This is a genomic window from Streptomyces sp. NPDC024632 (assembly GCF_055559175.1).
On record NZ_JBVHLD010000001.1, the window covers coordinates 523,462 to 579,143 of the forward strand.

Annotated in this window: 53 protein-coding genes, 1 tRNA gene and 2 pseudogenes (2 of these 56 only partly in view); 21 read left to right on the top strand and 35 right to left on the bottom strand. The window is 71.4% G+C overall.

The window, feature by feature from the left end:
* Nucleotides 1–840: the 5' portion of a glycosyltransferase gene (locus tag ACZ37P_RS02240; RefSeq protein WP_467344371.1), read on the bottom strand. The gene continues 477 nt to the left of window position 1, outside the view; only the first 840 of its 1,317 coding nucleotides appear in the window; the start codon lies at nt 838–840; its stop codon lies off the left edge, out of view.
* A gap of 218 nt (nt 841–1,058) precedes the next feature.
* Here ACZ37P_RS02240 and ACZ37P_RS02245 point away from each other — a divergent pair, with 218 nt between their 5' ends.
* Nucleotides 1,059–1,517 carry an FAD synthase family protein gene (locus ACZ37P_RS02245; protein WP_355334575.1) on the top strand — a complete coding sequence of 153 codons (459 nt, stop codon included), beginning with the start codon at nt 1,059–1,061 and terminating at the stop codon, nt 1,515–1,517.
* On the opposite strand, the gene ACZ37P_RS02250 is transcribed toward ACZ37P_RS02245, so the two are convergent.
* Entirely contained in the window at nt 1,495–2,187 is a 693-nt protein-coding gene (locus ACZ37P_RS02250; protein WP_401305014.1) for a CDP-alcohol phosphatidyltransferase family protein, read from the bottom strand. The genes ACZ37P_RS02245 and ACZ37P_RS02250 overlap by 23 nt on opposite strands.
* A gap of 445 nt (nt 2,188–2,632) precedes the next feature.
* On the opposite strand from ACZ37P_RS02250, the gene ACZ37P_RS02255 reads away from it, so the two are divergent.
* Both ACZ37P_RS02255 and ACZ37P_RS02260 read left to right on the top strand, forming a co-directional pair.
* Entirely contained in the window at nt 2,633–3,445 is an 813-nt protein-coding gene (locus ACZ37P_RS02255; protein WP_355334578.1) for a polysaccharide deacetylase family protein, read from the top strand.
* Nucleotides 3,445–4,722: a YncE family protein gene (locus ACZ37P_RS02260; RefSeq protein WP_355334581.1), complete on the top strand. Its 1,278-nt coding sequence runs from the start codon at nt 3,445–3,447 to the stop codon at nt 4,720–4,722. The genes ACZ37P_RS02255 and ACZ37P_RS02260 overlap by 1 nt, the downstream gene beginning before the upstream one ends.
* Nucleotides 4,723–4,860: 138 nt before the next feature.
* Here the strand turns inward: ACZ37P_RS02260 and ACZ37P_RS02265 are convergent, their stop codons facing one another.
* The 3 genes from ACZ37P_RS02265 to ACZ37P_RS02275 all read right to left on the bottom strand — a co-directional run bounded on the left by ACZ37P_RS02265 (nt 4,861) and on the right by ACZ37P_RS02275 (nt 7,572).
* Nucleotides 4,861–5,961, bottom strand: coding sequence for a serine hydrolase domain-containing protein (locus tag ACZ37P_RS02265; protein ID WP_401304094.1), 1,101 nt, complete (start codon nt 5,959–5,961; stop codon nt 4,861–4,863).
* Nucleotides 5,927–6,196: a hypothetical protein gene (locus ACZ37P_RS02270; RefSeq protein WP_355334759.1), complete on the bottom strand. Its 270-nt coding sequence runs from the start codon at nt 6,194–6,196 to the stop codon at nt 5,927–5,929. Before ACZ37P_RS02270 ends, ACZ37P_RS02265 begins: the two co-directional genes overlap by 35 nt.
* Nucleotides 6,197–6,267: 71 nt before the next feature.
* Nucleotides 6,268–7,572 (bottom strand): multidrug effflux MFS transporter, encoded by a 1,305-nt coding sequence (locus ACZ37P_RS02275; RefSeq protein WP_401714899.1) that lies wholly within the window; start codon nt 7,570–7,572, stop codon nt 6,268–6,270.
* Nucleotides 7,573–7,675: 103 nt separating this feature from the next.
* Here ACZ37P_RS02275 and ACZ37P_RS02280 point away from each other — a divergent pair, with 103 nt between their 5' ends.
* Nucleotides 7,676–8,692, top strand: coding sequence for a Gfo/Idh/MocA family protein (locus tag ACZ37P_RS02280; protein WP_467344374.1), 1,017 nt, complete (start codon nt 7,676–7,678; stop codon nt 8,690–8,692).
* Nucleotides 8,693–8,848: 156 nt separating this feature from the next.
* Here the strand turns inward: ACZ37P_RS02280 and ACZ37P_RS02285 are convergent, their stop codons facing one another.
* On the bottom strand, nt 8,849–9,169 hold the full coding sequence (locus ACZ37P_RS02285; RefSeq protein WP_467344376.1) for a 4a-hydroxytetrahydrobiopterin dehydratase: 321 nt from the start codon (nt 9,167–9,169) through the stop codon (nt 8,849–8,851).
* Between the two features lie 78 nt (nt 9,170–9,247).
* On the opposite strand from ACZ37P_RS02285, the gene ACZ37P_RS02290 reads away from it, so the two are divergent.
* Both ACZ37P_RS02290 and ACZ37P_RS02295 read left to right on the top strand, forming a co-directional pair.
* Nucleotides 9,248–10,003: an SDR family oxidoreductase gene (locus ACZ37P_RS02290; RefSeq protein ID WP_401304099.1), complete on the top strand. Its 756-nt coding sequence runs from the start codon at nt 9,248–9,250 to the stop codon at nt 10,001–10,003.
* A 67-nt stretch (nt 10,004–10,070) separates the two neighbouring features.
* Entirely contained in the window at nt 10,071–10,931 is an 861-nt protein-coding gene (locus ACZ37P_RS02295) for a PhzF family phenazine biosynthesis protein (protein ID WP_467344377.1), read from the top strand.
* A gap of 18 nt (nt 10,932–10,949) precedes the next feature.
* Here ACZ37P_RS02295 and ACZ37P_RS02300 read toward each other — a convergent pair whose 3' ends face one another.
* Entirely contained in the window at nt 10,950–11,822 is an 873-nt protein-coding gene (locus ACZ37P_RS02300) for a class I SAM-dependent methyltransferase (protein WP_467344379.1), read from the bottom strand.
* A 209-nt stretch (nt 11,823–12,031) separates the two neighbouring features.
* On the opposite strand from ACZ37P_RS02300, the gene ACZ37P_RS02305 reads away from it, so the two are divergent.
* Together ACZ37P_RS02305 and ACZ37P_RS02310 are read left to right on the top strand one after the other, a co-directional pair.
* The gene (locus ACZ37P_RS02305) at nt 12,032–12,871 is read left to right on the top strand and encodes a polysaccharide deacetylase family protein (protein WP_467344380.1); all 840 of its coding nucleotides are present in this window, start codon (nt 12,032–12,034) and stop codon (nt 12,869–12,871) included.
* Nucleotides 12,872–12,924: 53 nt separating this feature from the next.
* Nucleotides 12,925–13,941, top strand: a complete 1,017-nt coding sequence (locus tag ACZ37P_RS02310; protein ID WP_355334600.1) for an acetylxylan esterase — start codon at nt 12,925–12,927, stop codon at nt 13,939–13,941.
* 164 nt (nt 13,942–14,105) lie between these two features.
* Here ACZ37P_RS02310 and ACZ37P_RS02315 read toward each other — a convergent pair whose 3' ends face one another.
* The 9 genes and pseudogenes from ACZ37P_RS02315 to ACZ37P_RS02355 form a co-directional block, all read right to left on the bottom strand.
* The gene (locus ACZ37P_RS02315) at nt 14,106–18,248 is read right to left on the bottom strand and encodes a beta-galactosidase (protein ID WP_467344381.1); all 4,143 of its coding nucleotides are present in this window, start codon (nt 18,246–18,248) and stop codon (nt 14,106–14,108) included.
* 345 nt (nt 18,249–18,593) lie between these two features.
* Nucleotides 18,594–19,610, bottom strand: coding sequence for an ABC transporter permease (locus ACZ37P_RS02320; protein ID WP_467344382.1), 1,017 nt, complete (start codon nt 19,608–19,610; stop codon nt 18,594–18,596).
* Between the two features lie 61 nt (nt 19,611–19,671).
* On the bottom strand, nt 19,672–20,958 hold the full coding sequence (locus ACZ37P_RS02325) for a sugar ABC transporter ATP-binding protein (protein ID WP_467344383.1): 1,287 nt from the start codon (nt 20,956–20,958) through the stop codon (nt 19,672–19,674).
* A 61-nt stretch (nt 20,959–21,019) separates the two neighbouring features.
* Nucleotides 21,020–21,394 (bottom strand): annotated as a pseudogene (locus ACZ37P_RS02330) (ATP-binding cassette domain-containing protein); the annotation flags it as partial.
* Nucleotides 21,394–22,491, bottom strand: coding sequence for a substrate-binding domain-containing protein (locus ACZ37P_RS02335; RefSeq protein ID WP_467344384.1), 1,098 nt, complete (start codon nt 22,489–22,491; stop codon nt 21,394–21,396). The gene ACZ37P_RS02335 and the pseudogene ACZ37P_RS02330, both read right to left, overlap by 1 nt.
* Before the next feature lie 453 nt (nt 22,492–22,944).
* On the bottom strand, nt 22,945–24,450 hold the full coding sequence (araA, locus tag ACZ37P_RS02340; RefSeq protein ID WP_402712209.1) for an L-arabinose isomerase: 1,506 nt from the start codon (nt 24,448–24,450) through the stop codon (nt 22,945–22,947).
* Entirely contained in the window at nt 24,447–25,322 is an 876-nt protein-coding gene (locus tag ACZ37P_RS02345) for an L-ribulose-5-phosphate 4-epimerase (protein WP_467344385.1), read from the bottom strand. Before ACZ37P_RS02345 ends, araA begins: the two co-directional genes overlap by 4 nt.
* 75 nt (nt 25,323–25,397) lie before the next feature.
* The gene (gene araB / locus ACZ37P_RS02350; RefSeq protein WP_467344386.1) at nt 25,398–27,074 is read right to left on the bottom strand and encodes a ribulokinase; all 1,677 of its coding nucleotides are present in this window, start codon (nt 27,072–27,074) and stop codon (nt 25,398–25,400) included.
* A gap of 238 nt (nt 27,075–27,312) precedes the next feature.
* Nucleotides 27,313–28,371 carry a LacI family DNA-binding transcriptional regulator gene (locus ACZ37P_RS02355; RefSeq protein WP_355334624.1) on the bottom strand — a complete coding sequence of 353 codons (1,059 nt, stop codon included), beginning with the start codon at nt 28,369–28,371 and terminating at the stop codon, nt 27,313–27,315.
* A 209-nt stretch (nt 28,372–28,580) separates the two neighbouring features.
* Between ACZ37P_RS02355 and ACZ37P_RS02360 the strand changes: the two are divergent.
* A pseudogene (locus ACZ37P_RS02360) lies at nt 28,581–29,383 on the top strand (IS5 family transposase).
* Here ACZ37P_RS02360 and ACZ37P_RS02365 read toward each other — a convergent pair.
* Nucleotides 29,375–29,803, bottom strand: coding sequence for a DUF5959 family protein (locus ACZ37P_RS02365; protein WP_467344387.1), 429 nt, complete (start codon nt 29,801–29,803; stop codon nt 29,375–29,377). The pseudogene ACZ37P_RS02360 and the gene ACZ37P_RS02365 overlap by 9 nt on opposite strands.
* Before the next feature lie 416 nt (nt 29,804–30,219).
* On the opposite strand from ACZ37P_RS02365, the gene ACZ37P_RS02370 reads away from it, so the two are divergent.
* Nucleotides 30,220–31,140 carry a phosphotransferase gene (locus tag ACZ37P_RS02370; RefSeq protein WP_467344388.1) on the top strand — a complete coding sequence of 307 codons (921 nt, stop codon included), beginning with the start codon at nt 30,220–30,222 and terminating at the stop codon, nt 31,138–31,140.
* Between the two features lie 51 nt (nt 31,141–31,191).
* On the opposite strand, the gene ACZ37P_RS02375 is transcribed toward ACZ37P_RS02370, so the two are convergent.
* The 7 genes from ACZ37P_RS02375 to ACZ37P_RS02405 all read right to left on the bottom strand — a co-directional run bounded on the left by ACZ37P_RS02375 (nt 31,192) and on the right by ACZ37P_RS02405 (nt 36,194).
* Nucleotides 31,192–31,353, bottom strand: a complete 162-nt coding sequence (locus ACZ37P_RS02375; protein ID WP_467344389.1) for an MmyB family transcriptional regulator — start codon at nt 31,351–31,353, stop codon at nt 31,192–31,194.
* Entirely contained in the window at nt 31,317–32,255 is a 939-nt protein-coding gene (locus ACZ37P_RS02380) for a tol-pal system YbgF family protein (protein ID WP_467344390.1), read from the bottom strand. The genes ACZ37P_RS02375 and ACZ37P_RS02380 overlap by 37 nt, the downstream gene beginning before the upstream one ends.
* A 92-nt stretch (nt 32,256–32,347) precedes the next feature.
* Entirely contained in the window at nt 32,348–32,764 is a 417-nt protein-coding gene (locus ACZ37P_RS02385; RefSeq protein ID WP_467344391.1) for a hypothetical protein, read from the bottom strand.
* A 165-nt stretch (nt 32,765–32,929) separates the two neighbouring features.
* Nucleotides 32,930–34,144 carry a GDSL-type esterase/lipase family protein gene (locus ACZ37P_RS02390; RefSeq protein ID WP_467344392.1) on the bottom strand — a complete coding sequence of 405 codons (1,215 nt, stop codon included), beginning with the start codon at nt 34,142–34,144 and terminating at the stop codon, nt 32,930–32,932.
* Nucleotides 34,145–34,150: 6 nt separating this feature from the next.
* Nucleotides 34,151–34,729, bottom strand: coding sequence for a TetR/AcrR family transcriptional regulator (locus ACZ37P_RS02395; RefSeq protein ID WP_355334633.1), 579 nt, complete (start codon nt 34,727–34,729; stop codon nt 34,151–34,153).
* Nucleotides 34,730–34,940: 211 nt separating this feature from the next.
* Nucleotides 34,941–35,132: a hypothetical protein gene (locus ACZ37P_RS02400; RefSeq protein WP_467344394.1), complete on the bottom strand. Its 192-nt coding sequence runs from the start codon at nt 35,130–35,132 to the stop codon at nt 34,941–34,943.
* Between the two features lie 510 nt (nt 35,133–35,642).
* The gene (locus tag ACZ37P_RS02405) at nt 35,643–36,194 is read right to left on the bottom strand and encodes a winged helix-turn-helix domain-containing protein (protein ID WP_391047226.1); all 552 of its coding nucleotides are present in this window, start codon (nt 36,192–36,194) and stop codon (nt 35,643–35,645) included.
* A gap of 76 nt (nt 36,195–36,270) precedes the next feature.
* Between ACZ37P_RS02405 and def the strand changes: the two genes are divergently transcribed.
* A complete protein-coding gene (def, locus tag ACZ37P_RS02410) occupies nt 36,271–36,864 on the top strand; it encodes a peptide deformylase (RefSeq protein WP_467344396.1) in 594 nt (197 codons plus the stop codon).
* 40 nt (nt 36,865–36,904) lie between these two features.
* Here the strand turns inward: def and ACZ37P_RS02415 are convergent, their stop codons facing one another.
* Complete coding sequence (locus ACZ37P_RS02415; protein WP_391047229.1) at nt 36,905–37,504, bottom strand: molybdopterin-dependent oxidoreductase; 600 nt, start codon at nt 37,502–37,504, stop codon at nt 36,905–36,907.
* Nucleotides 37,505–37,783: 279 nt separating this feature from the next.
* On the bottom strand, nt 37,784–39,076 hold the full coding sequence (gene eno / locus ACZ37P_RS02420) for a phosphopyruvate hydratase (protein ID WP_467344398.1): 1,293 nt from the start codon (nt 39,074–39,076) through the stop codon (nt 37,784–37,786).
* Here eno and ACZ37P_RS02425 point away from each other — a divergent pair.
* Both ACZ37P_RS02425 and ACZ37P_RS02430 read left to right on the top strand, forming a co-directional pair.
* Complete coding sequence (locus tag ACZ37P_RS02425) at nt 39,057–39,194, top strand: hypothetical protein (RefSeq protein WP_467344399.1); 138 nt, start codon at nt 39,057–39,059, stop codon at nt 39,192–39,194. The two genes, eno and ACZ37P_RS02425, sit on opposite strands and share 20 nt — an antisense overlap.
* 50 nt (nt 39,195–39,244) lie before the next feature.
* A complete protein-coding gene (locus ACZ37P_RS02430) occupies nt 39,245–40,135 on the top strand; it encodes a winged helix-turn-helix transcriptional regulator (RefSeq protein WP_467344401.1) in 891 nt (296 codons plus the stop codon).
* Between the two features lie 15 nt (nt 40,136–40,150).
* On the opposite strand, the gene ACZ37P_RS02435 is transcribed toward ACZ37P_RS02430, so the two are convergent.
* The gene (locus ACZ37P_RS02435) at nt 40,151–40,906 is read right to left on the bottom strand and encodes an AraC family transcriptional regulator (protein WP_355334659.1); all 756 of its coding nucleotides are present in this window, start codon (nt 40,904–40,906) and stop codon (nt 40,151–40,153) included.
* 55 nt (nt 40,907–40,961) lie between these two features.
* On the opposite strand from ACZ37P_RS02435, the gene ACZ37P_RS02440 reads away from it, so the two are divergent.
* Nucleotides 40,962–42,158 (top strand): MFS transporter, encoded by a 1,197-nt coding sequence (locus ACZ37P_RS02440; RefSeq protein WP_467344403.1) that lies wholly within the window; start codon nt 40,962–40,964, stop codon nt 42,156–42,158.
* Nucleotides 42,159–42,447: 289 nt separating this feature from the next.
* On the opposite strand, the gene ACZ37P_RS02445 is transcribed toward ACZ37P_RS02440, so the two are convergent.
* Both ACZ37P_RS02445 and ACZ37P_RS02450 read right to left on the bottom strand, forming a co-directional pair.
* The gene (locus ACZ37P_RS02445) at nt 42,448–42,915 is read right to left on the bottom strand and encodes a RidA family protein (RefSeq protein WP_355336109.1); all 468 of its coding nucleotides are present in this window, start codon (nt 42,913–42,915) and stop codon (nt 42,448–42,450) included.
* Nucleotides 42,912–43,073, bottom strand: a complete 162-nt coding sequence (locus ACZ37P_RS02450) for a DUF4177 domain-containing protein (RefSeq protein WP_188284144.1) — start codon at nt 43,071–43,073, stop codon at nt 42,912–42,914. The genes ACZ37P_RS02445 and ACZ37P_RS02450 overlap by 4 nt, the downstream gene beginning before the upstream one ends.
* Before the next feature lie 208 nt (nt 43,074–43,281).
* Between ACZ37P_RS02450 and bagA the strand changes: the two genes are divergently transcribed.
* Both bagA and bagB read left to right on the top strand, forming a co-directional pair.
* Nucleotides 43,282–44,400 (top strand): ATPase BagA, encoded by a 1,119-nt coding sequence (gene bagA / locus ACZ37P_RS02455; protein WP_391159350.1) that lies wholly within the window; start codon nt 43,282–43,284, stop codon nt 44,398–44,400.
* A gap of 3 nt (nt 44,401–44,403) precedes the next feature.
* Nucleotides 44,404–45,738 carry an ATPase BagB gene (gene bagB / locus ACZ37P_RS02460; protein ID WP_355336104.1) on the top strand — a complete coding sequence of 445 codons (1,335 nt, stop codon included), beginning with the start codon at nt 44,404–44,406 and terminating at the stop codon, nt 45,736–45,738.
* A 71-nt stretch (nt 45,739–45,809) separates the two neighbouring features.
* Here bagB and ACZ37P_RS02465 read toward each other — a convergent pair whose 3' ends face one another.
* Complete coding sequence (locus ACZ37P_RS02465) at nt 45,810–46,142, bottom strand: WhiB family transcriptional regulator (RefSeq protein ID WP_093716024.1); 333 nt, start codon at nt 46,140–46,142, stop codon at nt 45,810–45,812.
* Between the two features lie 397 nt (nt 46,143–46,539).
* Between ACZ37P_RS02465 and ACZ37P_RS02470 the strand changes: the two genes are divergently transcribed.
* Nucleotides 46,540–48,897 (top strand): transglycosylase domain-containing protein, encoded by a 2,358-nt coding sequence (locus ACZ37P_RS02470; RefSeq protein ID WP_467344408.1) that lies wholly within the window; start codon nt 46,540–46,542, stop codon nt 48,895–48,897.
* A 167-nt stretch (nt 48,898–49,064) separates the two neighbouring features.
* Here the strand turns inward: ACZ37P_RS02470 and ACZ37P_RS02475 are convergent, their stop codons facing one another.
* Nucleotides 49,065–49,523, bottom strand: coding sequence for a GatB/YqeY domain-containing protein (locus tag ACZ37P_RS02475; protein WP_391042635.1), 459 nt, complete (start codon nt 49,521–49,523; stop codon nt 49,065–49,067).
* A 211-nt stretch (nt 49,524–49,734) separates the two neighbouring features.
* Between ACZ37P_RS02475 and ACZ37P_RS02480 the strand changes: the two genes are divergently transcribed.
* From ACZ37P_RS02480 to ACZ37P_RS02495, 4 genes are all read left to right on the top strand, one after another.
* A complete protein-coding gene (locus ACZ37P_RS02480; protein ID WP_355336098.1) occupies nt 49,735–50,664 on the top strand; it encodes a metallophosphoesterase in 930 nt (309 codons plus the stop codon).
* Nucleotides 50,665–50,699: 35 nt separating this feature from the next.
* Entirely contained in the window at nt 50,700–51,368 is a 669-nt protein-coding gene (locus ACZ37P_RS02485) for a Pr6Pr family membrane protein (protein WP_467344410.1), read from the top strand.
* Nucleotides 51,369–51,380: 12 nt separating this feature from the next.
* Nucleotides 51,381–51,454 (top strand) — tRNA-Pro (locus ACZ37P_RS02490).
* A gap of 152 nt (nt 51,455–51,606) precedes the next feature.
* Nucleotides 51,607–52,416 carry a hypothetical protein gene (locus tag ACZ37P_RS02495; RefSeq protein WP_467344412.1) on the top strand — a complete coding sequence of 270 codons (810 nt, stop codon included), beginning with the start codon at nt 51,607–51,609 and terminating at the stop codon, nt 52,414–52,416.
* Between the two features lie 22 nt (nt 52,417–52,438).
* On the opposite strand, the gene ACZ37P_RS02500 is transcribed toward ACZ37P_RS02495, so the two are convergent.
* The 4 genes in view from ACZ37P_RS02500 to ACZ37P_RS02515 are tightly spaced (each overlapping or abutting the next) and all read right to left on the bottom strand, a layout consistent with a single transcriptional unit that may run on beyond the window.
* The gene (locus tag ACZ37P_RS02500; protein ID WP_467344413.1) at nt 52,439–53,599 is read right to left on the bottom strand and encodes a tyrosine-type recombinase/integrase; all 1,161 of its coding nucleotides are present in this window, start codon (nt 53,597–53,599) and stop codon (nt 52,439–52,441) included.
* Nucleotides 53,596–53,817 carry a helix-turn-helix domain-containing protein gene (locus tag ACZ37P_RS02505; RefSeq protein ID WP_467344415.1) on the bottom strand — a complete coding sequence of 74 codons (222 nt, stop codon included), beginning with the start codon at nt 53,815–53,817 and terminating at the stop codon, nt 53,596–53,598. Before ACZ37P_RS02505 ends, ACZ37P_RS02500 begins: the two co-directional genes overlap by 4 nt.
* Nucleotides 53,814–54,968, bottom strand: a complete 1,155-nt coding sequence (locus ACZ37P_RS02510) for an AAA family ATPase (protein WP_467344416.1) — start codon at nt 54,966–54,968, stop codon at nt 53,814–53,816. Before ACZ37P_RS02510 ends, ACZ37P_RS02505 begins: the two co-directional genes overlap by 4 nt.
* A protein-coding gene (locus tag ACZ37P_RS02515; protein WP_467344418.1) for a bifunctional DNA primase/polymerase crosses the window boundary here: on the bottom strand, nt 54,965–55,682 show its 3' portion. 170 nt of this gene lie beyond the right edge of the window; only the last 718 of its 888 coding nucleotides appear in the window; its start codon lies off the right edge, out of view; the stop codon is at nt 54,965–54,967. Before ACZ37P_RS02515 ends, ACZ37P_RS02510 begins: the two co-directional genes overlap by 4 nt.

Consider the following 55,682-nt stretch of genomic DNA (forward strand, 5'->3'; position numbering starts at 1 on the left):
GGGCAGGCCGCCGGCCAGCGAGCGCAGGTGCTCGCGCTGGTTGCCGTCGCCCATCAGCACCACGCGCAGCGCCGGGTCGAGGCGCGCGGCCTCGACGAGCACTTCGAGGCCCTGTTTGAGGCCCATGTTCCCGGAGTGCAGCAGCACCGTCTGGCCCGGACGCCAGCCCAGCCTGGCGCGCATCTCCTCGCGCGGCCTGCTCGGGCGCTTGACGTGCGACCAGTTGGGCACCAGCCGTATTCGCTCCTCGGGCACGCCCATCGCGGCGACCTTGGCGACGAAGCTCTCGTGGATGACGCCGACCAGCGTGGCGCGCTTGAGCGCGTACGCCTCGACCGCGCCCGCCGCGGAGGCCGCCCTGCCGCCGCCGCGTATGCCGCTCTGCGCCGCCGCCGCGCCCATCAGGTCCTGCACGACGGGGATGTACGGGACGCCGTGCCGCCGGGCGATCCGGGCGCCGACCAGGCCGCCGCCGAGGCTGGGCATCTGGGCGATCACCGCGTCGGGGCGGTTCATCGCGGGCGGCGCGAGCAGGCCGTGGCCGAGCACGGTGGCCTCGAACAGGGCGCGGGTGACGGCGCTCTGGCGCGGCGGCACGAGGTGCTTGCGGCGGTGCACGCTGACCCCGGCGCGCCGCTCCTCGGTGCGCCACAGCCGGGCGTACTCCGGGTCGAGCCGCCAGGCCGGGTAGTGCGGCATGCCGGCCAGGACGTGCACCTCGTCGCCGTTCGCCGCCCAGTGCTCGGCGATCTGGGTCGCGTACGGACCGATCCCGGCGTGCTCAGGCGCGTAATTCGTGGAGACCAGCAGCAGACGGCGGCGCGCGCCGGACTCAGCCACGGAGTGTTCCCTTCCCCCGGCGTCCCCAGACCCCCCAGAGACCGCCAATGACGAACAAGTGCCCACCCTAGCTGTTCACCAGGAGAGCACACGCCCGCTTACCATCGGTTGTACTTTCGCTAATCGCCGCTTGACCGCAACACGGCACGGCTATCGTCTGAGACTCCGCGACGCTGGGGAGCGTCGCACAGCTCACCGTACGACCGGGGGGTCGTTTTATGTCACATCGGGTCGGTTACGCGCCTGGGGTCTACGACCTCTTCCACGTGGGGCATCTCAACATCCTGCGGCACGCCCGCAGCCAGTGCGACTACCTGGTCGCGGGCGTCGTCTCGGACGAGATGGCGCAGCTCGCCAAGGGCCGCAGTCCTGTGGTGCCGCTGGTGGAGCGGCTGGAGATCGTCCGCAGTGTGCGCTTCGTGGACGCGGCCTTCGTCGAGACGGTGCCGGACAAGCTGGAGACCTGGCAGCAGGTCCGCTTCGACGTGCTGTTCAAGGGCGACGACTGGCGCGGTACGGACAAGGGGCGCCGTCTGGAGCGGGACTTCGCGACGGTGGGCGTGGAGATCGTCTACTTCCCGTACACCGTGCACACGTCGAGCACCCAGCTCCGCAAGGCGCTCGACGTGCTGACCGAGCCGGCGCAGCCCTCGGTCAGACCCTCCGAAGCTCTCTGAACCACTTGGTGAGGAAGGCCGCGAGGAAGAGCGCGTGCACGGCGAAGAGGACCAGGTATCCGGTCCTGAAGGCGCTCTGGCTGCCGAGCAGCAGGAAGACCAGGCAGAAGACGCCGTAGTCGACGGGCAGCAGGGCGACCGCGCGCAGCCGTGAGGGCGGGGGTGACGGCGCGGGGGCCGCCCCCTGGCTCTTCGGCTCCTTCGGCTTGAGCTTGTCGGTGAGCAGGCCGCCGAAGAAGATCAGGACGGCGGCGAGCTGGAAGCCCAGCGGCAGCAGCAGCCAGCCGTCGCCCGGCAGGTCGAAGTGCCGGTAGAAGGTGATCAGCACGGCCGCGTGCACGGCGGTGATCTTCGCGCAGTCGACGACGTGGTCGAGCCACTCCCCCGCCGGGCTGCCCGCGCCGAGCAGCCGGGCGAGCTGTCCGTCGGCGGAGTCGAAGGCGAAGCCGACCACCAGGCCCGCCCACACGGCGAGGGCCAGCGGCCACGAGGGGCGGCCGAGCGCGAGCGCGGCGACGGCCGCGCCGCTGAACACGGCGCTGACCAGGGTCACCTGATTGGGCGTCAGTCCGATCCGGTACGCCCCCGCGGCGAGCACCCGGCCGACCGGCCGGTTCACGTAACGGGAGTAGAGCGACACGCCCTTGGCGGTCTTCTGCGCGGCGCGCAGCCGCCGGACGGCGGTCAGGAATCCGGCGTCGCGGACAGGCGCGGTACGCGTGCCGCGCGCCACCACCGGGCCCGCGCCGCTGTCCGTCCCGGCGGCCGGACCTTCGCCCGCACCGCCGTATGTCCCCGGCGCGGTCCCGGCACTCGCGGCGCTGCCCGCGTCCATGCCGACGCCGCTACCGGCGCCCGTGTCGGCGCCGTCGCCCGCACGGGCATCCGTGCCGTCGTCCGTCCCGGCACCCGTCCCCGCCGTTGCCCCGGCCACGCAGCCCCCCACGCACCTCTTCGCGGTCACCCGCGGTCCACCCCCCGGTCACCGCGGCGCGGTGCCTTCGTCGGCCCATGATGGCAGGCGGCCCAGCGGACTGACTCATCCGTGCGACTCCGCGCGACGCGGGCCCGGCGACATGGGCCGAAAGTGGCGTTACGTCATAAGGTGATGCCCGATGTCCATCTCCCGCCGAAATCTGCTGCAAGTGACCGCGTCCGGGGCGCTGCTGGCCGGGTGCTCCGACGGCCGTCCGTCCGGCGCCGCACCCGCCCCCGCGCCCGGCACGTCGTCCTCGCCCACGTCCCCCGCCCCCACCGGCGCGCCCTCGTCCCCGCCGCACGCGCCCGCGGGGGAGCCCGCCACGTCCGCGCCGCCGCTGCCGCCCGGCCTGCCCGACCAGATCGAGCACGGCCCGCGCGACCGCGAGCGGCTCGCCCTCACCTTCCACGGCCAGGGCGAACCGGCGCTGGCCACGGCGCTGCTGGCCGAGGCGGAGAAGGCCGGGGCGCGGGTGACCGTGCTGGCGGTCGGCGCGTGGCTCGACACGTATCCGCGGCTCGCCCGCCGGATTCTGGACGGCGGTCACGAACTGGGCAACCACACCCAGACGCACGGCGACATCGGCGCGATGGACGCCGCCGCGGCCACCGCGGAGATCGAGGGCTGCGCCCGGCGGCTGACCGAGCTCACGGGCTCGCGGGGCCGCTGGTTCCGCCCGTCCCAGGCGCGGATGGCGACCCCGCTGGTGGTGAGACTCGCCCGCGAGGCGGGCTACCCGCACGTGCTGTCGTACGACGTCGACCCGCTCGACTACACCGACCCGGGGGCCGACCGGGTGCGCGCCGCGGTGGCCGCCCAGGCCCGCGCGGGCTCGGTGGTCTCCCTGCACTTCGGGCACTCCGGCACGGTCGCCGCGCTGCCCGGGATCCTCGACGACCTGCACCGCCGGGGCCTCCGCGCGGTCACGACCTCGGAGCTGCTGACCTGATGCGCCGCATCCCGTTCCGTTCCCCGCACCCGGCCCCCGGCCACTCCCGGCCGCCCGCGGTCTCCGCCCGCACGCTCCTCGTGGCGGGCGCCGCCACCGTCGCCGTACTCGCGGGCGGTGTGCTCACCGCGGGCTGCGGTACGACGGCCACCGGCGGGCACCCGCACGCGACCGCCTCCGCCAAGGCCGCCAAAGCCGCCGCCGGGGCGACACCGCAGTCCGCGCCGCGCGTCCCGGCCGCCGGGCAGGGCCTGCCGGGCATGCCGCCGCCGCTCGACCCGAAGGACGTCTACGCCGCCGACCGGCCGAACGCGCTGTCCCCCGTGGTGCGGAACTTCCCTTCGCGGGTCTACGTGCCGAACACCGACTCCAACACGGTCTCGGTCATCGACCCGAAGACGTACAAGGTCATCGAGACGATCCCGGTCGGCGAGCAGCCGCAGCACGTGGTGCCGTCGTGGGACCTGAAGACGCTGTGGGTCAACAACGACGTCGGCAACACCCTCACCCCGCTCGACCCGGCCACCGGCAAGGCGGGTCCGACGGTCGACGTGCACGACCCGTACAACCTGTACTTCACGCCGGACGGCAAGTACGCGGTGGTGATGGCGTCGCTCGACCGCGAGCTGGTCTTCCGTGACGCGCACACGATGGCGGTCAAGAAGACGGTGCCGGTGAGCTGTTACGGCGTGAACCACGCGGACTTCTCGCCCGACGGCCGGTACTTCATCGTGTCCTGCGAGTTCTCCGGCGAGCTGCTGAAGGTCGACACGGCGGAGATGAAGGTCGTCGGCCAACAGCGGCTGCCGTTCGAGGGCGCGATGCCGCAGGACGTGAAGATCTCGCCGGACGGCAAGACCTGGTACATCGCCGACATGATGGCCGACGGCGTGTGGGTGATGAACGGCGACACCTTCTCCAAGCCGACGCTGCTGCGCACCGGCAAGGGCGCGCACGGCCTGTACGTCTCGCGCGACTCGAAGGTGATGTACATCTCCAACCGCGGCGAGGGCTCGATCTCGCTGCTCGACTTCGCCACCGGCAAGCTGGTCCGCAAGTGGCACATCGAGGGCGGCGGCAGCCCCGACATGGGCGGGGTGTCCGCGGACGGCAAGGTGCTGTGGCTGTCCGGGCGGTACGACGGCGAGGTGTACGCGATCGACACCGCCGACGGGCGCACCCTGGCGAAGATCCCGGTCGGCTCGGGACCGCACGGCCTGGCCGTCTACCCGCAGCCGGGCCGCTACTCGCTCGGCCACACCGGCATCTTCCGCTGAACGGCCGCACGGGCGTCGTCCGTTGAACGGCCGCACGGCGCACTGCGTTGGACGGCCGCACGCGCGAACTGCATTGAACGGCCGCACGGGCGTCTCATGTTCAACGGCCGCACGGGCGCCCCGCGTCGAACGGGCCCGCTACCCGGGCCCCGCGGTTCCGGCCTTGAGGATCGCCCTGGCCAGTCCGGTCGCGGCGGCGGCGCGTGGCGCGCTGCCGTCGCGCCAGGTCCTGGTCGGGTGGACGGAGTTGGCGAGCAGCACGAGAAAGCTGTCGCTCTCCGGGTCGACCACGAGGCTCGTACCGGTGAAACCGGTGTGCCCGTACGCGCCGCGCCCGGCCAACTCGCCCATGAACCACGCCTGGTCGGTCTCGAAGCCGCCCCAGGGCCCGCCCCGGTCGAGCAGCGCCCGGCAGAACAGCGCCAGGTCCCAGGCCGTCGAGAACAGCCCGGCGTGCCCGCTGACCCCGCCCATCGCGTACGCGTTCTCGTCGTGCACGCTCCCGCGCACCATGCCGCGGTCGAGCCTGCCCCACGGCCGCCGCTGGTCCTCGGTGGCCGCGATCCGCGACAGCGCGGCGGACGGCGGGTTGAAGCCGGTGTCGAGCATGCCGAGGGGGCCGGTGACCTCCTCGCTGATCAGTACCGCGAGCGGGCGGCCCGTGGCGGCCTCCAGCGCGTACTGGACCGCGATGAGATTCAGGTCGGAGTAGACCCGCAGGGTGCCCGGCGGGTGCACCGGCTCCTCGTCCCACAGCATCCGCGCCCGGCCCTGCGCCGTCGGCCGGTCGTAGAAGGGCAGTTCGGGGCGCAGGCCCGAGGTGTGGTCGAGGAGCTGCCGTACGGTGATCGCGCCCTTGCCCGCCGCGCCGAACTCCGGCACGTACGCGGCGACCTCCCGGTCCTGGTCGAGGTGGGTGGCCGCGACGGTGGCCGTGAAGAGCTTGGTGAGCGAGGCCAGGTCGAAGACGGTGTCCTCGCGCATCGGCACCCACTGCCCCGGCGGCAGCTCGACGCCGACGTCCGCGCTCTCGTCGTACGCGCCGTAGCGCACCGCCCAGCCGACCGCCTCGTGCAACGCGACGGTCCTGCCCCGGCCGGCCAGCACGACGGCGCCCGCGCACCAGGGGCGCGCGGGCGCCGGGCGCGTGTACGCGGCCAGCGCGGGGACGATACGGCTCAGCTCTGCGGCGTCGAGACCCGCCTCAGGGCAGGTACCTCTCGACAGCGGCGGCGCCATGTTCCTCCAGTGCTCTGCGGGCCTTCTCGATCCGTTCCGGCGTGGGCTCACGGCCGGAGAGCAGTACCAGGTCCTCCGGGCTCACCGAGCCGTCGGCCGCCCCCTCCGCGCCCGTGCGCAGGGAGCTGTCGGCGCTCTTGAACGCCCATGTGCGCTCGTCGTCGCCCGGCTCGGCGAGCCGGTCGGTACGCGCGCCCACGCTCTTTCCGGGGCTCTCGTCCGCGGTATCGGACATCGCATCCTCCTGATGGCCCGCGGGCCTCCTGATGGTCCGCGCCGCGAGCCGCCTGATGGCCCGCGTGCCGCCTAGGGTCCCTCCACGGTACGACGCCCGCGCACGCACAGCCCGACGAAACAGGCGACGGCCACGAGTGCGCAGGTCAACTGCACGAGGGCCATCGGCACCGCGGTGCCGTCACCGGCCACTCCGGCCAGCGGCGACGCGAGGGCGCCGATCAGGAAGGACGAGGTGCCCACCAGCGCGGACGCCGAGCCCACGTCCCGCTTGACGCGCAGCAGCGCCAGTGTGTTCGCGGTGGGCAGGGTCAGGCCCATCGACGCCATCAGCACGAAGAGCGCGGCGGAGACGGCGGGCAGTCCCGCCCGGCCGAAGACGCCGGTGGTCAGCAGCACCAGCGCCACCGAGGCGGCGGTGATCAGCGCGAGCCCGATCGTGAGGATCTTCTCCATCGCGACCCGGCCGACCAGCACCTTGCCGTTGAGCTGGCCCACGCCGACGATGCCGATGGAGTTCAGCCCGAACAGCAGGCTGAAGGTCTGCGGCGAGGCGCCGTAGATGTCCTGGATGACGAAGGCGGACGCGGACACGTAGGTGAACAGCGCCGCGAAGGCGAAGCTGCCCGAGAGCACGTACCCGGTGAAGATCCGGTCGCCGAGCAGCCGCTTGACCGCGCCGAAGGTGCCCAGCAGCCCGCCGGAGTGCCGGCGCTCGGGCGGCAGCGTCTCGTGCAGCCAGCGCCACACCACCAGGGTGAGCAGGACGCCGATCACGGTGAGGACGGCGAAGACGCCGCGCCAGTCGGTGATCCGCAGGATCTGGCCGCCGATCACCGGGGCGACGATCGGGGCGACGCCGGAGATCAGCATCAGAGTGGAGAAGAAGCGGGCCATCTCCACGCCGTCGTAGAGGTCGCGGACGACCGCGCGGGCGATGACGATGCCCGCCGCGCCCGCCAGGCCCTGGATCAGCCGGAAGGTGATCAGCAGGCCCGCCGAGGGCGCGAAGGCGCAGACGGCGGTGGCGAGGATGTAGATGACCATGCCGGTCAGCAGGGGACGGCGGCGTCCCCAGCGGTCGCTGAGCGGCCCGACCACGAGCTGGCCGAGCGCCATGCCCGCGAGGCAGGCGGTGAGGGTGAGCTGCGCCGTCGCCGCGGTGCTGTGCAGGGCGTCGGTGACCTGGGGCAGCGCGGGCAGATACATGTCCATCGACAACGGCGGCACCGCGGTGAGGCCGCCGAGAACGAGCGTGACGAGCAGGCCGGTACGGCGCTGCGTGCCGATGGTCGGGGTAGGGGTGGTGGTGTGGGTGGTGGTGACATCGGTGATGTCAGCGGTGTGCGCGGGTATGGGCGGCCCGGCGTCCTGCACGGCACTCTCCGTAGGTGGTAGTTGAACCGTTCTCTATCCTTCCAGTGATCGCGCACGACCGAGACCACGTTTTGACCCTGACCGACGAGTGGGAGACCGACCGATGAGCGACGACGGCGTACGGACCATCCGCTGGGGCATCCTGGCGACCGGCGGGATCGCCGCGACCTTCACCGAGGCGTTGCTGACGCTGCCGGACGCGGAGGTCGTCGCCGTGGGCTCGCGCACCCTCGAGGGCGCGAAGGCGTTCGCCGAGCGGTACGGGATCGCGCGCGCGTACGGCTCCTGGGCGGAGCTGGCCGCGGACGACGGGGTCGACGTGGTGTACGTCGCCACGCCGCACTCCGCGCACCGCGAGGCGACCGGGATCTGTCTGGAGGCCGGGCGGGCCGTGCTGTGCGAGAAGGCGTTCACCATCAACGCCCGTGAGGCGCACGAGCTGGTGGACCTCGCCCGCGACCGCGGCCTGTTCCTCATGGAGGCCATGTGGATGTACTGCAACCCGCTGATCCGGCACATGCTCGCGCTCATCGCCGAGGGTCTGATCGGTGAGGTGCGGGACGTCTCGGCCGCCTTCGGTTTCTCCGGGGACTTCCCCGCCACCCACCGGCTGCGCGACCCCGACCAGGGCGGCGGCGCCCTGCTCGACCTCGGCGTCTACCCGGTCTCCTTCGCCCAGCTCCTGCTCGGCGAGCCCGACGAGGTCCGGGCGTGGTCCCACCTCACGCCCGAGCGCGTGGACGACAACACCGGCATCGTCCTGGGCTGGAACGACGGCGCCGTCGCCACTTTGACCTGCTCCATCACCGCCGACACCGGCGCCCGCGCCGTCGTCACCGGCAGCGCCGGCCGCATCGAGCTTCCCGAGGGCTTCTTCAACCCCGAGCGCTTCGTCGTCCACCGCCAGGGCGAGGAGCCCCGCACCGTCCTCTTCTCCGACGTCGTCGCCGACGGCCTCACCCGCGGCACCATGGCCTACGAGGCCGCCGAAGTCATGCGCTGCCTCCGCGCCGACGAACTCGAGTCCCCCCTCGTCCCCCTCGCCGGCACCCTCTCCATCATGCGAACCCTCGACACCATCCGCGAACACACCGGCGTCACCTACCCCGGCATCGACTAGGACCTGTCCGGGACGTGCCCCGTCACGGGCGCCGGGGGCACCTACCGGCCGAAGGCCGGGGGAGGAACCGCGCGAGCAACCCGCCACCGGCGGGTGGTCCGGAGACCACCGGAGTGCCCCGCCGGGGCGGGTGGTGACCCGCGGGAGCGCCGCGGCTCAGGCGGCGGAGTGGGCCGGGGCGATGGCCTCGATGCGGGAGGCGAGGTCGAAGTCCTTGGCGGTGAGACGCCCACCGGCGGCGTGGGTGGTGAGGGCCACCGTCAAGGTGTCGTAGCCGAGGGTGAGTTCCGAGTGATGGTCGAGCTCGGCTTGGATACCCGCGATGTGCAGCGCGAAGATCGCGGCGGGAAGGTGCGCCAACCGGTAGACCCGCCGGAGCGAGGCGGCCCCGTCACCACCGGGCAGCACCTCCCAGCCGGGAAGCCCGGCGAGCCGCGCGGCCACCTGGTCGGACGAGAGCGGTTCGGCGTAGGGCATCCGGGGGCCTCCACGAAAAAGGGGCGGGCGGGCGGGCGAATTCATCCTCGCACCGCCCAGCGCATAACCTGCGGTGCCATGAGCGAGAACGAGCGAGTCGCGGTCGTCACGGGTGCGGGTTCGGGCATCGGCCGGTCCGTCGCGGTGGAACTGGCGGCGGCGGGCTGGACGGTACTGCTGGCGGGCCGCCGCGAAAAGGCGCTGGCCGAGACGGCGGAGCTGGCGGCGGCCGGCCCCGGACGGACACTGACCGTACCGACCGACGTCACCCGTCCGGAGGACGTGGAGCGGCTGTTCGCGCGGGACACCGCCCCCGGCCGCCTGGACCTGCTGTTCAACAACGCCGGAATGTTCGGCCCGCCGGTCCCGGTCGAGGACCTGTCGTACGACGAGTGGCGCGCCGTCGTGGACGTGAATCTGCACGGCGCGTTCCTGTGCGCGCAGGCGGCGTTCCGGCGGATGAAGGACCAGGACCCGTCCGGCGGCCGGATCATCAACAACGGCTCCGTCTCGGCCCACGTCCCGCGCCCGCACAGCATCGCGTACACCGCGACCAAGCACGCCATGACCGGCCTGACGAAGTCGCTGTCGCTGGACGGCCGCCCGTACCGCATCGCCTGCGGCCAGATCGACATCGGCAACGCGGCGACCGAGATGACGGCCCGGATGCGGACCGGGATTCTCCAGGCGAACGGCACCACGGCCGTCGAGCCGGTGATGGACGTCGCCGACGTGGCCCGTACGGTGCGGCACATGGCCGAGCTGCCGCTGGAGGCCAACGTGCAGTTCGCGACGGTGACGGCGACGACGATGCCGTTCATCGGACGCGGCTGAGGGCGCGCCGCGCCCGGCGGCGACAGCCACGGGAATACGCGCGGGACGGCGCCGGGTTGGAGCGGTCATGACGACACCCTCGGGGCCCGACATCCTGCGCTACACGGCCTTCTCCGACGACCCCGAAGGCGGCAACCCCGCCGGGGTCGTCCTCGACGCCTCGGCGCTCGACGCCCCCGGCATGCTGGCCGTCGCCGCCGACGTCGGCTACTCCGAGACCGCCTTCGTCACGGCGACGGACGGCCGCACGCTGACCGTGCGGTACTTCAGCCCGAAGGCGGAGGTCTCCTTCTGCGGCCACGCCACCCTCGCCACCGCCGTGGCGGTGGCGGACCGACTCGGCGCGGGCGACCTGCTGTTCCGCACCCGGGCGGGCGACGTCCCGGTCACCGTCTCGACCGGCCCGGACGGTACGCCGCTGGCGACGATGACCAGCGTCGAGCCGTACGTCGAGGACATCGCGTCCGACGCCCTCGCCGAGGCGCTGGCCGCCCTCGACTGGCCCGCCGCCGACCTCGACCCGGCCTTCCCGCCCCGGGTCGCGTACGCGGGCGCCCGCCATCTGGTGCTGGCCGCGGCCACCCGCGAGCGGCTGGCCGACCTCGCCTACGACTTCGACCGGCTCGCCGCGCTGATGACCGCCGTGGACCTGACCACCGTCCAACTCCTGTGGCGCGAGAGCCCGTCGGTCTTCCACGTCCGCGACCCGTTCCCGGTCGGCGGTGTGGTCGAGGACCCGGCGACCGGCGCCGCCGCGCTGGCCCTGGGCGCGTACCTGCGCGACCTCGGCCTGGTCGCCCCGCCGGCCACCCTCACCCTCCACCAGGGCCACGACCTCGGCCGCCCGGCCACCCTCACGGTCACCGTCCCGCCGTCCGCGACCCCGTACATCCAGGTCACGGGCACGGCCGTCCCGATCCCGGCGTAAGGCCACCGTCCCGGCGGGTCAGACCGCTTCCTTCTCCCATACCGAGACGTGCCGGGTGCTGTCCTGCGTGAACGGCTCGCGCGACCAGCCCGCCCACCGCTCCCGCAGCCGCATGCCCGCCAGTTGGGCCATCAGGTCCAGCTCGGCGGGCCAGACGTAGCGGAACGGCGTCGAGGTGACCTGTCCCCTGCCGTCCTCGGTGACCGTCACGTAGTGGCAGGTCGCGTCCTGCGTGACCGTGTCGTAGACGGTGTACGAGCAGCCGTCGGGGCCGGTGTGGAAGGGCACGACGTTCTGTCCGTGCGGGATCTTCCGCAGCTCGGGGACCATGACCTCCACGACGAACCGGCCACCGGGGCGCAGGTGCGCCGCCGCGTTGCGGAAGCAGGCGACCTGTGACTCCTGCGTGGCGAGGTTCATGACGGTGTTGAACACCAGGTAGGCCAGCGCGTATCCGCCGCCGTCACCGTTCCCGTTCCCGTCTGCGGTCCCGTCCGTGCTCGCGTTCCCGCCCGCGATCCCGTCCGTGCTCGCGTTCCCGTCCGCGGTCCCCGCCGCGTACCCTTCCGCCGTCGTCGTCGCGATGTCCCCGATCGTGACGGGGATGTCCCGTCCGCCGGGCTTGGCCCGCAGCCGGGCCACCATCGCGCGCGACATGTCGATGCCCGCCACCGGCACACCGCGCTCGGCGAGCGGCACCGCGATCCGGCCGGTCCCGATGGCCAGTTCCAGCGCCCGCCCGCCGCCGGCCTGGTCCGCGAGGAAGTCCACCGTCCGCCGCACCACGCCCGGATCGAACTCCTCACTCGTGTCCGCGTCGTACCGCCCGGCCACGTCTTCGCCGAAGTACCCGTCGTCATGTCCGTCGTCGTGTCCGTCGTCATTGCTCACGCGCCGGACGCTAACCCGATCCCCGGGACGGCCGCGCCCGATTATTCCCGGCCACCGCGGCCTGCTCCGGCCTGCTCCGGCCTGCTCCGCCGCCCCGGCTGCCCGCGCTGTCCGGGCCGGGGGGCCGTGAGGTGGGCGGATACGGCGTGGATAGAGTGCTGGACGGTCCGCGCGAGCGGGCGTCCGTCACGACGAGGGGGAACTCGCGCATGCGCAGCACGACCGGGGCACGCAGGGCCGGAATCGGGGCCGAGGCCGGGCGGCGGGTGCGGCTCGGGGCCGCGGTCGTGGTCACGGCGGCGCTGGGGCTCGGGCTGGCCGGGTGCAACGGGTACCAGAGCACGTCGCCGTCGGCCGCGCGCAAGCATGTGGCGGCGGACGGCAGGACGGCCGCCTTCGCGCAGGGTGCGGACGGGCCCGTGGACTGCCGGAAGGCGAAGTGCGTGGCGCTGACCTTCGACGCGGGGCCGAGCGTGCGGGCGCCGCAGATCCTGAGCATTCTGCGGAAGTACCACGTGCACGCGACCTTCTTCACGCTCGGCAAGAACCACGTGATGAAGCACCCGCAGATGGTGCGGGACATGGTGGCGCAGGGCGACGAGGTGGAGACGCTGACCTGGTCCCACCAGATCCTCACCAAGATCAGCTCGTCCGAGATCCGCAAGGAGATCACCGAGGGGCGGGACGCGGTGCAGAAGGTGACCGGCGTCCGGCCGACGCTGCTGCGCCCGCCGCAGGGTCGTACGAGCAGCAAGGTGACGGCCATCGCGCGGGACCTGGGCATGGCGGAGGTGGTGTGGAGCGCCAACGGCCAGGACTACCGGACCACCGACTCCGCGCTGATCGCCAAGCGCATCCTCCAGCAGACCAAGCCGGACGGCATCATCCTGCTGCACGATCTGGTCGACCCGACGAACAAGGGCTACAACGGCACGGTCGCCTCGATCGCGCCGATCGTCTCCACGCTCCAGGCCCGCGGCTACACCTTCGTCACCGTCTCCCAACTCCTCGCGCCGGGCACACCGCAGCCCGGCAAGGTCTACAAGTAGCCATGCCCCGAACGACGTTCACAGCGAAGCCCTGACTGACGAAGGCGGACCCGATGGCCCTGTTCGACCTGCCCCTCGACGAACTCCGCGCGTACCGCAGCCGGTCCGCGGAGCCCGCCGACTTCGACGCCTTCTGGTCGCAGACCCTGGAGGAGGCCCGCGCGCACCCGCTCGAGGCGCGGTTCGAGCCGGTACGGACCGGGCTCTCGACGGTCGACGTGTACGACGTCACCTTCGCGGGCTTCGGCGGCCAGCCGGTCAAGGGCTGGTTCGTGGCGCCCGCCCACGCGGCCGAACCCCTGCCGCTGCTGGTCGAGTTCGTCGGCTACGGCGGTGGGCGCGGCCTGCCGCACACCCATCTGCTGTGGGCCTCGGCCGGTTTCGCGCACCTGGTGATGGACACCCGTGGCCAGGGCAGCGGTTGGTCCGTCGGTGACACCCCCGACGAGGCGGGCAGCGGGCCCGCCGTCCCCGGTTTCATGACCCGTGGCATCGAGGACCCGCGATCCTTCTACTACCGCCGGGTGTTCACCGACGCGGTGCGCGCCGTCGAGGCGGGCCGCGCGCACCCGTTGACCGACGCCGCGCGTACGGTCGCGCTCGGCACCAGCCAGGGCGGCGGGATCACGCTGGCCGTCGCGGGCCTCGTACCGGACCTGGCGGCCGTCGCCCCCGACGTCCCCTTCCTGTGCGACTTCCCGCGCGCGATCCGGCTCACCGACCGCGACCCGTACCGCGAGGTGGGCCGCTACCTCAACACCCACCGCGCGAGCGTCGACCGGGTCACCCGGACGCTGTCCTACTTCGACGGCGTCCACTTCGCGGCCCGCGCCAACGCCCCCGCCCTCTTCTCCACCGCGCTCGAAGATCAGACGTGCCCGCCGTCCACCGTCTTCGCCGCCTTCAACGCCTACGCGCACGCCGACAAGCAGATCGAGATCTACGACTTCAACGGTCACGAGGGCGGTGGTCCTCACCAAGAGGCCACCCGCCTCGACTGGCTCCCCAACCACCTCACCCCCCGCCACCCGGCCTCGGAGGACGGGAACCCCGCCCCGTCGGGGCCGTGAACCCTCCCCTCAACTGCGCGCAGGAGGACGACCCGCGCGACACCCCGGACCTCGGCCCGCTGGAGGAGTAGCCGCTCCACGGAGAAGAGGCAGCGCGACGACGAGCCCGCGCCACCGCGGTCGCGGTGGCGCGGGCTCGTCGTCGTCGCCGCTGTCGGCCGCGGTCAGCCCGTGCAGGTCAGGGTCGGATTGACCCAGTCCCCGTGGTCGTTGCCGTTGCCGTCGCCTCCGTCGCCGACGCCCAGGTCGATGACCTGGCCGCCGGTGACCGGCACGTCGATCGCGACCGGGGCCGAACCGCCGTTCAGCACGGGCGTGGTGGTGAGCGCCTTGCCGTCGAGGGTCACGGAGAAGGTGACCGTGCCCGGATCGCCGTTGTCGACGCCGACCAGGGCGGTGAACCTGATGCAGCGCCCGTCGAGGTAGATCTGCACGTCGCTGGGCGAGTTGGTGCCCAGGCCCTTGGCGTAGGTGACGCCGCCCAGCTTCAGCGGGGTGCCGTCGCCGGACGCGGTGTCGCCGACGCTCTGGTCGCGTTCCACCGGTCCCCAGCCGTTGGTCGCGGACAGGAACTCCAGGTCGCTGACCTGGTTGTCCCCGGCCGGCGGCGGCGCGGGCACCGCCCCGACGATCCGTACGTCACGCGGGGCCGTGGTGGACCGGCCCTGCGTCAGACGGGCCTTCACCGTCAGGGAGTTGACCTTGGCGGGGCTCTGCGGCGCGGTGACCTTCCAGGTGAAGGCGGCCGAGGAGCCGCCGCGTATCCGGTCGACGGCGGCGGGCGCGGACCGCGGGCTCACGGTCCACCCCGACGGTACGTCGAGTGCCGCCGTGACCTTGGTGGCGGTCCGGCCGCCCTTGGGCACGGTGACCGTCGCGGTCGCGGTGAACGTCGCGCCGCCGCCCACCGATCCGGGGACCTGGAGGGAGACCGCGGAGGCCGGGTCGCCCGGCATGGCGTAACGGGCCTTGTCGTAGCGGGGGCTCTGGTTCCGGGCGACGGTCAGCGAGGAGGCGTAGCTGCCGTAGTCGGTCAGCGCGACCTTGCCGAGTCCGCCGGTCGTGCCGTCGAGATTCCACACGGCGAGGCTGACGGTGTTCCTGCCGTGCGGGTCGATGACGCCGTTGGGCAGCGGGAAACTGTGCTGCGGGCCCACGTAGTTGACGTAGTTGCCCATGTTCCAGCCGTTGACGTAGATCTCGACGCGGTACTTGCGGGACGGGTCGTCGGTGAAGGTCAGGCCGAGCGAGGTGTCCTGGCCCTTGGGGAGGTCGAGGTTGACGTCGGTGGTGTACCAGGAGACGCCGGGCGTGGTGTCGGTGGTCGGCAGGGTGACCGGCGTCCAGCCGTCGGTGGGGTGGCCGGGCAGCGGGTATCCGGCACGCTCGCCGTACAGGCCACCGGAGTTGAGCGGGCCGCGCACGGTGTCGACGGGGGTCTCGCCGCCGCGTACGCCCTGGAGCCGCCAGGTGATCGTGTCCAGCGGCGCGCCGGCCAGTGAGGCGCCGGTCAGGCCGCGGGCGGCCTTGTTGCCGTTGGGCGGGTTGTAGTCCTCCTCGTGGCCCATGTTGACGGTGAGCACCGAGACGACGTTGTCGCCGGTCGTCTTGAGCACTCCGGCCGGGAACGCGTACGTCTTCTGGCCGTCCGCGGTCGCGCTGCCGAGGAAGGTGCCGTTGAGCCAGACCGAGGAGGCCGCGGCGCCGCCGCCGCTCTGCGCGGACAGCGTGATGCCGGTCTCCTTGCCCGTGGCGGTGAACCGGCCGCGGTACCAGGTGCTTCCGGTGTGGAAGCCGTAGTCGTCGGCGAACAGCACCGGCAAGGTGGCGGGCGTGGTGCGGCTGTTCGAGGTGGTCTTGTCGGCCACCTGCCAGGTCGAGTCGTCGAAGCCGGCGGCCGACTCGGGCGACTCCTGGATGTGCTTCCAGCCGGTCAGCGCGGGCAGGCTGACGGCCGCCGCGGTCGGTACGGTGCCGGTCCTGCTGCCGGTGGCCGTGGTGGCGGTACGGACGTTCTTGCCGTTCCACGTCACGGAGTCGGCGGTGCTGAAGACCTCGATCGCGCCGTCGGTGGCGACGTCGCCGGTCAGGGCGAGCGCCGAGCCGTTCGAGACCGCGCCGCGCAGCAGGTGGGTGCCGCGCACCAGCACGGGCCCTGCGGCGGTGTCCTGCCGCCAGAAGGTCTTGGCGGTGTCGGTGTCGGCGAGCAGCAGGAGCAGCGGGTGCGCGCCGCCGCTGATCCGCACGCGGGTCAGGCCGGTGTGGGCGTAGTTGAGCCGCAGGTCGCCGGTGGCCGGGTCCCAGGCGGAGGTGACGGCGCCGCCGGTGGCGGTGACCGTCGGGCGGGTCGCGTAGTGCAGGACGGTCTCGCCGTCGGAGCCGTGGTCGCCGTAGAGCACCGCGACATCACGGCCGCCGATGGTGGCGTTCGTCATGATCTCCGAGGTGCTGTACTGGAGTTGGTTACCGCCGAGGCTGTAGTCCGCGACGATGATCTTGCTCTGGCGGCCGTTGAGGGTCAGCGCCGTGCCGGGCTGCTGCGGGACGGTGTAGACGGGGGCGGTGGAGCCCTGGCCGTTGTCGACGTCGATCGCGTCGATGGTGACGAACTGCCCTGACGCGGCGGTGTTCTTGGTGCCGGTGGCCACGATCTTCAGGGTGTGCGCCCCGGCGGCGAGCCCGGTCGCCCGGTAGGCCACGTACTGGTTCTGCTTGGTCGCGCCGTACAGGTCGACGGTCTTGACCTTGGCGCCGTCGAGGTAGACGTCCGCGATGCCGTGGTTGCCGTCGAGGTTGGTGACCCACTTCACGCCGGTGCCGGTGAAGCCGACCGAGACGCTGTCGCCCGCGGTGTCGGAGAACGACTCGGTGTGCTGGTAGTCGCCGCCGGTGTAGTTCTGTTCCGCGCCGACGTGCGACCAGGCGCCGGTGTACGCGAGCGCCGGGTCGACGTCGTCGTACGTGTAGCCGGGGTGCGCGCCGAGGTCGATCGTCACGTGCCCGCTGTCGGTGGTCGTCGCGGTGGAGTCGGAGTGCCGCAGCACGTGGAACTGCGTGCCGGTGTCGGGGTTGCGGCGCGCGGTGTCGACGATCTTCGCGTTGTCGGTCGGGGTGGCGGGCAGCGCGTCGGTCTTGGTGAGCGGCGCGAGCGCCTGTGTGAAGTAGCCGATCAGCTTGTCCTGGTCGTACTTCGGGTCGAGCTGCCGGTTCTCGCGGATCGCGGCGCCGTAGTCGTACGACGTGTAGTTCTGCGGCTCGCCCAGCCAGCCCCAGTTGGTGCCGCCGTAGAGCATGTAGAAGCTCTGCGAGGTGGCGCCGACGGCGATGTTCTGCTTGTAGAACACGTCCGCGAACTGGTCGTTGATGAGCTGCGCGCACTTGTCGTAGCCAGGGCCGCCCCACGGGTCGAAGGCGCCGCCCTGGAACTCGGCGGTGGCCAGCGGCTTGCCCGGGACGTGGTCGTAGCTGATGTCGGGCACGCCGTTCCACCGGGTGGGGTTGGAGCAGTTGAAGCCCTGCGGGTAGGAGTCGGCCGCGTCGACGGCCAGTTCGGCGTCACCGGAGTTGAAGGTGCCGTTGTTGTTGCCGACCAGCGGCACCTTGATGCCGTCCGCGGTGGCCTTGTCCTCCAGGTGCTTCATGTAGGCGCGGCCCGCCGCGCTGCCGTTGTAGTACTCGTTCTCGACCTGGTACTCGATCACCGAGCCCTTGCCGTCGGTGAGTTGGTGCCGGGCGATGATCCGGTCGATCTGCGTCTGCCACTCGTCGCTGTACTTCAGATACGCCGGGTCGCCGGTGCGGGTGTCCCCCGCCTTGGTGGAGAGCCAGCCGGGGAAACCGCCGCCGTCCACCTCGGCGTTGATGTACGGGCCGGGTCGGGCGACCACGTAGATGCCGAGGTCGTCGGCCATGTCGAGGAGCTTGTCCACGTCGCGGACGCCGGTGAAGTCGTAGACGCCCGGGGCGGGCGAGTGGTAGCCCCAGTCGAAGTAGAGGGAGACGGCGTTGAATCCGGCCGCCTTCATCTTCTGGAGCACGTCCAGCCACAGATCCTGGCTCGGCAGCCGGTAGTAGTGGAACTCGCCGCCCCACAGGTAGGTGCGCTTTCCGTCGATCATGAACGAATAGCCGTCGTAGGTGACCGAGTGGGTGGCGTGCGGGGCGCCCGCGTGCGCCGTGCCCGGCGCCCGCGCCGGCGGTTCGGCGGCGGCCCCCACGCCGACGCCGAGACCGACCATGAGCGCGGCGGTGACCCCCAGGGCCAGACAGCGCCGCAGCACCCGTCGGTACGTGCGATGAACAGCCATTCCTACCTCCACGTCACGTGCGGGAGTGGTCGCGAGCTTCAGCGGTCGCTCATGAACAGCCAGGAAAGAGCAGATTCCCTGTTGATATATGTGCGAACGAGTCGCATAGCGACGGGAAGTGTCGCAGTCTCCGATGGGTAACGCAACCATTCGGGCCGAAACGATTCAGCCGGATTCGAAGGAGGGCGGCGCCACGCGGCGCGGCCCCCGGACGGCCGTGCGTCCGGGGGCGGAACAGTCCCTGATCGGCGGCCGACCGGCGGGCGGGCGACGGTCGGTCAGCGGCGTGGCGGCGGGCGGCCAGTGGCCCGGCGGCGGTCGGGCGGCGGTCGGTTGGATGCCGGGTCAGCCGCGGCGGGCCACGCTTCTCGCCCGCAGCCGGTCGGCGGTGATGGCCAGCCCGAGCACACAACCCAGCACGATATTGGTGTAGTTGGAGTTGACCTGAAGCGTCGTCAGGCCGTTGTTGATCAGTTCGAGCAGGATCGTGCCCGCCACGATGCCGAGGATCCGGCCCTGTCCGCCGACCAGGCTCACCCCGCCGATGACGGCCGCGGCGATGGCCGACAGCTCCCACCCGACTCCGACGCCGCTGGCCGAGCCCACACCCATCCGGCCGAGCACGAAGATCCCGGCGAAGCCGGACAGCAGCGAACTGGTCACGTACATCGAGACGATGCGGCGGTCGCCGCGGATGCCCGCCAGCCGGGCCGCCTCGGGATTGCCGCCGACCGCGTACACCTGGCGGCCGGTGTAGGTGCGTTCCAGGAAGAACCACGCCGCCACGGCCACGACCGCGAAGACGATCAGCGGGAGGGGGATCTGCGCCACGTACGTCTGTCCCAGGTCGCCGAAAGTGCCGTCGATGCCGGTGATGGAGGTGCCGGAGGTGATGGCCAGCGTGACGCCCTGCGCGACGGTGTAGGTGACCAGGGTGACGACGAAGGGCGGCATTCTCAGCCGGGTGACGGCGAGGCCGTGGACGAGGCCGACCGTGCCGGTGACGGCCAGCGTGAGCAGGATCGCGAGCGGCGCGGGCAGTCCCGCGCGGACGTTGAACCAGGACATCAGGATGACGCTGGTGCCCAGCAGCGCGCCCACCGACAGGTCGATGCCGCCGGTCAGGATGACCAGGGACTCGCCGATCGCGATCAGCCCGTACTGGGACAGGTCGAAGCCCATGCCCTGGAGGTTGACGGCGCTGGCGAACGTCGACTTGTCCAGCGCGAGCGCGACGAAGACCACGACGCAGGCCGCGACCACGCCGACCTCGGGCGTCTCGGCCAGGCGGCGGACCGGCGACGTACGGCCGCCGCTCGCGGCGTCCTCCGTGGCCTCGATCGGTGCGGTGCTGGTGGTCATGGCCTCGCCTTCCCGTGAGTGCCGACGCCGACGGCGGTCATCGGCAGGGGCCTGTTGTCGTTCATGCGCGTGCCTTCCCCTGACGGTCGGCGACAGCGTCGGCGCCGGTCCGCAGCCCGAGCGCCCCGGCCTGTTCCCCGGTTCCGTCCCGCGCCCCGGCCCCGTCCCCGTCGCGCGTACCGGGCGCGCCGTTCCGCGTACCGGCCGCGGCGGTCATGATCGCTTCCTTGCCGAACCGGTCACGGGGAAGGTCGGCGACCACCCGGCCGTGCGCCATCACCACGATCCGGTGGCAGATCCACAGCAGTTCCTCCAGCTCCGAGGAGGCCACCAGCACCGCGAGGCCGTCCTGCGCCGCGGTGTCGATGAGGCTGTAGATCTCCGCCTTGGCCCCGACGTCCACGCCGCGGGTCGGCTCGTCCAGGAGCAGCAGCCGGGGCTCGGTCGCCAGCCAGCGCCCGAACACCACCTTCTGCTGATTGCCGCCCGACAGGTCCGAGATGAGCTGTTCCTGGCTGCGCAGCCGCACCCCGAGGTCCTGGACGATCCTGGCCGCGTGCGCCTTGTCCGCCCTCGGCCGCAGGACTCCACGTGCGCTGATCCGGCGCAGCGTGGCCAGCGTGACGTTCCAGCGCACCGAGTGCGCCGGGAGCAGCGACTGGACCTTGCGGTCCTCGGGCACCAGTCCGATCCCCGCCTCCACCGCGTCGGCGGGGCGGCGCGGGCGGAAGTCGGCGCCGTCGAAGACGACCGTGCCACCGGTACGCGGCTGCGCGCCCATCAGCGTGTGCAGCAGGCGGCTGCGCCCCGAGCCCATGAGCCCGGCCACGCCGACGATCTCCCCCGCCCTCACGTCCAGGTCGACGGGTCCGAGGCCGTCCGCGGTCAGCCCGCGTACCGACAGGGTCGTCGTGCGCTCGACGGAGGACGGCGGGGCCAGGTCGGCGCGGGCCAGCTCACTGCCGACCATCTCCCGGATCATCCGCTCCTCGCTCGCCTCCGCCGGGGCCAGATCGGCCACCATCCGGCCGCTGCGCAGCACGATCACCCGGTCCGCGACGGCCTGGACCTCGTCCAGGCGGTGGCCGATGAACAGCACCGCCCCGCCGGCCGCCGCGTGCGTACGGGCCAGGCCGAGGACGCGCTCGGCCTCGACCGGGCCGAGCGAGGAGGTGGGTTCGTCCAGGATCAGCACCAGCGGATGGTGGCCCCACGCCTTGGCGATCTCGATCATCTGCCGTACGGGGACCGGGAATCGCTCCACCGGCCGGTCCACGTCCACCCCGCTGACGCCGACTTCGGCGAGCAGCGCGCGCCTCCGCCCTCGTACCGGCGCGGTCGTAGACAACCCGGCCCAGGGTGCGGGACGCCGCCCGCGCGGGACGGCGGCCCAGCAGCAGGTTCTCCGCCACGCTCAACTGCCCGACGAGCGGGAACTCCTGGGCCACCAGGGCGACGCCCAACTCCTTGGAGTGGTCGGGCCGTCCCGCGTGGAGCGGCGTACCGGCGATCTCGATGCTGCCGGTGGTGGGGGTGACGGTGCCGGACAGTACGCCCATCAAGGTGGACTTGCCCGCGCCGTTCTCCCCCACCACCGCGACGATCTGTCCACGGGCCAGGTCCAGGCTCGGGATGTCGAGCACCTTCACCGGCCCGTACGACTTGCTCACCGACCGCAGCCGGACGGCGACCTCGGGGGCCGGGGCCGCGTCCGGGGCGGAGGCCGGGGTCTGAGCCGGGGCCGGGGACCGCGGGGCCTCGTACGGGGCCGGACCCGAAGCCATCAGCCGATGCCCAGGTCGGTCAGCTTGGTCTGGTACGCGGCCAGGTTCGCCTGGGTGACCAGGCCGACGCCCGAACTGAGCGTGGTGCCGTCCGACTCCAGATACGGCTTGACGATCCGGAGGGTGGCGTCCTTGCCGAGCACCTTGAACGCGGCCAGCAGATAGGCACCGGTGTAGCCCTGCTGGTAGGGCTGTTGGAGGACGGTGGCCTGGATGACACCGGACTTGATGAACTTCAGCGTCTGCGGGTCGCTGTCGTCCGAGATGATCTTCACCCGGCCCGACTTCCCCGCGGCCTGCACCGCCTGCCCGGCTGACGGTCCGTCATAGGAGTAGACGCCGTACAGGCCGTTGATGTTCGGGTTGGTCTGGATCGCGGTCTGCGCGTTGGTGAGCGCCTTCGCCGCGTCCATGCCGTCGCTGAGCTTCTGCGCGACCTTGATGCCGGTGCCCTTGAGCGCGTCCTCGAAGCCCTGGATCCGCTCCACCGCGTTCGACGTGGTCAGCGAGCCGACGAGGACGACGACCTGGCCCTTGCCGCCGAGCGCCTGCTTCATGGCCTCACCGGCCTTCTGGCCCGCCTGGTAGTTGGGCGTGCCCAGATACAGGTCGGCGCCGTCCTCCGGCGGCAGCGGGGAGTCGATCGCCAGCACCGGTATCCCGGCGCTCTTCGCGGACGCGATCGGCGCCTTGATCGCCGTCGGGTCGATCGCCGACACGCTCAAGCCCGTGATGCCCTGGCCGCGCAATGTCTGGATGAGGGAGAGCTGCTGGTCCAGACGGCCGTTGGCGGGCGCCTGGTAGACGCCCTTCACACCGAGGTCGGCCAGGCCCTTGGTGAAGCCGGACTTGCCCGCGTTCCAGTAGTCGACCGCCACGTTGACCACCATGGCCTCGTGCAGCTTCGACAGGTCCTTCCCGGCCAGCGCGGCCTTCAGCGCCGCGTCCAGCTTCGCGAGATTCGCGTCGTTGAACGCGATGTCGCCCTTGATCGTCACCGCCGCGGGGCTCCCGCCGCTCGCCGCGTCGGCCGCGGACGAGTCACCGGCACCGCTCTTACTGCACGCCGTCGCGGACAGGGCCACCGCCAGCGTCACCGCTGCGGCTCCCCATCGTCCGTGGCGGGCAAGGGCCTTTCGGGCGTCGCGCATGGCTGCATCCTGTTCGGGCAGTGGCCTCTCAGCCAGTTTTGTGAGCGCTAACAAATAGTGAGGAACAGAATCACGCAGAGCGGGACATCTGCTCTCTCCTCGCGGTAACTCGCCGATCTCTTACGGCACCAACGGGTGTTCCGGCCGCTGAGCGCGCCGCTGAACAGGCCGGACCCACTGACCCGATCGCCAGGCGCGCCGTCAGCTGTCGCCTATGAGTGTTAGCGCTCACTGATCGGTCGTCAAGACGTTGCACAGAGAAAAACCCGCCTCCGGCGCGGTGGCCGTCGCGGTACGGCTCCCCCCGCGGCGGGGCGCGCGGACAGGGCCGCACCCGCGGACGCGGTCGGCCGTACGGCGCGGGGCGGGTGCGGGGGCGAGGGCAGCTCCGACGGTCAGTCAGAGGCCGCCCGCCAGGCGGTAATACGCCTGATTCCAACGGATCTCCTGGGTGAAGCGGCGCAGTTGGGTGTCGTGGTCGATGAGGAGGAGTTCGGTGCGGAGCATGTCGGCCAGGTCGGCCAGTTCCTCGGCGCCGACGGCGCTGGAGAGCACGGTGTGGTGCGGGCCGCCCGCGGTCAGCCAGGCTTCGGTGGAGGTCCGCAGATCGGGCGCGGGCCGCCACACCGCGCGGGCCACGGGCAGTCGGGGCAGCGGTTCCGCGGGCGCGACGACCTCGATCTCGTTGGCGACCAGCCGGAAGCGGTCGCCCATGTCGGCCAGTCCCACGACGACCGCGGGCCCCGGCCGGGCGTCGAAGACGAGCCGTACCGGGTCCTCCCGGCCGCCGATCCCCAGCGGGTGGATCTCGCACGAGGGCCGGTGCGCCGCGATCGTCGGGCAGACCTCCAACATGTGCGCGCCCAGGATCACTTCACCGCCCGGCGTCAGGTCGTAGGTGTAGTCCTCCATGAAGGAGGTGCCGCCCGGCAGACCGGCCCCCATGACCTTCACCGTGCGCAGCAGCATCGACGTCTTCCAGTCGCCCTCGCCGCCGAAGCCGTACCCGTCGCCCATCAGCCGCTGCACCGCGAGGCCCGGAAGTTGCCGAAGGCCGCCCAGATCCTCGAAGTTGGTCGTGAAGGCGGAGAAGCCGCCCTCGGTGAGGAAGGCGCGCAGACCCAGTTCGATCCGGGCCGCGTACCGCAGCGCGTCGTGACGCTCGCCGCCCGCCGCCAGCTCGCCCGCCAGCCGGTAGGCGCTCGCGTACTCCTTGACCACCTCCGAGACGGCCGCGTCGTCCACCTCGTCCACGACGGCCACCAGGTCGTTGACGCCGTAGGTGTTCACCGAGACGCCGAACCGCAACTGCGCCTCCACCTTGTCGCCCTCGGTGACGGCGACGTCGCGCATGTTGTCGCCGAAGCGGGCCACCTTCAGACGGCGCAGCGCGTCGTGTCCGAGGGCGGCGCGCATCCAGGTGTGGACGCGGGCCACGACGGCGGGATCGGAGACATGGCCCGCGACCGTCTTGCGGGCGATGCCGAGCCGGGCCTGGAGATAGCCGAACTCGCGGTCGCCGTGGGCGGCCTGATTGAGGTTCATGAAGTCCATGTCGATGGTGGACCACGGCAGTTCGACATTGGCCTGGGTGTGCAGATGCAGCAGCGGCTTGCGCAGCAGGTCGAGGCCCGCAATCCACATCTTCGCGGGCGAGAAGGTGTGCATCCACGCGATCAGACCCACGCACGCCCGGCTGGAGTTGGCGTCGACGACCGTGCCGGTGATGCCGGAGGCGTCGGTGAGCACCGGCTTCCACACGATCCGCACCGGGCCGCCGGGGGTGGCGGCGAGCCGGTCGGAGATGGCGCGCGACTGCTCGGCGACCTGCCGCAGCGTCTGCGCGCCGTACAGGCCCTGGCTGCCGGTGAGGAACCAGACCTCGCGCTCGTCGGACGGTGTCATGCCAGGGCTCCTCGGTCGGCGGGGGCGGCGGGATCGGCGGGATCGGCGGGATCGGCGGGATCGGCGGTGTCAACGGGGGCGGCCGGACCGTCGCGCACGACGGCCTGCGGCTCCTGGCCGGCGGGGGGCGGCCCGGCGGGGCCGCCGGAATCGACGCTATCGGCGGCATCAGCGCGATCGGCCGCCGCCTGCTGCCCGTAGACGTTCTGGTAGCGGTCGTGGAGCCGGTCGATGTCGGCGCGGGCGAGGGGCAGCGGATCGCCCAACTGCCGGGAAATGTGCACGGTACGGGCCACGTCCTCGCACATCACCGCCGCTTTCACGGCCGCGCGGGCGTCCTTGCCGATGGTGAACACCCCGTGGCTCTTCATCAGCACCGCCGGCGAGCGGTGCACTGCCAGCGTCTCCACGATGCCCCTGCCGATCGAGTCGTCACCGATCAGCGCGAACGGCCCGACCGGGATCTCGGCCCCGAACTCGTCGGCCATCGCGGTCAGTACGCACGGCACCGGCTCGCCGCGCGCCGCCCACGCGCACGCGTACGTCGAGTGGGTGTGCACCACCCCGCCGACCTCCGGCAGGTGCCGGTAGACGTAGGCGTGCGCGGCGGTGTCCGAGGACGGCGACAAGTCGCCTTCCACCACCCGCCCTTCGAGGTCGCACACGATCATCGCGTCCGGTGTCAGCCGGTCGTAGTCCACACCGCTCGGCTTGATCACGAACAGGCCGTGCCCCGGCACGCGCGCCGAGACATTGCCCGCCGTCCAGACGACCAGCCGGTAGCGGACCAGCTCCTGATGCAGGTCGCTGACCTGCTGCCGCAGACGTACGACGGCCTCTGCGGCAGGGGGCGGAAAGGGGTGACTGCTCATACGGGACCTCGGCAGGGAGTGAGCGTTAACATTCTGGGTGAGCGCTAACAAAGAGCGGTGCCACGAGACGCCGCCCTACGGCTGAGCCGGGGTGTCCGCCTGCGCCCGCCCTCGGAGCGCCCGCAGGCGGTGCATGACATCGCTGCCGCCCCGGCCGAAGTGGTCGTGCAGGGCGCGGTATTCGGCGTAGAGGTCGTCGTAGGCGGCGGCGCGCGCGGGGTCGGGCAGATAGGCGTTGCGACGCAGGCGGCCCATCACGGCCGAGGCGGCGCGGATGTCGGGGTGGGCCCCCGCCGCGACGGCCGCGTGGATCGCGGCGCCCAGCGCCGGGCCCTGCTCCGAGGACAGCACGTTGACCGGCCGGTTCAGCACATCGCTGTAGGTCTGCATGAGGAAGGTGTTCTTCAGCAGGCCGCCCGCCGCCGTGAAGTCGGTGACCGGCACCCCCGCGCCCTCGAACGCCTCCACGATGGTCCGCGTGCCGAAGGCCGTCGCCTCGACCAGCGCCCGGTAGATGTCCTCGGGGCGGGTGTCCAGCGTCAGCCCCACCAGGAGCCCCGACAGGTGGTGGTCCACCAGTACGGAGCGGTTGCCGCTGTGCCAGTCGAGCGCCAACAGCCCGTGTCCGCCGACCGGTTGGGCGGCGGCCTTCTCCGTCAGCAGCTCGTGCGGGCTGATGCCGCGCTGCCGGGCCTCCAGCGCGTACGGCTGCGGTGTCGCGGTCCGCACCGCCCAGGCGAAGATGTCCCCCACCCCGCTCTGGCCCGCCTCGTAGCCCCACAGGCCGGGGACCACGCCGTCGCGGACCACCCCGCACATGCCCGGCACCTCGGCGAGCACGTCGGAGTTCATGATGTGGCAGGTCGAGGTCCCCATGATCGCCAGCAGATGGCCGGGGTCCAGGGCCCGCGCGGCGGCGCTGGTGACATGCGCGTCGACGTTTCCGACCGCCACGACCGTGCCCGCGCGCAGCCCGGTCAGCGCGGCGGCCGAAGCACTCAAACCCCCGGCGGCGGCGCCCAGTTGGGACAGCGGGTGGTCCAGCTTCGCCGTGAAGCCGGCGAAGTCCGGGTGCAGGGAGGCCAGGAACGCGGCGTCCGGATAACCGCCGTCCTGGTGGATGCCCTTGTAACCGGCCGTGCACGGATTGCGGTTCTCGGCCCCGGTCAACTGCCAGACGATCCAGTCGGCCGCCTCGATCCACCGGTCGGCCGCCGCGTAGACCTCCGGGTCCTCCCGGAGCACCTGCAACGCCTTGGCGTACTGCCACTCGCTGGAGATCCGCCCGCCGTAGCGGCCGAGCCACGGCTGCCCGGACTCCCCGGCGCGGCGCACGATCAGCTCCGCCTCCGGCTGGGCCGCGTGGTGCCGCCACAACTTCGGGTAGGCGTGTGGGCGTTCGGCCATGTCCGGCAGCTCGCACAACGGCGTGCCGTCCGCCGTCGCGGGCAGCACCGTACAGGCGGTGAAGTCCGTCGCCACTCCCACGACCTGCTCCGCCCGCACCCCGGCGGCCTCCAGCGCGCGCGGCACGGCGAAGCGCAGCACGTCCCGCCAGTCCTGCGGAATCTGCAACGCCCAATCGGGCGGCAGCTCACGGCCGTTCGGCAGCGCGCCGTCCACCACCCCATGGGTGTATTCGTGGACGGCGCTGCCCAGCTCCTTGCCGTCGTCGACGGCCACGACCAGGGCGCGCCCGGACAGCGTGCCGAAATCGATGCCGACGGTGACGGCGGGAGGATCGGTCATCATGCGTGTCTCCCCATGCGCCGGGGGCTCCGGCAGCCGGTCGCGTACCGATTGCCCTGCGGTGTGAACTCTGCGGCGGTGCGGTCCTGTTCTGTCCTGCGGGACGTTCTGCGAGAGGTGCTGCGGGATGTTCTGCGGGACGTGCTGCCGGACTCGGTGCCGGTCCGGTGGCCGGACCTGTGGCGACGCGTGCTGCGATCCGTGCCGCGGTGCCGTGCGCCGCCCGTACGGACCGCCGCCCTCAGGACGGGTTGCTGCTGCTGCGGACGATCAGGCGCGGTTCGATGACGACGCGTTCGCCGCCGCGGGTGGTGCCGGACTCCAACTGGTCGACCAGCAGCCGGATACTGGCCTGGCCGACCGCGGTGAAGTCCTGCCGGACGGTGGTCAGCGGCGGCGCGAAGAACTCGGCTTCAGGGATGTCGTCGAAGCCCGCGATGGCGACCTGGCCCGGCACCGAGAGACCGGCCTCACGGAAGGCCCGCAACACCCCCAGCGCCATCTGGTCGTTGGCCACGAAGACGGCCGACACCTCGGGTGAACCGCGGCGCCCGGAGCCCGCCGAGACCCGGCCCGCCAGCTCCTGTCCCGCGCGGTAGCCCGACAGCGGCGTCCAGTCCCCCACCAGCGGCGGCGGCACCTCGACGCCCGCCTCCTCCAGCGTGGCGCGCCAGCCCTGCACACGGGCTTCGGCCTCCAGCCAGTTCTGCGGGCCCGCGACATGCCAGACCGTGCGGTGGCCGCCGGCCAGCAGATGGCCCGTGACCAGCCGCGCGCCCAGCTCCTGGTCCACCGAGACGCCGGGGATCGGCAGGCCGTGCCCGCCCTCCACCGTGACGACGGGGAACGGCAGCTTCAGCTCGGCCAGGGCGGCGACGGCCTCCCGCTCCGGCACTATCACCACGATGCCCTCCACCCCCCAGTCGCTGAGGTGGTCGATCGCGTCCGCGAGCGCCTTCGGGGTGTGCCGCCGCAGGGTCACCGCGGAGACCATGTAGCCCTCGTCCCGCGCCGCTTCCTCCAGCCCGAACAGCGTGCTCGCCGGGCCGAACAGCGTCGGATTGCACGCCACCACCCCCAGCGTCAGCGTCCGCCGCGTCACCAGCGCCCGCGCCGACGAGTTGCGCCGGTACCCCAGCGCCTCGATCGCCCGCAGCACCTCCGCGCGCGTGGTGTCCCGCACATTCGGGTGATCGCTCAGCACCCGCGACACCGTCTGATGCGAGACGCCCGCCACCTGGGCGACATCCGCCATGGTGGGGGCCCTGCGGGGCGCTGCCGGGTCCGCGGTGCGAGACATGGCTCTCCGTTCCGTGATGCTGCTAAGTGTTAGCGCTCACAGTCCCATCCGTCAAGGCCGTACGCTCGCGCTTGGCGGAGGAAGACACGCCTTTACCAGGCCCCCCGGCGGGGGCGACCCTCCCAAGGGCTTGGGCCCCTTAGAACTCCTAACGAAATGATCTTCAAGGTGATTGGATCACTCCGGGACTGATGATCCGGGGGCGTGGGATGGCTCAGCCGAAGCCGTGGCATGTTGACGACGAGCTATGGGCGGTGGTTGAGCCGCTGTTGCCGAAGGTGGAGCGTCGGGTTCGGTATCCCGGGCGCAAGCGGCATCCGGACCGGCTGGTGTTCCAGGGCATCCTGGTCGTGCTGCACACCGGGATCGCCTGGGAATATCTGCCGCAGGAGCTCGGCTTCGGCTCGGGCATGACGTTCTGGCGCCGCCTGGCCGAATGGACCGAAGCCGGCGTGTGGCCCCGGCTGCGTCAGGCTCTTCTGGCCGAGCTACGCGCTGCGAATGCCCTGGACTTCTCCCGGGCAGCGGTCGACGGCTCCCACATCCGGGCGGTAAAGGGGCCCGCAGACCGGACGAAGCCCTGTTGATCGGGGCAGAACCGGCAGCAAGCACCACCTGATCACCGACGCCACCGGCGTTCTGCTCGCCATTACCCTGAACGGCGGCAACCGCAACGACGTCACCCAGCTCATCCCGCTGCTCGAAGCCGTGCCGCCGGTACGCGGCAAGCGAGGCCGCCCCAGGCGTCATGCTCGGCGACCGCGGCTACGACCACGACAAGTACCGCCGCCTCGTGTGGGCCCTCGGCGTGAAGCCGGCGATCGCCCGACGCGGCACCGAGCACGGCTCCGGGCTCGGAACCCAGCGCTGGGTCGTGGAGCGTGCGTTCGCCCATCTGCACTGGTTTCGTCGGCTGCGGATCCGGTGGGAGACCCGCGACGACATCCACGAAGCCTTCCTTGCCCTCGGCTGTGCGCTCATCTGCTGGCGGCGGCTTGTCTCCCTACCCTGACAGCAACGGCGCCCAGTAACTCATCACCTGGTGCAGGCGCTGCCGGTGGTCGGCAATCCAGTCGTCCGGCGGGACGAGGGGGACGCGCACGGTGACCATCGACCCCGACTCGTCCTCAACGACCACCTCCGGGCAGTCACGCTCGCCGGTGAGCTGGATGAAGATGGACGGCCCTCTGCTCATCTCCATCCAGGCGACGTCTTCGCCGGCGTCGAGCCGGCCCAGTGCGTCGGCCCAGCTTTCCAGGTCGGAAATGTACAACGCCAGATCGATGCGGCCGGACACGAAGGGCGTCCTGACGACGATCTCGGCGTCGAGTCCTGAGGTCCACCTGGGATTACGTCCCAGAACGTTGACCGTGACGCTGTTCCCCTCGTCATCAGAGAGGGAGATGAGTTCCCTCGGAGGACTGTCGCCCATAGCGGCCCTTTCATCGCTGAGTACTGAGCGATCCTCGCCTGGACGGAGCCCATCCTTCATCTCATTTTGTGAGAAGTTCTTAGGGCACGGGGAAGGTGCGCCGCGCTGGCGCAGGGCCTGCTCTTCAGGGGCGCGGGGAACTGCGCGCTCAGCCGAAGCGCTCCCGCACCTCACCACCCGCCCCAGCGGGGCAATCCGGTTGTCCCCGGACCACCGGCCGGTGATGGGTTACCCGCGCAGTTCCCCGCGCCCCTGACGGGGCACCGTCTCTCGCCCGGACGGCGAGCCGATCCTTTCAGCGGCGCGGGGAACGCTCCCGCACCTCACCACCCGCCGGAGGGGGCGGGCGGCGCGGACGGCGCGTCTGTGGGGATACGGTCACAGAGGGAACCTCACGGCGAGAGGCGGGACGGCGCGTGGTGGAAGTGGACGGGCACGGGCACGTGACGGCCGACGCGGAGGTCGTGCGGTGGCTGGTGCGGGAGCAGCACCCGGACCTGGCGGAGCTGGAACTGCGTCCGGTGGACGGCGGTTGGGACAACCAACTGTGGCGGTTGGGCGAGGAGTTGGCCGTACGGCTGCCGCGTACGCCGCGCGCACCGGCGCTGCTGGCGAAGGAGCGGCGGTGGCTCCCGCTGCTGGCGCCGCGCCTGCCGCTGCCGGTTCCGACGCCGGTACGCGACGGCGAACCGTCCGCCCGCTTCCCGCGTCCGTGGGCCGTCACGAGGTGGGTGCCGGGCAGTCCGGCGGACCTCACGCCGATCAGCCGGGGCGAGCACGCGGCCGACGCGCTCGCGGGGTTCCTCACCGCGCTGCACCGGGAGGCACCCGCCGACGCACCGGCCAACCCGGACCGCGGTGTCCCGCTGAAGTCCTTGGCCGACGGGTTCGACCACGGCGTGGCCGCCCTCGCCGAAGGCGGCCTCGACGCGCGCCTGGCCGACGGCGCCCGGCGGGTTTGGGCGGACGCCGTCGCCGCCCCCGAGAGCACCGCCCCGCCGACGTGGCTGCACGGCGACCTCCACCCCGCGAACGTCGTCGTCACGGACGGCACCCTCGCGGGCGTGATCGACTTCGGCGAGCTGTGCGCGGGCGACGCGGCGAACGACCTCGCCGCCGCCTGGCTGCTCCTGCCCGCAGGCGCGGCGCCCCGCTTCTTCGCCGCCTACGGCCGTACGGACCCGGCCACGATCCGCCGCGCCCGCGGCTACGCGGTCCGGGCCACGCTCGGTCTCATCAGCGTCGGCCAGGCGGCCGAGAAGGGCCTGCCCGGCGGAAAGCCCACCTGGGGAGTCGCCGGGCGCGCGGCCCTGGAGCGCGTACTGGCCGACGTCTAGGCCCGGTTGACCAGTCCGGTTGACCAGACCGGTCGACCAGCCCCGGTACGCCTACGCCCGGTCGGCCGGTTCGTCGTCGCGCCGCCCGCCCGGCTGCCGGTGCCCGCGGACCTGGTGGCTCGCCCACCAGGTCCGGAAGTCCACTTCCCGGAGGCTGAGTTCACCGACGAGCGCGGTCAGCTCGGGATCGTCGGGATCGCGGCCCGTGTCCATCGGCAGCGCCACGACGCACTCGTGGGCGACCCGCGACCAGTCCGCGTACAGCGCAGCGGTCTGAACAGGGACCGGATGTCGGACGTGGACGGCGTGACGTACACCTCGGACGGCGGCCCGGTGTCGATGGCGCCGTAGGTGGTGTACGACAGAGAGCCGGGGCAACTCCCGCCGCCGATCTGCACGGTACGGCTCGACACGAGCTTGCCGGTGCGCAGTTCGAACACCTTCACCGGGATCGCGATCTTGCGGAATTTCACCTCGCGGGGGAAGTCGGGCAGCAGCTTGTTCTCGTACGGGCAGGTCGTGACCGTCGTGCCGTAGTCCTTGTCGCCGACGCAGACCACGAGTACCGCCTTGGTGACGTCTCCGGCCGACCAGGAGCCGGGCAGTTCGCGGGTGTACTCGTCGTCGCCGTAGAACAGCGCGTGGTTGGTGCCCTTGCGGTAGGGCGCGGCGGCGCTGTACTTCGCCGGTTTCGAGCAGTAGTCGGGCTCGGTGTCGGGCGAAGTGCCCAGCAGCGTACGGACGTTGTCCAGCTCGATGGTCAAGGTGGCCTGCTCGACGCCGCTGCGGGCCTTGGCGGCGAGCCGGTCGCCGGGGTACTGGTCGAGCTGCTGCTGGTAGCGGTCGCGGGCCTTCGCCCACTCCTTGGCCTCCATGAGGTCGTCACCGCAGCCGACGAGCGCGGCGGGCGCGGTCTTCGGGACGACGGCCGCCGCCCGGCCCAAGTCGCCCTGGACGGAATTGTGTTGGCGGAGCCAGTCGGTGACCGAGACGGTGTCGCAAGGCACCTTGGTGGGCAGTCGGCCGAGGAAGCCGTTCAGCACGGTGTCGACCATCTTCTCGTGGCCCGGCAGATCCGCGAGTACGGCGGCCAGGCCGTCGAAGCCCGCCGTCAACGCGTGGGTGTCACCGCTCAGTCCGGTGGTCAGCTCGTGCTGCGCCGCGCCGAGCCGGTGGCAGGCCCGTACCGTACGGTCGCCGCTCGCGGTCAGCGGCGCGTCGGCCGCACGGGGCCGAACCAGAGACCGTCCTGGGCGCTCAACGCCTGGGCGCAGTCGCCGCTCCGGCGCGCGGCGGCCACCTTCCCCTCGGTCCGCGAGGCGTCGAGCCGCAGCAGCCCCACGACCAGCAGCATCGGCAGGAGGACGGCGAGCGCGATCACCCGCTGCCGAAGGACCGGGCCCCGGCGGCCGAGGAGCAGGTAACCGGCGCTGAGGAGTGAGGCGTTGGCGGTGGCGACGGCCAGCGGGTCGCGCGAGCGCCCGCCGTCGCCCGCGCCCCTGACGGCTCCGGTGACGGCCCGGCCCGCGCCGCCGTCCTCGTTCCCGTCAGCGGGGGCCGGACGCCGCGCCGGCAGATAACCCGGCGGGGGCCCCAGCGGCGGTCCCGGCGGCGGCTTCGGCACGCCGTCCTGTTCGGATACGTGCCAGGGCTCGGGGTCCGGTGCGGCCTGGGGCGGGTGGTTCCTCTCGGTCCCCTTCGTCGGGCGGTGGGCGGCGGCCGTCGCCCATTGTCCCCACCTGCGCCGGGAGGGGTCCCGGACGCACATCCGCCCTGTTCAGGGGTACTGCTACCGGCTCGCGGCGAAGGCGCCGCTCTCCGCGAAGACCCGCTCGGCGAAGCGTTCGCCGATACGCCGGTGGGTGGCGGCGTCCGGGTGCAGCTCGTCGGGCAGCGGCAGTTCGGCGTAGTCCGCCTCGCCGTAGAGTTCGCGGCCGTCGAGGTAGTACAGGTGCGGGTCGGTGGCCGCGCGCTCGGCGACGATCCGCTCCAGCTCCGCGCGGATGACGGTCAGGGTCAGCTTGCCCGCCGCCAGCTCCGCCGGGTCGCCGGTGGCGCGGAACCGCAGCTTTCCGGTGCTGAGCGCTTCGAGGTCGAAGGCGGCGGGGCCCGGGGTGTTCTCGTGGATCGGGCTCAGGATCGGCGAGACGACCAGCAGCGGGGCGTCCGGGTGGCCCTCGCGGATGGTGTCGAGGAAGCCGTGCACCGCGGGGCCGAAGGCGCGCAGCCGCATCAGGTCGGCGTTGACGATATTGATGCCGATCTTCACGCTCACCAGGTCGGCGGGCGTGTCGCGCAGGGCGCGGGCCGTGAACGGGTCGAGCAGTGCGCTCCCGCCCAGGCCCAGATTGATCAGTTCCACACCGCCGAGGGAGGCCGCGAGGGCGGGCCATGTGGTGGTGGGGCTCGCCGCGTCGGAGCCGTGGCTGATCGAACTGCCGTGGTGCAGCCAGACCTTACGGCCCCGGTCGGGGACCGGCCCGACGGGCGCGTCGGTGCGCAGCGCGACGATCTCGGTCGTCTCGTTGTGCGGCAGCCAGATCTCGATGTCCTTGTCCGCGTCGGGCAGTTCGGCGAAGCGGAGGGTGCCGGGGTCACCGGGCTTGTGCTCGGCGGTTCCGGTGCTCATGTCGACGGTCAGGGTGTGGCCGCCGGCCACGCTGCCCTGGCCCGCGGGGCGGCCGTCGACCAGCAGGTCGTAGAGGCCGTCGGGGCGCGGCGGCGCGCCCGCGTACACGCGCTTGGTGGGCAGCGTGTCCAGCTCCACGGTGGTGGCGCGGGTGCGGAACACCAGCCGTACGCCGGAGGGTTGGGACTCGGCCATGGCGAGCTGGGCGTCGGCGCACTGGGCGCGGGCCCGCGCGGGCAGCCGGTGCGGCAGTACGCCGTGTCCGGTGGGCTCCAACTCCAGCGCGCCGCGCACCAGTTCCGCGCCCTCGGGTGTGGTGAACAGGGTCGTGGTCCAGTCGCCGTGTTCGGTCCGTGCGTCGTTCTCGGTAGGCATTGCTCTTCAACTTCCGTCTTTTTCCGGCCAGTTCTTCAACAGGGCGTCGAGGGCGTCGATGACGCGTTCCCAGGTGTCCTGGGTGTCGGGCGCGCTGTGGCTGAACCCGCCGCCCATCTCCAGGCCGACGTAGCCGTTGAACACGCTCCCGAGCAGCCGCACCGCGTGCGTCTGGTCTGGCTCGTCGAGGTCGTAGCCGCGCAGGATCGCCCGTGTCATCTCCGCGTGCCGCCCGCCCGCGCTCGCGGCGGCGGCCTGCGGATCGAGGCGGAACTGGGCCGCCGCGTACCGTCCGGGGTGCTCCCGGGCGTAGTCGCGGTACACGTTCGCCAGCCCGGCGAGCGCGTCCTTCCCGGCCCGGCCCGCCAGGGCGGCGGCACCGCGATCGGCCATTTCCGCCAGTGCGAGCTGCGCGATCCCGGTCTGGAGATCGTGCGAATTCCGCACGTGCGAATACAGGCTCGCGACCTTCACGTCGAACCGCCTGGCCAGCTCGGAGACGGTCACCGCGTCGAACCCGACCTCGTCGGCCAGCTCCGCCCCCGCCCGCACCAAACGCTCCCGTGTCAGCCCTACGCGCACCACAGCCGTCCTCCTCGTTACCTAAGTCCATCATGCACATACCTAAAGCCTTTAGGCAAATGACCGCAGCCCGATGTAACGGCGCCCCCCGCTCATGGTCGGACCGCCGCCGTGAGGCCGCGCGGCGTGGGACCGCTCGGTGTCGGGCCGCTCACCGCGGGGGCCGCTCGCCGTAGAGCCCACTCGCCGTGGGACAGAAGGGCCCGGGGCCCGGCTAGTCGATCGGGAAGCGGTAGACCGTCGACTCGCGGGCCCGGAAGGCCAGCCGCGCGAGGGGCCGTGCCGTCGCGGACAGCTGCGGCAGCAGCCGGGCGAAGGCGTCGCCGAGTTCCTGACCGGTCTCCGGGCTGATCTCCCGGACGATCTCCACGCGGGCGTCGATGCGGGCGTCCACGCGGGCGTCCACGCGGGGAGCCTATCCATCCGTTCCGGCCGCACCGACGCGCCGGAGCCGGGGCGGGCTTGGCCGTAAAACCGGTTGGGCGGGCGATGCGCCGTTGGTAGCGTCCGCAGGACCGTCACACCAGGCGAGGAGGTGGAATCCATGAAGGCCGGTTCTGACGGGGTGCTCCCTGTCCTCCTCACGGCGTGGACGGCCCGCGTGGACGTCACCGCAGGCGCCGGGATCGCCCGGACGCTTCCCGAGCGCAACACCGCCTGTCTTCTGTGCGGTTCACCGCGCGGACGACGTCAAAAGGTGTCCGTGAACGAGACGTCGCCATGGGTGAGGTCAATGGCCCGCTCCGGCCGCCGCTTTCCCGCCCAGAACAGCCGGCGCTCGTGCTGTTGGGCCACCTCGGCGGCCCGCACAAGAAGGCGCCGCGGACGCTGGGGCGCGCGCAACGCCCTGTGACCGACGCCGGTTCTCCCGCGCCGGCCCCCGTACGCCCGCATCGACACCCTGCGACCTCAGGCCCTAGCCCTCGTCGGGCAGCAGCGGGAAGAGCCGTGCGACGACCGCGACCGGACGGGCCGCGGCGGGGCGGGCCGCCGGATTCGGCTCCCGGTCGCGGTAGCGGGCGAGGGTCTGCCGGATCGCGTCGGCCACGGCGGCCATCTCCTCCGGGGTCAGATACGCGACCGCGCTGAACGCCTCGTCCTGCCGCCACGGGGCGGGAGCGCTGTCGCGCTGGGTCTGCCAGCGCCGGTAGCTCTCGTCCTCCAACCCGCGGGCCAGCTCCCCGAATTCCGTCGCGGGACCCTCCCCCTTCTCGGGCTCCCCCGCCTGCCGGATCCGCCACGGCCGGGCGCGGCCACCGCTGTGCGGGGCCTCCTCGATGTAGCCGTAGCGCGCGAGTTGCCGCAGATGGAACGAGCACAGGCCGGAGCTGTAGCCGAGCCGCCCGGCCGCCTGTGTGGCCGTGACCGTACCGACCTCGGCGAGCAGGCCGAGCAGGTCGCGGCGTACGTCGTGGTCGGGCAGACCGCTGTCCGCCGACGTTCCGGTCTCCGCTTCTTCTTCAGTCACTTTGCAAAGCCTGCTACTTTGCAAAGAGCTTTGCAAGCTCCTGCCCGACGCCACCGCTCCGAGGAGAGTGAGCCCCTTGGTCTCCCGCCCCTTCGACGTGTCCGAGCGCGCCGTCGTGCGCGCCATCACCGTCACCGGCGACGACATCCTGCACCGCCCCTGCCGCGAGGTGACCGAATTCGGGACCGCGGAACTGGCCGAGCTGATCGAGGACATGGTGCTCACCATGCACGTCGCCGACGGCGCGGGCCTGGCGGCCAATCAAGTGGGCGTCGGCCTGCGGCTGTTCGTGTACGACTGCTGGGACGACGACGGCGTCCACCACACCGGGCACCTCGTCAATCCCGTGCTCGACGAACCCGCGCCTGCCGACCGGCGGCTCGTCGACGACGCCGAGGGCTGTCTGTCGGTGCCGGGCGCGACGGTGGACGTGCCGCGCACCGACCACGCCGTGGCGCGCGGCTTCGACCAGTACGGCGAGCCGGTCGTCATCGCGGGCAACGGCCAGTTCGGGCGCTGCCTCCAGCACGAGACCGACCACCTGGACGGCCGCCTCTACCTCGACCGCCTCTCACGGCGCGACCGGCGCGATGCGCTGCGTCAGATGGCCGACCGCCGCGAACACGTCTTCGCCCTGCGCGCGGCCAGGGCCGCCGAGTTGGGCCGCTGACCTCCGCGCACGGGGCTCGGGGGACGCGTCAGGCCGGTCGTCACACCGCCGGGCCGTCGCCGTCCTCCTCCTGGTGGGTGTAGCGCTGTTCCTTCCAGGGGTCCGCGAGGTTGTGGTGGCCGCGCTCCTCCCAGAAGCCGCGCCGGTCCGTCGTCATGTACTCGATGGCACGGAGCCACTTGGGCCCCTTCCAGCTGTACAGATGCGGTACGACCAGGCGTACGGGGAAGCCGTGTTCCGCGGTGAGCTGGTCACCGTTGTGGTGGGTGGCCAGCAGGGTGCCGTCGGCGGTGAAGTCGGCGAGCCGGAGATTGGCGCTGTAGCCGTACTCCGCCCAGGCCATGACGTGGGTGGCGTGCGGCGCCGGGGGCGCCAGGTCCAGCAGGGTGCGGGCGGTGACGCCGAACCACTCGTGGCCGGTCGAGGTCGTCCCGGACGCGCAGTGCAGGTCGGCGGCGACCGTGGCGCGCGGCAGCGCGCTGAACTCCTCAAGGGTCCACGTGTGTTCGCCGCCGGCGGCGGTGGCGCCGAACACCTTCAGGCTCCACCGGTCCGCCCGGAATCTGGGCACGGGTCCGTAGTGCGAGACGGGCCAGCCCCTGACCTTGCGCTGTCCCGGGGGAAGCTCGTCGTTTCCCACTGGGTGATCGTCCTTCCCTGCGGGTCGATGCGGGTCGATGGCACGGCGGCGGTCCCGGTGGTGCGGTGGAGATCCAGTGGCGCGCTGGAATCCGGTGGTGCGGTGGAGTTCCAGCGGCGCGCTGGAATCCGGTGGTGCGAGGAGATCAGGCGTCCGCTCATGCGAGGCCAGACACCGTTAACGATTATCACATGCGGCGGCATCCGGCCCTTTCGCCTCGCATTCGCCGGGCGCCCCACGAAAACCGTTCCCTGGACCCGCTCGCCCCCCGGACACGCCCTAGCGCCGCAGCCCGAGCGCCTCGCGGCCCGCGTACCGCGCCTGTGTCCCCAGCTCCTCCTCGATCCGGATGAGCTGGTTGTACTTGGCGGTGCGGTCGGAGCGCGACAGCGAACCCGTCTTGATCTGGCCGCAGCCGGTCGCGACGGCCAGGTCGGCGATGGTGGTGTCCTCGGTCTCGCCGGAGCGGTGCGACATCACGACGGTGTAGCCCGCGCGGTGCGCGGTGCCGACGGTCGCCAACGTCTCGGTGAGCGTGCCGATCTGATTGACCTTCACCAGAACGGAGTTGGCGACGCCGTCGCGGATTCCCTCGCGCAGCAGCGTCTCGTTGGTGCAGAAGACGTCGTCGCCGGTGAGCTGGCAGCGGTCGCCGAGGCGCGCCATGAGCAGCCGCCAGCCGTCGCGGTCGTCCTCGGCCATCGGGTCCTCGATGGACGCCACGGGGTAGTTCGCCACCAACTGGGCCAGGTACTCGGCGTGTTGCTCGACGCTGCGGCGTACGCCCTCGCCGGTGTAGTCGTAGACCCCGTCGCGGAAGAACTCCGACGCGGCGGGGTCCATGACGACGGTGATGTCGGTGCCGGCCTTGTACCCGCTGCGCTCGACGGCGCGTACGACGAAGTCCAGCGCCTCTTCGGCGGTCCGCAGGTCGGGGGCGAAGCCGCCCTCGTCGCCGACCGCGGTGCTGTGCCCCGCGGCCAGCAGGTCGCCGCGCAGGGTGTGGAAGACCTCGGAGCCGATGCGTACGGCCTCGGCGAAGGTGGCCGCGCCGATCGGCGCGATCATGAACTCCTGGAAGTCCAGCGGATTGTCGGCGTGCGCGCCGCCGTTGACGATGTTCATCATCGGCACCGGCAGCAGCCGGGCGTCCACGCCACCGACGTAGCGGTAGAGCGGCAGCCGGTGCGCGTGCGCGGCGGCCTTGGCGGTGGCCAGGGAGACGCCGAGGATCGCGTTCGCGCCGAGCCGGGACTTGTCGGGCGTGCCGTCCAGCTCGATCAGCGCCGCGTCCACGGCGGCCTGGTCCTCCGCCTCCAGGCCGACGACGATGTCCACGATCGACTCGTTGACGGCGTCGACGGCCCGCCGAACTCCCTTGCCGTGGAAGCGGGCCGGGTCCTCGTCGCGCAGTTCCACCGCCTCGCGGGCGCCGGTCGAGGCTCCGGAGGGTACGGCCGCGCGGCCGGTGGAACCGTCGGCCAGCTCGACGTCGACCTCGACCGTCGGATGGCCCCGGCTGTCGATGATCTCGCGGGCGACGACGCGGGTGATGGTGTTCCTGGCGGCCATGGCGGTGGTGCTCCTCACGTGCGGTGCGGACGACAACGACGCGTATGACGACGACGCGAACGGCGTCGACGCGGACGACAACGACGCGGACGACAACGACGCGAACGGCGACGATTAAGTTCCGAGCGAGAACAAAGTGAGTTCAGAAAGTGAATGTACTCTGTGCGGATGAGGATGCACAACGCCGACGAGGACTGCGGGATCGCCCAGGCCGCCGTGGTGATGGCCGACTGGTGGAACGTGCTCGTGCTGCGCGAAATCGCGCGCGGCCACGTGCGGTTCGACGCCCTGGCCTCCGAACTCGGCCTCTCCCGCAAGGTGCTCACCGAACGGCTCGGCGCGCTCGTCGCCCGCGGCGTCCTGCGGCGCAGCCTCTACCAACGCCGCCCGGTTCGCTACGAATACCTGCTCACCGACTCGGGACTCGCCCTGCTCCCGCTGCTGGTGGCGATGCAGGACTGGGGCGACCGCTGGGTCCTCGGCGACGGGACGACCACGGCGACCGCGCCGCCGGACGGGGCGGAGCACGCACGCGTGCACGCCCTGGCGGGCGGCGGTACCGATACGGATACGGGTACGGGCGCGCGGCTGCCCGCGGATCTCCGACTGCCCGCGAGCGACGGCGCCGAGCGCCCCGTCGTCGCCCCGGACGCCGCCGCCACCGTTCTGTTCACCTACCCCGGCACCGGCGTCGACTGGGGCGAGGACCCGATCCCCGGCGCGCCCGGCTGCACACTGGAGAACCGGCTCTTCCGCGACGCCTACGCCGACTTCCGCCGCGCCGACGTCGCCGTCCACGGAGTCAGCACCCAACTCCCCTACGAACAGGCGGCCTTCGCCGCCGCCGAAGCCGTCCCGTACCCGCTGCTCTCCGACGCCCAGCAGCGTCTGGCCGCCGCCCTGCGGCTGCCGACCTTCCGCGGGGCCGGGCGGCTCCGCCTCAAACGGCTCATCCTCGTCCTCGCCCCCGACCGCACCGTGCGGCACGTCCTCTTCCCCGTCGAGGACATTCCGGCGGCCGTCGAGGAGACGCTGCGCCTGGCGACGGCAGGCCCCTGACCGTCCGCGCAGGAGCTATCCAGCCTGGTCCCGCGACTGGTGGGCGCCCGGCGTATGGCCGAAGGTGCGGCGGAAGACGTCGATGAAGGCACTGGCGGACGACCAGCCGCACCGGTGGGCCACGGCGGTGACCGGGGTGTTCTCGGCGAGCAGCACCAGGGCATGGTGGAGGCGGAGTTGGGTGCGCCACTGCGGGAAGGTCATGCCGAGGTCGCTCTTGAAGAGCCGGGACAGCGTACGGTCGCTGGCGCCGACCTGGCGGCCGAGGGCGGTCAGCGTACGGTCGTCGGCCGGGTCGGCGCGCAGGATCGCGCACAGGGACCGGAGTTGGGGCGCGGCCGGCCAGGGCAGGTGGAGCGGCTGCTGCGGTGAGGCGCGCAGTTCGTCGAGCAACACCGCGCGCAGGCGGGCCCGTTCGGGGCTGCCGTCGTCGGGGGTGCGGGTGTGGGCGAGGAGCAGTTCGCGCAGCAGGGGGGCGACGGCCAGGACGGTCGGGGTGTCGAGGCCGAGCGGGTTCTCGTTCTCCGGGAGGCCGACCAGGTGGAGTTCGAGTTCGCCGTGGGCCTGGTGGGCGTGGACCGTACCGGCGGGGACCCAGATGGCGCGGGTGGCCGGGGCGACCCAGGAGCCCGCGCTCGTGGTGATGGCCAGCACTCCGCGTCCGGCGTAGACGATCTGGTGGTCGTCGTGCCGGTGCGGGTCGATCTCCGCGCCGGGGGCCAGCCGCTCGGTACGGGTCGGCGCGACCGGCTCATGGCGGATTTTCGTCATTGGTTGGCAGTTTATCGGAAGCCCGACATACCACCGCCTGAAGACCATGGGTGACGTGCCGAAAAACACCTCGATCACGCTGCTGTCCTTCGGGCATGCCTGCGTCGACATCTACCAGGGCGCCGTCGCGGCCCTCGTCCCCTACTTCGTCGCCGAACGCGCCTACAGCTACGCCGCCGCCTCCGGCATCGTGCTCGCCGCATCCGTCCTGTCCTCCGTGGCCCAGCCGCTGTTCGGCCTGCTCACCGACCGGTGGGCGATGCCGTGGCTGCTGCCGGTGAGCACCGTCCTCGGCGGTGCGGGCATCGCGCTCAGCGGCGTCAGCGGCTCGTACGCGCTCACGCTCGTCTTCGTCGCGGTCTCCGGCGTCGGCGTGGCCGCGTACCACCCGGAGTCCGCGCGCGTCGCCCGCCTCGCGAGCGGGGGCAGCCACAGCGCGATGGGGTGGTTCTCGGTGGGCGGCAACATCGGCTTCGCGCTGGCCCCGCTCATGGTCGCCGCCGTCGTCGCGACGGGCGGCCTGCGCCTCACCCCGCTGCTGGTGCTGCCCGCGCTCGTCGGCAGCGTGCTGTGCCTGCCGGTGCTGCGCGAGCTGGAACGGCGGCGCTCCACCGGGACCTCGGCCGCCGTCGCCGTCGGGCGCGACGACAGGGCGTCCTTCGTGAAGCTCTCCGTGGCCGTGGTCTTCCGCTCGATCGTCTTCATCGGCCTGAGCACCTTCATCTCGCTGTACGCCAAGCAGCGCATGGGCGGCAGTGAAGTGGCGGGCACCGCCGCGCTGTTCGTCCTCTACATCGGCGGCGCGATCGGCTCCGTCCTCGGCGGCTCGCTGGCCGGCCGCTACGACCGCGTCACCGTCACCCGCTGGTCGTATCTGGTCTCGATCCCGTCCGTCGCGGGCGTCGTCCTCGTCCCGGGACCGGCCCTCTACCTCTTCGTCGCCCTCACCTCGGTCGGCCTCTACGTCCCCTTCTCCCTCCAGGTCACCCTCGGCCAGGACTACCTCCCCACCCGTGTCGGCACCGCCAGCGGCATCACGCTCGGGCTCACCGTCAGCATCGGCGGCCTCGCCACCCCCGTCATCGGCGCGGTCGCCGACGCCACCTCGCTGCGTACCGCTCTCACCCCGCTCATCGTCATGCCCGCCCTGAGCTGGCTGCTGTTCCGCTCCCTCCCCGAGCCCACCGCGCCCCGCTCGTCCCCCGCCGCCGCGCCGGAGGACGCGGCCACCGACCCCGCCCTCGCGGGCTAATCCGCGACACGTCGACCGGGCCGCCTCCCGCGCCCCCGGGCCACGGCCCACCAGACTGTCCCCATGTCATCCCCCCGCCGCCGCTGCCCTCAGTGCGGCCGAGAGATCGCCGTCGTGGGGGGGGGGGGGGGGGGGGAGGCCCCACCCCCCCCCCCCCCCCCCCCACCCCCCCCCCCCCTCCCCTCCCCCCCCCCCCCCCCCCCCCCCCCCCCCCCCCCCCCCCCCCCCCCCCCCCCCCAAACCCCCCCCCCCCCCCCCCCCCCCCCCCCCCCCCCCCGGACCGGCGGACTCAGTCCGTCAGCTCGACCTGGACCTCGACCTCGACCGGGGCGTCCAGCGGGAGGACGGCCACGCCGACGGCGCTGCGCGCGTGCACGCCCTTCTCACCGAGGACCTCGCCGAGCAGCTCGCTGGCGCCGTTGATCACACCGGGCTGGCCGGTGAAGTCGGGGGCGGAGGCGACGAAGCCGACGACCTTGACCACACGGGCGATCCGGTCGAGGTCACCGATGACCGAGCGGACGGCGGCCAGCGCGTTGAGCGCGCAGATGCGGGCCAGGTCCTTCGCCTCGTCGGCGGTCACCTCGGCGCCGACCTTGCCGGTCAGCGCGAGCTTGCCCTCGACCATGGGGAGCTGCCCCGAGGTGAAGACGTACCGCCCGGAGATCACCGCGGGCTGGTAGGCCGCCAGCGGCGGGACCACGTCCGGCAGCGTCAGCCCCAGCTCCGCGAGCCGCGCGTCGACGGCGCCGCTCACGCCGCCTTCTCCCGCTTGAAGTACGCCACGAGCTGCTCGGGGCTCATCCCCGGCACGACCTGCACCAGTTCCCAGCCGTCCTCGCCCCACGTGTCGAGGATCTGCTTCGTCGCGTGCACGAGCAGCGGCACGGTCGCGTATTCCCACTTCTTCGCCATACGGCGACTGTAGTGCCTCCCCGGCGGCCGTCCGGCACGGCGCTCCCCGACCGGCGGGGACCGTACGCGGACCACCCGCGGACCACTGCCGCGCCCCCCGTTCGGCCCCGCGCCGCCGCCCCGGATCGACACCCGGCGGTCATCGCGCCGTCACCCCAACCGCACGGCCGCCCGAGTACGTGGTGCCTTCAGTGGTTAGGCTCGCAAGGTGAGCCCTCAACAGTCTTCCGCCGTCAGGCTCCACATCGTGACGGGCAAGGGCGGCACGGGAAAGACCACGGTCGCCGCCGCGCTGTCCCTCGCGCTCGCGTCCGAGGGACGGCGTGTGCTGCTGGCCGAGGTGGAGGAGCGGCAGGGCATCGCCCAGCTCTTCGAGACCGAGGCGCTGCCGTACCAGGAGCGGAAAATCGCTTCCGCACCCGGCGGCGGCGAGGTGCACGCGCTGGCCATCGACGCCGAGCTGGCGATGCTGGACTACCTGGACATGTTCTACAAGCTCGGCCGCGCCGGGCGCGCGCTCAAGAAGCTCGGCGCGATCGACTTCGCCACCACCGTCGCCCCCGGGCTGCGGGACGTGCTGCTGACCGGCAAGGTCTGCGAGGCCGTCCGCCGCAAGGACAAGGCGGGCTGGCCGGTGTACGACGCGGTGGTGCTCGACGCCCCGCCCACCGGGCGGATCACCCGCTTCCTCAACGTCAACGACGAGGTCGCCGGGCTGGCCCGGATGGGCCCCATACACAACCAGGCGCAGACCGTGATGCGCGTGATGAAGTCCCCGCAGACCGCCGTCCACCTGGTGACGCTCCTGGAGGAGATGCCGGTCCAGGAGACGATGGACGGCGTCGCGGACCTGCGCTCCGCCGGGCTGCCGGTGGGCGCCGTCATCGTCAACATGGTGCGCCCCGTCCTCCTGGAGGACGCCGCCCTCGCCCAGGTCACCGACCTCCCGGCGGGCGGCAGCGGTGGCGGCGTCGGCAAGCGGCGCACGGCCGTCGCCAAGGCGCTATCCCAGGCCGGGCTCGGCGGCGCCCGGCGCGGCGGGGTCGCCGAGCGGCTGGTCGACCCGCTGCTCGCCCAGGCGTACGAGCACGCCGAGCGGGTGGTCCTGGAGCGCGAGCAGCGCGCCGAGATCGGCGGACTCGGCCTTCCTGTAAGGGAGTTGGAGCTGATCGGCGAGGGCGTGGACCTCGGCGGGCTCTACCGGCTGGCCGACAGCCTGCGCAAGCAGGCCGTGCCGGGCTTCGGCGGCACCTTCGCCAAGGACGGCGCCCGCGGAGAATCCGCCGCTCACCCGGACGAAGACACCGACACCGGAGACGAGGCCTGACCCATGAGCCTGGAGAGCCCCGTGCTGGAGATCGACCCGCTGCTCGACGACCCCAAGACGCGGATCATCGTGTGCTGCGGTTCCGGCGGTGTCGGCAAGACGACGACCGCCGCGTCCCTGGGCGTACGCGCGGCCGAGCGCGGCCGTACGGCCGTCGTACTCACGATCGACCCGGCGCGGCGGCTGGCCCAGTCCATGGGCCTGACCGAACTGGACAACACCCCGCGCGAGGTGGCCGGAATCGATCGGTCCGCCGGCGGTTCGCTGCACGCGATGATGCTGGACATGAAGCGGACCTTCGACGAGGTCGTGGTCCAGCACTCCGATCAGGAGCGGGCCCGCGCGATCCTGGAGAACCCCTTCTACCAGTCCCTGTCGGCCGGTTTCGCGGGCACGCAGGAGTACATGGCGATGGAGAAGCTGGGCCAGCTCAGGGCCCAGGACGCCTGGGACCTGATCATCGTCGACACCCCGCCGAGCCGCAGCGCGCTGGACTTCCTGGACGCGCCCAAGCGGCTCGGCTCCTTCCTCGACGGCAAGTTCATCAAGCTGCTGATGGCCCCGGCCAAGGTCGGCGGCCGGGCCGGGGTGAAATTCCTCAACATCGGGATGTCGATGATGACCGGCACCCTCAGCAAGGTGATGGGCGCCGGGCTGCTGCGCGACGTGCAGACCTTCGTGGCCGCCATGGACACCATGTTCGGCGGCTTCAGGACCCGCGCCGACGCCACGTACCGGCTGCTCCAGGCGCCGGGCACGGCCTTCCTGGTGGTCGCCGCCCCGGAGCGGGACGCCCTTCGGGAGGCGGCCTACTTCGTGGAACGCCTGGCGGCCGAGGACATGCCGCTCGCCGGTCTCGTCCTCAACCGCGTCCACGGCAGCGGCGCCGCGCACCTCACCGCGGAGCGGGCGCTGGCCGCCGCCGAGGCCCTGGAGGAGGCGCTGGAAGAAAATCTTGCGGACGGCGGCATTGTGGATCATCCGACCGGGAAGGCTGACTCCCAGCGGGCCTCCGCGTCCAGTCAGGCAAGCACCGCCGGCAGCTCGAGCGCCAGCGGCTCAGGCACGTCCAGCACTGCGAGCACGGGCAGCACAGCGAGCACGTCCAGCACAGCGACCGCGGCCGGTACCGAACGGCTGGCCGCCGGATTGCTGCGCCTCCATGCCGAACGCATGCAGGTGGTCGCGCGTGAACGACGCACGCGCGACCGCTTTGTGTCCGTCCACCCGGAGGTGCCCATGGTGGACGTGACAGCACTGCCCGGTGACGTACACGATCTGACCGGATTGCGGGCGATCGGCGAGCAGTTGGCGGACGGTCGGCCCGCGGCCGCGTAGTGGTGCGAGGTCGGACCGCGCGGTGACGCGGGGCCGGACCACGTACGTGATGGTGCGGTTCTGACCGGTCGTCAGCCCGCGGCGGCGTAGTCGTCCTCGTCGTCGAGTGGGATGAGGCCGGTGCTGCGCTCGTACTCGGTGCGTGCCGTCTCCAGCAGTCTGCGCCACGAGGTCACCATGGGGCGCCGTCGCAGCAGCGCACGGCGTTCACGCTCGGTCATACCCCCCCACACGCCGAACTCCACCCGGTTGTCGAGCGCGTCCGCCAGGCACTCGGTCCGCACCGGGCAGCCGGTGCATACCGCCTTGGCCCTGTTCTGAGCCGCGCCCTGGACGAACAGCTCGTCCGGATCTGTGGTCCTGCACGCCGCCTGCGTGCTCCAGTCGGTTACCCAGCTACTCATGCTGGCGCCGTCCTCTCCCGAATCGAGGCTCCCCCACGGCGGCAAGCGGCATATTCACCGTTGCCAGTTGAGGACGTTACGGAAGGTAGGCGCGGCGCAACAGCCCTTTCCGGCCCAATCTTGCATGGCCCGAACGGACTATGCGTGCGCGGGAGATCACCCAACGGAGTGAGGCGGGCTTATGTGGCACCAATATCGGACTTAAGAGGCGAAGTAGCACACATCGTCTCGCCATAAGGGACAAGTCCCTCGGCATATGCCGAATTTCGGGCAGTTCTCATCACTCACAAGAGTGACGAAGGAAGGCAGGAACGCGCCCGACGATCGCGCCCTGTCCGTTACAGAGTAGGCGAACAGTTGGGCGCACGTCCGGGGAATCGCAACGTAGGCTGCCTCCATGGCACACAAGCGATCGGGCGGGGGGCTGAGCACAGCCCAGCAGGCCGCCAAGTTCCTCGGCGTCAGCGTGCTCTCCGGCGTGGTCCTCGCGGGCATCGCGCTGCCCGCCGTGGGCGCGCTCGGCCTGTCGGCCAAGGGCACCGCGGCCGGCTTCGACGACCTGCCGGGCGAGCTGAAGACCCCGCCGCTCAGCCAGGCGTCGAAGATCCTGGACGCGCACGGCGGCCTGATCGCCACGGTCTACTCGCGCGACCGCACCGTCGTCCCGATCGAGGACATGAGCCCCAATGTCCTCAGCGCCATCGTCGCCATCGAGGACTCGCGCTTCTACGAGCACGGCGCGCTCGACCCCAAGGGCATCCTGCGCGCGCTCAGCAACAACGCGTCGGAGGGCGGCACCCAGGGTGCCTCGACCCTGACGCAGCAGTACGTGAAGAACGTCTTCGTGGAGGAGGCGGGCGACGACCCCAACAAGGTCGCCCTCGCCACCCAGCAGACGATCGGCCGCAAGATCAAGGAAATGAAGTACGCGATCCAGGTCGAGAAGGAACTCGGCAAGAAGAAGATCCTGGAGAACTACCTCAACATCACCTTCTTCGGCGAGCAGGCGTACGGCGTCGAGGCCGCCTCGCAGCGGTATTTCAGCAAGCACGCCAAGAACCTGTCGCTCACCGAGGCCGCGCTGCTGGCGGGCCTGGTCCAGTCGCCGAGCCGCTACGACCCGATCAACGACGAGCAGGAAGCCCTCAAGCGCCGCAATACGGTGCTGGCGCGCATGGCGCAGCTCAAGGACATCACCCCTGAGCAGTCCGCCACCGCGCAGAAGGCGCCGCTCGGCCTGAAGGTCAGCTCGCCGAAGAACGGCTGCATCACCGCCGTCAACGGCGCGGGCTTCTTCTGCGACTACGTGCGCAACACCTTCCTCACCAACGCCGCCTTCGGCAAGACGAAGGAGGAGCGCGCCAAGACCTGGGACACCGGCGGTCTGACCATCAAGACCACGCTCGACCCCAAGGCGCAGGCGGGTGTGCTGGACGGCATCAGCAAGCACGTCTACAAGAGCGACGCCATCGCCGCCGCCGTCACCCTGGTGGAGCCCGGCACCGGCAAGATCGTCGCGATGGGCCAGAGCAAGCCGTACGGCTTCGGCAAGAACGAGACGCAGATCAACTTCTCGGTCAACGCCAACATGGGCGGCGGCCAGGGCTTCCAGAACGGTTCGACGTTCAAGCCGATCACGGCCGCCGCGGCGCTCGAAGCGGGCTACAAGCCGGACCAGTCGGAGCCGTCGCCGAACAAGATGACGTACCCCGACGTCACGACCTGCGACAACAACACGATCCACGGCACCGACGAGACGGGCAACGAGGACCCGTCCGAGGTGGGCCCGTACCAGATGCCCGAGGCGCTGAAGAAGTCGATCAACACCTACTTCCTCCAGCTCGAGAGCCAGACCGGGCTCTGCCCGATCGTCAACATGGCGACCAAGCTGGGGCTCAACCGCGCCGACGGCAAGCCGCTGAACCAGATCGCCTCGCTCACCCTCGGCACCAACGAGGTGTCGCCGCTCAATGTGGCCGCCGCGTACGCCGCCTTCGCCAACCGCGGCGTCTACTGCACGCCGATCGCCATCCAGTCCGTGACGGCGGCGGGCGGCAAGAAGCTGACGGTGCCCAAGTCGCTCTGCTCGCAGGCGATGTCGCAGAACACGGCCGACACCATCAACACGATGCTCAAGGGCGTCGTCGACGACGGTACGGGCGAGGCGGCCAACCTGGACGACGGCCGGGACACCGCCGGTAAGACCGGTACGACCGACGACCGGTGGGCGGCCTGGTTCGCCGGCTACACGCCGAACATGGCGGCGGCCGTATGGATGGGTGACCCCAAGCACTCCAAGAAGATGAAGAACATCACCATCGGCGGCAAGTACTACCCGCTGGTGTACGGCGCCGACGGCCCCGCCCCCATCTGGAAGGACGCCGTCTCCGCGTCCCTGGAGGGCAAGCCGGTGCTCAGCTTCGTGACGGTGCCGCTCAACATCCAGGACAAGGGCAAGAACCCCCCGGCGTCGCCCGATCCGAACAACCCGGGCAACGCCACCAACACCGACGACAAGCACAAGGGCCGCGGCCACGGCCCCGGCGGCGTCACCACGATGGGCACGACCACCGGCGCCATCACGGCGGGCGCCGCCGGCGGCGGCACCAACGGCGGTACGACGACGGGTACGACCGCGGGCGCGACCGGTGCCAACGCCGCCACCAACGGCAGCCCCAACCCCTTCCCGACCTTCCCCGGCCTGACCACCGGCGGCGGGAACGGCCGGGCGGGGGGTACGACGGGGGCGACGTAGGGGTCGACGCGGGCCGACGCAGGCCGACGCAGGTCGACGCAGGTCGACGCAGGTCGGCGCAGGTCGGCGCAGGTGTGAGGCGTCGGCCCGCGCATAAGTGACGTCGTAAGGGGCGCCCTCCTGGGAGGGCGCCCCTTACGCGTGAGGTCTGCTGATGAGTGCGCGGATCAGCCCGCGAGCTGGCGCTTCACCTCGGCGGCGACCCGGCCGCCCTCCGCGAGCCCGGCCACCTTCGGGTTGACGATCTTCATGACGGCGCCCATGGCGCGCGGTCCCTCGGCCCCCGACTCGGCGATGGCGTCCCGCACGATCGCGGTCAGCTCCTCGTCCCCGAGCTGCTTGGGCAGGTACTCCGCCAGCACCTCGCCCTCGGCGCGCTCCCGCTCCGCCGACTCCGCCCGGCCGCCCTGCGCGAAGGCCTCGGCCGCCTCCCGCCGCTTCTTCGCCTCGCGCGTGATCACCTTCAGCACCTCGTCGTCGGAGAGGGTGCGCGCGGTGGTGCCCGCGACCTCCTCCTTCGTGATGGCCGTGAGGGTGAGCCGGAGCGTGGCGGAGCGCAGTTCGTCGCGTCCCTTGATCGCCTTGGTGAGGTCGTCGTGCAGTCGCTGCTTGAGCGTGGTGGTCATACGCCGAGTTTCGCATCCCTGCGCGGTGGTCGCGCCGCATATACGAGGGAGGCGGGGGGCGACTGCCCGTCGGGGGGCTGTGCGGCTGGCCGTGGCAGGGTGCGCCGTGGCTGAAGGGTGCCCGTCTGGAGGGTGCCGGCTGAAGGGTGCGCCCGGCGCCGGTCGAGGGGCCTTGGCGCGCGTACGGCCCGGACTCTGACACGATGGACGTATGCGCGCGCGATACGGAATTCCCCTCGGTGTGACGGCGGCCGGCGCGGCCGGCCTGGCGTACGCGGCCGGTTTCGAGGCGCGGTCCTTCCGCCTGCGCCGCGTCGACATCCCGGTGCTGCCCGAGGGCATGCGCCCGATCCGTATCCTCCAGGTCTCCGACATCCACATGGTGTCGGGCCAGAACAAGAAGCGCCGTTGGCTCCAGTCGCTGGCGGGCCTGCGCCCCGACCTGGTCGTCAACACCGGCGACAATCTGTCGGATCCCACCGCCGTACCCGAAGTCCTGGACGCGCTGGGCCCGTTGATGCAGTTCCCCGGCACGTACGTCTTCGGGTCGAACGACTACTACGGCCCCAAGTTCCGTAATCCCGCCCGGTACTTGGTGGAGAAGGCGCGCGGCCAGCACGGTCTGAACGGCAAGGACCGCGCTGCGCACGGCGTCCTGCGCAACCCCTGGGGCGAGCTGCGCGACGCGTTCGACGCGGCGGGCTGGGTCGGCCTCAGCAACTCCCGCGGGCAGCTCAAGCTCGACCACGGCCCCGTGCTCGGCCTCACCGGCCTGGACGACCCGCACATCAAGCGCGACCGCTACGCCGCGGTCGCGGGCGGCCCCGACCCGGACACCGACTTCAATCTGGCGGTCGTCCACGCGCCCTACCTGCGCGTCCTGGACGCCTTCACCTCCGACCGCTACCCGCTGATCCTCGCCGGGCACACCCACGGCGGCCAGATCTGCGTCCCCTTCTACGGCGCGCTGGTCACCAACTGCGACCTCGACACCGACCGTGTCAAGGGCCTGTCCACCCATACGGCCACCGGCTCCACGTCCTACCTGCACGTCTCCGCGGGCTGCGGCGCCAACCGCTTCACCCCGGTCCGTATCGCCTGCCCGCCCGAGGCGACGCTCCTGACGCTCACCAGCCGCTGACCCGTCCCGCCGTCCGCCGTCTCGTACGGTGAGGCATGCCTGCAATCCCCCGTTCGTACGTGGCGGCCTTCCGGCTGCTGATCGCGGCAGCGGCGGTGACGGGAATCACCATCGAGTGCGCGCACTTCCCGCCGCTGCGGGTCTTCACGTACTTCACGGTCCTCACCAACGCGGCGATCGCGCTGACCTTCGCCTGGTCCGCGTACCGCACCTGGACCCGGCGTCCCCCGATCCCCCCGCTGATCCACGGCGCCGTCCTGCTCTGCATCGTGATCACCGGCCTCGTCTACCACCTCGTCCTCGCCAATGACGCGAGCGACTTCTCCGAGTCCGAGAACCTGGGCGCCCGCACCGGCGCCCTCGCCTTCTCCAACCAGCTCCTCCACACCGTGACCCCCCTCACGGTCGTCCTCGACTGGCTCCTGCTCACCGCCCCCGGCCGCTTCCCCTGGCGCTACGCCGGCCAATGGCTCCTGCTCCCCCTCGCCTACTTCGCCTTCGCCCTCATCCGCGGCCCCTTCTCCGGCTACCCCTATCCCTTCCTCGACGTCGACACCCGCGGCTACCCCGCCACCCTCCTCACCGCCCTCCTCCTCGCCCTCGCCTTCGCCGCCCTCTCCCTCCTCCTGATCCTCCTCGACCACCACCGCCCCTCCCCCCGAAGAAACCGGATTTCGCCCTCAGCCCCCCGTCCGCTAAAGTAAACCCCGTTGCACCGGGGTGTGGCGCAGCTTGGTAGCGCGCTTCGTTCGGGACGAAGAGGCCGTGGGTTCAAATCCCGCCACCCCGACGGTATAGCAGCAGGTCAGGGCCCCAGACTCGAAGAGTCTGGGGCCCTGATTCGTGCTGAGTGTCAAAGTGAGTGCCTATGGGGTCGCAAGCTGCTGTCAGACCCGATCGTTGAGTCACTCGCCGGCGGGTCGTCGGTGGGACACTCCTCCTATGAGTCGTGTCTCAGATCACATCCTGCGGACGCTTTGGTACATCGAACTGGTAGCCAGCCAAGGCCAGCAACTCTCTCTTGCCGACATCGACAACTATGCACAGGCGCCTCAACCGCGTGATGCGCAGCGAGAGCAGTTGTTCCTCGGCGGCACCTCGCTGTTCTCGGGGCTGTACGGGGAGGGGAAGATCAAGCGCAGGCCAGAGGCGGTAGCGCTTTACCTCCTCCAGGTGGGGTGGATCAAGAAGGGAAACGACGGAGTAACTCTGACCAAGATCGGCAGAGCCGTCCTCAGGGCCGAGAACGACGAACGCTCGACGGGCGAGGACCTGGATCCTGAAGTAGCAGACATTGCACTGGACCCGGAAGATCCCATGGTCTACGTCCAGCTCACGCGACGCCTACAGAAGGCTGGCCAAGGACTGCCCGTAGACGCCTACTTTCACGCCTACTCGCTGGAGTGGCTGGTCGAATCGACAACTCTTCGACGCATCCTCACTTCGTCGCGCCACCCGAGCTCAGGCAAGGACCGTCAACTCCTTGCCGTTGCTCTGGCGACAATTCCGAACGGCGCTGATGTCGAGCTTCGTCACACTGCGGACCCATCTCTGCATGACCGGTGTGTCGTGAGCGAAGATGGCTCGGTGCAGTTGTTGGGGTCCTCGGTCAACGGGGTGGGCAGGCACCTCACGGCTGTAATCGCTCCTTCCGCTGACATTGCCGAGGTGTATCGGAAGAAATACGAAGACCTCTGGGCCAGTGCCGAAAGGGTGCACCCGCAGCCCATGAAGGCTCCATCGGAGCGCTGAAACTTCCCGTTGTTACGAACACTCAGCAAGAACTACCGAAGATATGGTCCATTGCGATGGCGCCGGTCTGGATGACCGGCCGGATCTGCTTCCGGTAGACCTCCTCGGTGACGGCCGTACTGGAGTGCCCGACCAGCCGGGAGATCTCCTCCAGAGGGACGCCGTTGTCAGAGAGCAGCGAGACGAAGCTGTGCCGGAGCTCCCTAGGCGTCCAGTCGGCAGCGTCGATCCCCTCAGCCTTGCTGAGCGCCGCCCGGAAGGCCCGACGTACGTGGGACGCGTCCTGCTCCTTCCCGACCGCGCTGGCGAAGACCAGGCCGTGTTCCTCCCAGGCGTCGCCGGCCGCGAGCCGGTCCCAGCCCTGGTCCTCCCAGTGCTGCCACAGCGCCTCTACGCAGCGTGCGGGGAGAGCGATGGTGCGGCGGGACTTCCTGGTCTTCGTATCTCCTCCGGATCGCACCGAGCGCCATACGGCCATGTACGGCGGGATCGGCGGATTCGCTGTCGGGTCTCCCTTCAAGAAGACGTGATCCCGGGTGAGTGCCCGCAGTTCCTCGGTCCGGGCACCGGTGAGCAGCGAGACGACGATGTACGCGTGCATGTGGGTACGGGCCGCTGCGGTGAGTACAGCTTCGGCTTGGGCGAACGTCAGCGCCTTTGACGGCCGTCCGGGCTGTCCCTTGGGGACCTGGCACAGCTCTACGACATTGCGCTTCACCTTGTCGCGCGCCATGGCTCTTTTGACAGCACGGTTCAGGCAGGAGTGCACGCCTTGCAAGGTGCGAGTGCTGAGCACCTTGGCCTTCTCGGCAAGCCACTTGTCCACGTCTTCGGCGCTCAGATCTCGGAGCTTCCGGGCGCCGAGTGAAGGGATCACGTGGTTACGGCTGAGACCAGAGGCGGTCTCAACTGTCTTGTCGTCCCGGCCCGCCAACCCGAACATGAGCCAGTCCCGTACCGCGTTCTCCACCGTGTACCCGGTGGGTGCGATGGCGAGACCGTCCTCGTAGTCCCGCAGAACTTCCTTCAGCTTGTTCTTGGCCTCGGTCTTGGTCCGACCGCTGCCACGGCGCATGATGCGCTTCCCACTCGCGTCGTAGCCGAGCGAGGCGGCAGCGATCCAACGCTGCCGCTTCTCGCTCCAGTACAGGCCACCGTCGCCGTGAGCGCGACGCTTGGTCATTTCTCTCCCTGTGCTTCGCGCTCCAGTAGAGCGACGTATTCGGCGACGGCGGACTGCGGGACAAGCCGGGTACGGCCTTCTTTCACGGTGCGAAGACGACCGGAACGGATCAACTCGTAGATCCGGCTGCGGCTCAGCCGGAGGACACGCGGCATGTCCTCCACTCGGTAGAGCACGGGGTCACCGAGTGAGCAGCGCTCCGGAATGGCAAGCGTCACGATGTCCTCCTCAGCACGCCGGGAGCGGACAGCCCGGACAGTTCCTCTTCGGGATGTCCGGGGAGTTCTTGCTGCTCAGCGGGGTCAACCGGACAGTCGGACAGCGCGGACGTCTCCGGGGTGGCTGCTGTCCGGCTGCCTGTGTGCGGGAAATACCGACCGCCGGCGTCCCTGGTGAGCTGGCCCGCGTCGGCCATACGCGAGCAGGTGCGGCGCACGATGTCCGCGTCGACGTCGGGCATTACTGCGGCGATGTCCTTGGGCTTCGCACCGGGGTGAGCCCGTACGTACTTCAGGATCGTGGCGCGGGTGTCGCCGATGGTGTGGTCGGACACCGGTCCGTCCAACAGGTGCCAGGCACCGGAGGCTTGCTGGAAGGCCAGGGCGTATTCGGCTTCCTCCACGTCGCGGCCGGTGACGTGCAGGACGCCATCTGCCTGCCCACGGGCCCGCTTGAGAACGAGCGTCGCGTCAGCGGCTCCCGCGATGCCGTTGGTCCCGGAGACCTCCGTCAGAAAGTCCTCGGACGCCATCTTGCGGACGTGGTGCACCAGCACGACCGCAATGCCGTAGTGGTCCGCGAGGCGCTTGGCGTGACCGACCGCGACGTAATCGGCGTCGTATGCGGAAGCGCCTTGCGGCGAGGCGCCGCGCATATTGGCGAACACGTCGATCACGACCATGCGGGCATCCGGATTGCGGTCCAGCCATCCCGCGATGGCCTCGACCCCGCCTTGCGGGAAGGGCGGGCATTCGGTGACGAGCGTGAGCCCGGCCGGTGCTTTCTGTCCGCCCAAGAGCTTGCCCATACGGGTCTGGAGACGTCTCGGGGTGTCCTCAAGAGCGAGGTACAGCACCGGGCCACCATCGACGGGAACGGAGTCGAAAGCCTGCCCGCCGGCCGCGACCGCGAGAGCAAGTCCCAACGAGAGCCAGGATTTCCCCACCTTCGGCGGCCCGGCGAGCAGGCTCACGCCTTCAGCGAGGATTCCGGACACCGCCCATTTCGGCTCGGGGAAGTGCGCATCCATGAGCTGATCGGCTGTCCACGCGGTCCGCGGCCGTTCCCGCTTCGGCGGCGGGATCGTAGCCGGTTGCGGGTCGCTGGGGACCGAGTACAGGTGTAGCGGAGGGATCGGCTGCCCGCTCATGCCGCAGCCTGCCTCGGTCGCTGTGCACCGGCACGGAGCCCGGACACGATGGTGCGGCGTGCCTCGCCTTCACCCTGCCCGACCTGATGGGCGGCTTCGGCGAGCCAGCACGTCACGTCGTGTTCAGTCAGTTCTCCCCCGGCAACGAGCTGCCCGAGGGCGATGAAGGCGAGGTAAAGCGCCTTGTTGTGCTGATGAGCTGGAGAAGCCGTGACGCGGGTCAACTCGCTCTCGACAGCGGCGCGCAGCCACGCGGCGTGCCGATTGCCCGCGGTCAGCCTGACCGTGATGGGCCGCTGCGGCGGCAACGGTACGGGCTTCAACAGGTCAGCAAGCCACAGCGGCAGCGGCGCCGCCGCCACGTCGGACAAGACGTCGTAAGAACGGCCGTTGACCGTGCTTCCCGCGCCCACGACGTACCCACCGGCAGCGCGAGTGTCCACCTTCCACCCGAGCGTGCCAGCGCTGTTGCGCAGCTCGATTCCCACGGGCGCGACGAAGTACAGGTGCGTACCGCCGCTGCCAGTCCGAACCGCGAACGTGTTCGCCGGATACGGCTGCCGGTGCCGCTCGCAGAGCGCGGCGAGCACGTCAGTTCCTTCGGTGATTCCCGGCCCGGCCCATTCCGAGGGCGGGGTGTCGTCGGCGCCCTTAGGGACGTCCAGGTCCACGACGACGAGCGCGGCCGGACCGGTAGTGATGCCAATGTTGTAC

Coding starts and splice junctions, on each gene's coding strand:
- ACZ37P_RS02245 (WP_355334575.1), top strand. CDS start 1,059: ATGTCACATCGGGTCGGTTACGCGCCTGGGGTCTACGACCTCTTCCAC.
- ACZ37P_RS02255 (WP_355334578.1), top strand. CDS start 2,633: ATGTCCATCTCCCGCCGAAATCTGCTGCAAGTGACCGCGTCCGGGGCG.
- ACZ37P_RS02260 (WP_355334581.1), top strand. CDS start 3,445: ATGCGCCGCATCCCGTTCCGTTCCCCGCACCCGGCCCCCGGCCACTCC.
- ACZ37P_RS02265 (WP_401304094.1), bottom strand. CDS start 5,961: ATGGCGCCGCCGCTGTCGAGAGGTACCTGCCCTGAGGCGGGTCTCGAC.
- ACZ37P_RS02270 (WP_355334759.1), bottom strand. CDS start 6,196: ATGTCCGATACCGCGGACGAGAGCCCCGGAAAGAGCGTGGGCGCGCGT.
- ACZ37P_RS02280 (WP_467344374.1), top strand. CDS start 7,676: ATGAGCGACGACGGCGTACGGACCATCCGCTGGGGCATCCTGGCGACC.
- ACZ37P_RS02285 (WP_467344376.1), bottom strand. CDS start 9,169: ATGCCCTACGCCGAACCGCTCTCGTCCGACCAGGTGGCCGCGCGGCTC.
- ACZ37P_RS02290 (WP_401304099.1), top strand. CDS start 9,248: ATGAGCGAGAACGAGCGAGTCGCGGTCGTCACGGGTGCGGGTTCGGGC.
- ACZ37P_RS02295 (WP_467344377.1), top strand. CDS start 10,071: ATGACGACACCCTCGGGGCCCGACATCCTGCGCTACACGGCCTTCTCC.
- ACZ37P_RS02305 (WP_467344380.1), top strand. CDS start 12,032: ATGCGCAGCACGACCGGGGCACGCAGGGCCGGAATCGGGGCCGAGGCC.
- ACZ37P_RS02310 (WP_355334600.1), top strand. CDS start 12,925: ATGGCCCTGTTCGACCTGCCCCTCGACGAACTCCGCGCGTACCGCAGC.
- ACZ37P_RS02315 (WP_467344381.1), bottom strand. CDS start 18,248: ATGGCTGTTCATCGCACGTACCGACGGGTGCTGCGGCGCTGTCTGGCC.
- ACZ37P_RS02320 (WP_467344382.1), bottom strand. CDS start 19,610: ATGACCACCAGCACCGCACCGATCGAGGCCACGGAGGACGCCGCGAGC.
- araA (WP_402712209.1), bottom strand. CDS start 24,450: ATGACACCGTCCGACGAGCGCGAGGTCTGGTTCCTCACCGGCAGCCAG.
- ACZ37P_RS02345 (WP_467344385.1), bottom strand. CDS start 25,322: ATGAGCAGTCACCCCTTTCCGCCCCCTGCCGCAGAGGCCGTCGTACGT.
- araB (WP_467344386.1), bottom strand. CDS start 27,074: ATGATGACCGATCCTCCCGCCGTCACCGTCGGCATCGATTTCGGCACG.
- ACZ37P_RS02355 (WP_355334624.1), bottom strand. CDS start 28,371: ATGTCTCGCACCGCGGACCCGGCAGCGCCCCGCAGGGCCCCCACCATG.
- ACZ37P_RS02365 (WP_467344387.1), bottom strand. CDS start 29,803: ATGGGCGACAGTCCTCCGAGGGAACTCATCTCCCTCTCTGATGACGAG.
- ACZ37P_RS02375 (WP_467344389.1), bottom strand. CDS start 31,353: ATGGACACGGGCCGCGATCCCGACGATCCCGAGCTGACCGCGCTCGTC.
- ACZ37P_RS02390 (WP_467344392.1), bottom strand. CDS start 34,144: ATGCCTACCGAGAACGACGCACGGACCGAACACGGCGACTGGACCACG.
- ACZ37P_RS02425 (WP_467344399.1), top strand. CDS start 39,057: ATGGTGTTCCTGGCGGCCATGGCGGTGGTGCTCCTCACGTGCGGTGCG.
- eno (WP_467344398.1), bottom strand. CDS start 39,076: ATGGCCGCCAGGAACACCATCACCCGCGTCGTCGCCCGCGAGATCATC.
- ACZ37P_RS02430 (WP_467344401.1), top strand. CDS start 39,245: ATGAGGATGCACAACGCCGACGAGGACTGCGGGATCGCCCAGGCCGCC.
- ACZ37P_RS02435 (WP_355334659.1), bottom strand. CDS start 40,906: ATGACGAAAATCCGCCATGAGCCGGTCGCGCCGACCCGTACCGAGCGG.
- ACZ37P_RS02450 (WP_188284144.1), bottom strand. CDS start 43,073: ATGGCGAAGAAGTGGGAATACGCGACCGTGCCGCTGCTCGTGCACGCG.
- bagB (WP_355336104.1), top strand. CDS start 44,404: ATGAGCCTGGAGAGCCCCGTGCTGGAGATCGACCCGCTGCTCGACGAC.
- ACZ37P_RS02465 (WP_093716024.1), bottom strand. CDS start 46,142: ATGAGTAGCTGGGTAACCGACTGGAGCACGCAGGCGGCGTGCAGGACC.
- ACZ37P_RS02470 (WP_467344408.1), top strand. CDS start 46,540: ATGGCACACAAGCGATCGGGCGGGGGGCTGAGCACAGCCCAGCAGGCC.
- ACZ37P_RS02475 (WP_391042635.1), bottom strand. CDS start 49,523: ATGACCACCACGCTCAAGCAGCGACTGCACGACGACCTCACCAAGGCG.
- ACZ37P_RS02480 (WP_355336098.1), top strand. CDS start 49,735: ATGCGCGCGCGATACGGAATTCCCCTCGGTGTGACGGCGGCCGGCGCG.
- ACZ37P_RS02485 (WP_467344410.1), top strand. CDS start 50,700: ATGCCTGCAATCCCCCGTTCGTACGTGGCGGCCTTCCGGCTGCTGATC.
- ACZ37P_RS02495 (WP_467344412.1), top strand. CDS start 51,607: ATGAGTCGTGTCTCAGATCACATCCTGCGGACGCTTTGGTACATCGAA.
- ACZ37P_RS02500 (WP_467344413.1), bottom strand. CDS start 53,599: ATGACCAAGCGTCGCGCTCACGGCGACGGTGGCCTGTACTGGAGCGAG.
- ACZ37P_RS02510 (WP_467344416.1), bottom strand. CDS start 54,968: ATGAGCGGGCAGCCGATCCCTCCGCTACACCTGTACTCGGTCCCCAGC.